The organism is Oceanobacillus massiliensis str. N'diop (assembly GCF_000285495.1).
In the GTDB taxonomy this organism is placed as follows: domain Bacteria; phylum Bacillota; class Bacilli; order Bacillales; family Amphibacillaceae; genus Oceanobacillus; species Oceanobacillus massiliensis.
Genome location: NZ_HE610976.1, coordinates 152,007 through 209,677, shown reverse-complemented (window position 1 = coordinate 209,677; position 57,671 = coordinate 152,007). Strand labels below are relative to the sequence as shown.

The 57,671-nt window shown below is 41.6% G+C and carries 55 protein-coding genes, 1 tRNA gene and 1 pseudogene (1 of these 57 only partly in view); 51 read left to right on the top strand and 6 right to left on the bottom strand.

Going from position 1 to position 57,671, the window contains the following annotated elements:
• The 14 genes from ftsX to modB form a co-directional block, all read left to right on the top strand.
• Window positions 1–715: the 3' portion of a permease-like cell division protein FtsX gene (ftsX, locus tag OMHG_RS01280; protein WP_010647596.1), read on the top strand. The gene continues 179 nt to the left of window position 1, outside the view; 715 of the gene's 894 nt are visible here — the last part of the coding sequence; its start codon lies off the left edge, out of view; its stop codon occupies window positions 713–715.
• Window positions 716–766: 51 nt separating this feature from the next.
• The gene (locus OMHG_RS01275; protein WP_010647594.1) at window positions 767–2,155 is read left to right on the top strand and encodes a murein hydrolase activator EnvC family protein; all 1,389 of its coding nucleotides are present in this window, start codon (window positions 767–769) and stop codon (window positions 2,153–2,155) included.
• Between the two features lie 745 nt (window positions 2,156–2,900).
• Entirely contained in the window at window positions 2,901–4,370 is a 1,470-nt protein-coding gene (locus OMHG_RS01270; protein WP_044476671.1) for a S41 family peptidase, read from the top strand.
• 207 nt (window positions 4,371–4,577) lie between these two features.
• Window positions 4,578–5,774: a PDZ domain-containing protein gene (locus OMHG_RS01265; RefSeq protein WP_010647591.1), complete on the top strand. Its 1,197-nt coding sequence runs from the start codon at window positions 4,578–4,580 to the stop codon at window positions 5,772–5,774.
• An 825-nt stretch (window positions 5,775–6,599) separates the two neighbouring features.
• Window positions 6,600–8,582: an excinuclease ABC subunit UvrB gene (uvrB, locus tag OMHG_RS01260; protein WP_010647590.1), complete on the top strand. Its 1,983-nt coding sequence runs from the start codon at window positions 6,600–6,602 to the stop codon at window positions 8,580–8,582.
• Between the two features lie 7 nt (window positions 8,583–8,589).
• Window positions 8,590–11,472: an excinuclease ABC subunit UvrA gene (gene uvrA / locus OMHG_RS01255; RefSeq protein WP_010647588.1), complete on the top strand. Its 2,883-nt coding sequence runs from the start codon at window positions 8,590–8,592 to the stop codon at window positions 11,470–11,472.
• A gap of 139 nt (window positions 11,473–11,611) precedes the next feature.
• Window positions 11,612–12,622 (top strand): GTP 3',8-cyclase MoaA, encoded by a 1,011-nt coding sequence (gene moaA, locus OMHG_RS01250; RefSeq protein WP_010647585.1) that lies wholly within the window; start codon window positions 11,612–11,614, stop codon window positions 12,620–12,622.
• A 57-nt stretch (window positions 12,623–12,679) separates the two neighbouring features.
• On the top strand, window positions 12,680–13,690 hold the full coding sequence (locus OMHG_RS01245; RefSeq protein WP_010647583.1) for a ThiF family adenylyltransferase: 1,011 nt from the start codon (window positions 12,680–12,682) through the stop codon (window positions 13,688–13,690).
• Between the two features lie 11 nt (window positions 13,691–13,701).
• Window positions 13,702–15,000 carry a molybdopterin molybdotransferase MoeA gene (locus tag OMHG_RS01240; RefSeq protein WP_010647582.1) on the top strand — a complete coding sequence of 433 codons (1,299 nt, stop codon included), beginning with the start codon at window positions 13,702–13,704 and terminating at the stop codon, window positions 14,998–15,000.
• Window positions 14,993–15,460 carry a molybdenum cofactor biosynthesis protein MoaE gene (locus OMHG_RS01235; protein WP_010647580.1) on the top strand — a complete coding sequence of 156 codons (468 nt, stop codon included), beginning with the start codon at window positions 14,993–14,995 and terminating at the stop codon, window positions 15,458–15,460. Before OMHG_RS01240 ends, OMHG_RS01235 begins: the two co-directional genes overlap by 8 nt.
• A gap of 1 nt (window position 15,461) precedes the next feature.
• Window positions 15,462–15,731: a MoaD/ThiS family protein gene (locus OMHG_RS01230; RefSeq protein ID WP_010647578.1), complete on the top strand. Its 270-nt coding sequence runs from the start codon at window positions 15,462–15,464 to the stop codon at window positions 15,729–15,731.
• A 34-nt stretch (window positions 15,732–15,765) separates the two neighbouring features.
• Window positions 15,766–16,275 carry a MogA/MoaB family molybdenum cofactor biosynthesis protein gene (locus OMHG_RS01225; RefSeq protein ID WP_010647576.1) on the top strand — a complete coding sequence of 170 codons (510 nt, stop codon included), beginning with the start codon at window positions 15,766–15,768 and terminating at the stop codon, window positions 16,273–16,275.
• An 8-nt stretch (window positions 16,276–16,283) separates the two neighbouring features.
• Complete coding sequence (gene modA / locus OMHG_RS01220) at window positions 16,284–17,081, top strand: molybdate ABC transporter substrate-binding protein (protein ID WP_044476723.1); 798 nt, start codon at window positions 16,284–16,286, stop codon at window positions 17,079–17,081.
• A complete protein-coding gene (gene modB / locus OMHG_RS01215) occupies window positions 17,081–17,740 on the top strand; it encodes a molybdate ABC transporter permease subunit (protein WP_010647572.1) in 660 nt (219 codons plus the stop codon). Before modA ends, modB begins: the two co-directional genes overlap by 1 nt.
• 38 nt (window positions 17,741–17,778) lie before the next feature.
• Here the strand turns inward: modB and moaC are convergent, their stop codons facing one another.
• Window positions 17,779–18,267 (bottom strand): cyclic pyranopterin monophosphate synthase MoaC, encoded by a 489-nt coding sequence (gene moaC / locus OMHG_RS01210; protein ID WP_010647570.1) that lies wholly within the window; start codon window positions 18,265–18,267, stop codon window positions 17,779–17,781.
• 177 nt (window positions 18,268–18,444) lie between these two features.
• On the opposite strand from moaC, the gene OMHG_RS01205 reads away from it, so the two are divergent.
• The 22 genes and pseudogenes from OMHG_RS01205 to OMHG_RS01100 all read left to right on the top strand — a co-directional run bounded on the left by OMHG_RS01205 (window position 18,445) and on the right by OMHG_RS01100 (window position 37,333).
• Window positions 18,445–18,798, top strand: a complete 354-nt coding sequence (locus OMHG_RS01205) for a YojF family protein (RefSeq protein ID WP_010647569.1) — start codon at window positions 18,445–18,447, stop codon at window positions 18,796–18,798.
• 26 nt (window positions 18,799–18,824) lie between these two features.
• A complete protein-coding gene (bshB2, locus tag OMHG_RS01200; RefSeq protein WP_010647567.1) occupies window positions 18,825–19,496 on the top strand; it encodes a bacillithiol biosynthesis deacetylase BshB2 in 672 nt (223 codons plus the stop codon).
• A gap of 126 nt (window positions 19,497–19,622) precedes the next feature.
• Entirely contained in the window at window positions 19,623–19,817 is a 195-nt protein-coding gene (locus tag OMHG_RS01195) for a PspC domain-containing protein (RefSeq protein WP_010647564.1), read from the top strand.
• Window positions 19,817–20,173 (top strand): phage holin family protein, encoded by a 357-nt coding sequence (locus tag OMHG_RS01190; protein ID WP_010647562.1) that lies wholly within the window; start codon window positions 19,817–19,819, stop codon window positions 20,171–20,173. The genes OMHG_RS01195 and OMHG_RS01190 overlap by 1 nt, the downstream gene beginning before the upstream one ends.
• A 145-nt stretch (window positions 20,174–20,318) precedes the next feature.
• Window positions 20,319–21,266: an HPr(Ser) kinase/phosphatase gene (gene hprK / locus OMHG_RS01185; protein WP_010647559.1), complete on the top strand. Its 948-nt coding sequence runs from the start codon at window positions 20,319–20,321 to the stop codon at window positions 21,264–21,266.
• 11 nt (window positions 21,267–21,277) lie between these two features.
• A complete protein-coding gene (gene lgt, locus OMHG_RS01180) occupies window positions 21,278–22,150 on the top strand; it encodes a prolipoprotein diacylglyceryl transferase (RefSeq protein ID WP_010647557.1) in 873 nt (290 codons plus the stop codon).
• A gap of 44 nt (window positions 22,151–22,194) precedes the next feature.
• Window positions 22,195–23,154 (top strand): nucleoside recognition domain-containing protein, encoded by a 960-nt coding sequence (locus OMHG_RS01175; RefSeq protein WP_010647555.1) that lies wholly within the window; start codon window positions 22,195–22,197, stop codon window positions 23,152–23,154.
• Window positions 23,129–23,764, top strand: a complete 636-nt coding sequence (gene ppaX / locus OMHG_RS01170; RefSeq protein ID WP_010647553.1) for a pyrophosphatase PpaX — start codon at window positions 23,129–23,131, stop codon at window positions 23,762–23,764. The genes OMHG_RS01175 and ppaX overlap by 26 nt, the downstream gene beginning before the upstream one ends.
• A gap of 2 nt (window positions 23,765–23,766) precedes the next feature.
• Window positions 23,767–24,282, top strand: a complete 516-nt coding sequence (locus OMHG_RS01165) for an acyltransferase (RefSeq protein WP_010647552.1) — start codon at window positions 23,767–23,769, stop codon at window positions 24,280–24,282.
• A gap of 15 nt (window positions 24,283–24,297) precedes the next feature.
• Complete coding sequence (locus tag OMHG_RS01160; RefSeq protein ID WP_010647550.1) at window positions 24,298–24,843, top strand: glycerol-3-phosphate responsive antiterminator; 546 nt, start codon at window positions 24,298–24,300, stop codon at window positions 24,841–24,843.
• Window positions 24,844–25,049: 206 nt separating this feature from the next.
• Window positions 25,050–25,880 (top strand): MIP/aquaporin family protein, encoded by an 831-nt coding sequence (locus tag OMHG_RS01155; RefSeq protein WP_010647549.1) that lies wholly within the window; start codon window positions 25,050–25,052, stop codon window positions 25,878–25,880.
• 12 nt (window positions 25,881–25,892) lie between these two features.
• Complete coding sequence (gene glpK / locus OMHG_RS01150) at window positions 25,893–27,386, top strand: glycerol kinase GlpK (protein WP_010647548.1); 1,494 nt, start codon at window positions 25,893–25,895, stop codon at window positions 27,384–27,386.
• A gap of 90 nt (window positions 27,387–27,476) precedes the next feature.
• Window positions 27,477–28,472: a dihydroxyacetone kinase subunit DhaK gene (gene dhaK / locus OMHG_RS01145; RefSeq protein ID WP_010647546.1), complete on the top strand. Its 996-nt coding sequence runs from the start codon at window positions 27,477–27,479 to the stop codon at window positions 28,470–28,472.
• A 16-nt stretch (window positions 28,473–28,488) separates the two neighbouring features.
• A complete protein-coding gene (gene dhaL / locus OMHG_RS01140) occupies window positions 28,489–29,115 on the top strand; it encodes a dihydroxyacetone kinase subunit DhaL (protein WP_010647544.1) in 627 nt (208 codons plus the stop codon).
• Window positions 29,115–29,486: a dihydroxyacetone kinase phosphoryl donor subunit DhaM gene (gene dhaM, locus OMHG_RS01135; protein ID WP_010647543.1), complete on the top strand. Its 372-nt coding sequence runs from the start codon at window positions 29,115–29,117 to the stop codon at window positions 29,484–29,486. The genes dhaL and dhaM overlap by 1 nt, the downstream gene beginning before the upstream one ends.
• A 203-nt stretch (window positions 29,487–29,689) precedes the next feature.
• Entirely contained in the window at window positions 29,690–31,354 is a 1,665-nt protein-coding gene (locus OMHG_RS01130; RefSeq protein ID WP_010647541.1) for a glycerol-3-phosphate dehydrogenase/oxidase, read from the top strand.
• A 232-nt stretch (window positions 31,355–31,586) separates the two neighbouring features.
• Window positions 31,587–32,585, top strand: coding sequence for a tetratricopeptide repeat protein (locus OMHG_RS01125; protein ID WP_010647538.1), 999 nt, complete (start codon window positions 31,587–31,589; stop codon window positions 32,583–32,585).
• 77 nt (window positions 32,586–32,662) lie between these two features.
• A complete protein-coding gene (trxB, locus tag OMHG_RS01120) occupies window positions 32,663–33,616 on the top strand; it encodes a thioredoxin-disulfide reductase (RefSeq protein WP_010647536.1) in 954 nt (317 codons plus the stop codon).
• A gap of 378 nt (window positions 33,617–33,994) precedes the next feature.
• Complete coding sequence (gene rapZ, locus OMHG_RS01115) at window positions 33,995–34,876, top strand: RNase adapter RapZ (RefSeq protein ID WP_010647534.1); 882 nt, start codon at window positions 33,995–33,997, stop codon at window positions 34,874–34,876.
• A 1-nt stretch (window position 34,877) separates the two neighbouring features.
• On the top strand, window positions 34,878–35,840 hold the full coding sequence (locus tag OMHG_RS01110; RefSeq protein ID WP_010647532.1) for a gluconeogenesis factor YvcK family protein: 963 nt from the start codon (window positions 34,878–34,880) through the stop codon (window positions 35,838–35,840).
• A gap of 128 nt (window positions 35,841–35,968) precedes the next feature.
• Window positions 35,969–36,918, top strand: a pseudogene (gene whiA, locus OMHG_RS01105) (DNA-binding protein WhiA).
• A 160-nt stretch (window positions 36,919–37,078) separates the two neighbouring features.
• Window positions 37,079–37,333, top strand: a complete 255-nt coding sequence (locus tag OMHG_RS01100; RefSeq protein WP_010647531.1) for an HPr family phosphocarrier protein — start codon at window positions 37,079–37,081, stop codon at window positions 37,331–37,333.
• Between the two features lie 167 nt (window positions 37,334–37,500).
• Here OMHG_RS01100 and clpP read toward each other — a convergent pair whose 3' ends face one another.
• Window positions 37,501–38,091 (bottom strand): ATP-dependent Clp endopeptidase proteolytic subunit ClpP, encoded by a 591-nt coding sequence (gene clpP / locus OMHG_RS01095; protein ID WP_010647529.1) that lies wholly within the window; start codon window positions 38,089–38,091, stop codon window positions 37,501–37,503.
• Between the two features lie 248 nt (window positions 38,092–38,339).
• Here clpP and OMHG_RS01090 point away from each other — a divergent pair.
• The 3 genes from OMHG_RS01090 (at window position 38,340) to OMHG_RS01080 (ending at window position 40,545) form a co-directional block, all read left to right on the top strand.
• Window positions 38,340–38,415 (top strand) — tRNA-Arg (locus OMHG_RS01090).
• 148 nt (window positions 38,416–38,563) lie between these two features.
• Complete coding sequence (locus OMHG_RS01085) at window positions 38,564–39,340, top strand: 3-hydroxybutyrate dehydrogenase (protein ID WP_010647527.1); 777 nt, start codon at window positions 38,564–38,566, stop codon at window positions 39,338–39,340.
• A 26-nt stretch (window positions 39,341–39,366) separates the two neighbouring features.
• Window positions 39,367–40,545: an acetyl-CoA C-acetyltransferase gene (locus tag OMHG_RS01080; RefSeq protein ID WP_010647525.1), complete on the top strand. Its 1,179-nt coding sequence runs from the start codon at window positions 39,367–39,369 to the stop codon at window positions 40,543–40,545.
• A gap of 107 nt (window positions 40,546–40,652) precedes the next feature.
• Here OMHG_RS01080 and OMHG_RS01075 read toward each other — a convergent pair whose 3' ends face one another.
• The 3 genes from OMHG_RS01075 to OMHG_RS01065 all read right to left on the bottom strand — a co-directional run bounded on the left by OMHG_RS01075 (window position 40,653) and on the right by OMHG_RS01065 (window position 42,249).
• Window positions 40,653–41,207, bottom strand: coding sequence for a shikimate kinase (locus OMHG_RS01075; protein WP_010647523.1), 555 nt, complete (start codon window positions 41,205–41,207; stop codon window positions 40,653–40,655).
• A gap of 80 nt (window positions 41,208–41,287) precedes the next feature.
• Window positions 41,288–41,677 carry a ribonuclease HI family protein gene (locus OMHG_RS01070; RefSeq protein WP_010647521.1) on the bottom strand — a complete coding sequence of 130 codons (390 nt, stop codon included), beginning with the start codon at window positions 41,675–41,677 and terminating at the stop codon, window positions 41,288–41,290.
• Between the two features lie 110 nt (window positions 41,678–41,787).
• The gene (locus OMHG_RS01065; RefSeq protein WP_010647519.1) at window positions 41,788–42,249 is read right to left on the bottom strand and encodes a FixH family protein; all 462 of its coding nucleotides are present in this window, start codon (window positions 42,247–42,249) and stop codon (window positions 41,788–41,790) included.
• A gap of 350 nt (window positions 42,250–42,599) precedes the next feature.
• Between OMHG_RS01065 and OMHG_RS01060 the strand changes: the two genes are divergently transcribed.
• The 4 genes from OMHG_RS01060 (at window position 42,600) to OMHG_RS01045 (ending at window position 47,086) form a co-directional block, all read left to right on the top strand.
• Complete coding sequence (locus tag OMHG_RS01060) at window positions 42,600–43,586, top strand: TAXI family TRAP transporter solute-binding subunit (RefSeq protein WP_010647518.1); 987 nt, start codon at window positions 42,600–42,602, stop codon at window positions 43,584–43,586.
• Window positions 43,576–44,040, top strand: a complete 465-nt coding sequence (locus tag OMHG_RS01055) for a DUF1850 domain-containing protein (protein WP_010647515.1) — start codon at window positions 43,576–43,578, stop codon at window positions 44,038–44,040. Before OMHG_RS01060 ends, OMHG_RS01055 begins: the two co-directional genes overlap by 11 nt.
• Window positions 44,037–46,073, top strand: a complete 2,037-nt coding sequence (locus OMHG_RS01050) for a TRAP transporter permease (RefSeq protein ID WP_010647514.1) — start codon at window positions 44,037–44,039, stop codon at window positions 46,071–46,073. The genes OMHG_RS01055 and OMHG_RS01050 overlap by 4 nt, the downstream gene beginning before the upstream one ends.
• 80 nt (window positions 46,074–46,153) lie before the next feature.
• Complete coding sequence (locus OMHG_RS01045; RefSeq protein WP_010647511.1) at window positions 46,154–47,086, top strand: fumarylacetoacetate hydrolase family protein; 933 nt, start codon at window positions 46,154–46,156, stop codon at window positions 47,084–47,086.
• 89 nt (window positions 47,087–47,175) lie between these two features.
• On the opposite strand, the gene OMHG_RS01040 is transcribed toward OMHG_RS01045, so the two are convergent.
• Window positions 47,176–48,066, bottom strand: a complete 891-nt coding sequence (locus tag OMHG_RS01040) for a YitT family protein (RefSeq protein WP_010647509.1) — start codon at window positions 48,064–48,066, stop codon at window positions 47,176–47,178.
• A 162-nt stretch (window positions 48,067–48,228) separates the two neighbouring features.
• Here OMHG_RS01040 and rpoN point away from each other — a divergent pair, with 162 nt between their 5' ends.
• From rpoN to eno, 8 genes are all read left to right on the top strand, one after another.
• Window positions 48,229–49,521, top strand: coding sequence for an RNA polymerase factor sigma-54 (gene rpoN / locus OMHG_RS01035; protein ID WP_010647508.1), 1,293 nt, complete (start codon window positions 48,229–48,231; stop codon window positions 49,519–49,521).
• Window positions 49,522–49,523: 2 nt separating this feature from the next.
• Window positions 49,524–49,763: a glutaredoxin family protein gene (locus OMHG_RS01030; RefSeq protein WP_010647506.1), complete on the top strand. Its 240-nt coding sequence runs from the start codon at window positions 49,524–49,526 to the stop codon at window positions 49,761–49,763.
• A 698-nt stretch (window positions 49,764–50,461) separates the two neighbouring features.
• Window positions 50,462–51,481, top strand: a complete 1,020-nt coding sequence (locus OMHG_RS01025) for a sugar-binding transcriptional regulator (protein WP_010647505.1) — start codon at window positions 50,462–50,464, stop codon at window positions 51,479–51,481.
• Between the two features lie 49 nt (window positions 51,482–51,530).
• Complete coding sequence (gene gap, locus OMHG_RS01020) at window positions 51,531–52,538, top strand: type I glyceraldehyde-3-phosphate dehydrogenase (protein ID WP_010647503.1); 1,008 nt, start codon at window positions 51,531–51,533, stop codon at window positions 52,536–52,538.
• Between the two features lie 172 nt (window positions 52,539–52,710).
• Window positions 52,711–53,892, top strand: coding sequence for a phosphoglycerate kinase (locus OMHG_RS01015; protein WP_010647501.1), 1,182 nt, complete (start codon window positions 52,711–52,713; stop codon window positions 53,890–53,892).
• A gap of 37 nt (window positions 53,893–53,929) precedes the next feature.
• The gene (tpiA, locus tag OMHG_RS01010) at window positions 53,930–54,688 is read left to right on the top strand and encodes a triose-phosphate isomerase (protein WP_010647500.1); all 759 of its coding nucleotides are present in this window, start codon (window positions 53,930–53,932) and stop codon (window positions 54,686–54,688) included.
• Window positions 54,685–56,226, top strand: coding sequence for a 2,3-bisphosphoglycerate-independent phosphoglycerate mutase (gpmI, locus tag OMHG_RS01005; protein WP_010647498.1), 1,542 nt, complete (start codon window positions 54,685–54,687; stop codon window positions 56,224–56,226). Before tpiA ends, gpmI begins: the two co-directional genes overlap by 4 nt.
• A 43-nt stretch (window positions 56,227–56,269) precedes the next feature.
• Window positions 56,270–57,556: a phosphopyruvate hydratase gene (gene eno, locus OMHG_RS01000; RefSeq protein WP_010647495.1), complete on the top strand. Its 1,287-nt coding sequence runs from the start codon at window positions 56,270–56,272 to the stop codon at window positions 57,554–57,556.
• Window positions 57,557–57,671: the final 115 nt, after the last annotated feature.

The window sequence follows — 57,671 nt, the reverse complement described above, 5'->3', positions numbered from 1 at the left end:
AATCAATACAATGATTGATTTGACGGCTACTGAAGAACAAATCATCGCGCTCGGTGATCAAATTGAACAGGTTGAAGGAATTGACTCTGTATCATTTTCATCCAATGATGATGAGTTACAGAAGCTGATTGAGAGCATGGGAGAGGAAGGCGAGTCCTGGCAGTTATTTGAACAGGATAATCCATTAAACCATGTTTACGTAGTAACGGCGGCTGAACCGGAGGATACAGAACGAATTGCAGATGAGATTGAACAATTTGATTCTGTCGATAAAGTAGAATTTGGTCAGGATGTCGTAGAACAGCTATTTGAGTTCAATAACTATGCTAGAGTCGTTGGACTTGTTTTAATCATTGCACTTGTATTCACAGCAATTTTCCTGATCTCCAATACAATAAAAATTACAATTATGGCACGAAGCAGTGAAATCAATATTCAGAAATTGGTAGGAGCAACAAACGGATTTATTAGATGGCCTTTCTTCATTGAAGGACTTCTGCTTGGAGTTCTTGGCTCCATTATTCCGATTGCCGTCATTCTTGGTGGCTACTACTATCTCTATACAAACTTCAGTGATCAGATATCATTCAGCTTTGTGGAAATACTGCCATTCAGTCCATTTGCATGGCAACTATCCCTGATGATATTAGTGATTGGTGCGCTTATTGGTATTTGGGGAAGCGTTATGAGTGTCCGTAAATTCTTAAAGGTTTAACAGCAGATAAAAAGACATTTTTAATTTTTAGAGGAAAAGGGGAAAATACGAGTGAAAAAGATAGCTTCAGTTACGTTAACCGCTGCATTACTTTTAACAGTATTACCTGCACAGATAAGCCATGTTTCAGCAGAAACCGTTAGTGAACTTGAAAAGAAGATAAATGATCTGGAAAAAGAAGAATCACAATTAAATAGTGAAAAGAGTAAGTTGGAAGGTTCCAAACAGGAGACCGAAAGCAAACTGGGAGAAAACGAGAAAAAGCAGGGTTCAGTGGAACAGGAAATCAATTCAATTGATGAAAAGCTTTCCGATACACAAAGTAAGATAAGCACGAAAGAAAACGAGATTTCCGATACAAACAGTCAAATAGAGAAACTAGGCAATAAAATCAATGAATTGACTGATAGAATCAAAGAATTAAAAGAAGAGATTACGGTATTGGAAGACAGAATCGCTAAACGCGATGCATTGCTGAAAGACCGTCTGCGTGCCATACAGCAAAATGGCGGGGAAATGAAATACCTGGCTGTTATCTTCGGTTCAAACAGTTTTGGAGATTTCATCACTAGGACGACAGCAGTGAACACGATAATGGATTCCGACAAAACAATCATGGAAGAACAGGCAGCAGATAAGAAAGTGCTTCAGGCAAGCAAAGAAGAAGTGGAAACAAGCAAAGTAGAAGTGGAAAAACAAAAAGTTGCGGTAGAAGATAAAAAGAAATCCCTTGAAAATCAAAAGCAAGATCTTGTTGCCTTAAAAGGCCAGTTGGATAATCAGATGGCTCAAAGAGAAACATTGCTCGCTCAATTGGAAGAAGAGCATGGTGACTTGGAAGAACATAAAATGGGTGTTGAAGAAGAACAAAAGGTACTTAGTGATCAGGCAGCTGCTGTGAAAGTTGCAATGCAGCAATATGAATCACAAAAAGGTGAATTGGAACAACTGGCAAAAGAAGAAGCAGCTCGTAAAAAAGCAGCTAAATCATCTTCTGCTCCAAGTTCCAATACTGGCTCAGGGACTGCATCTGCAACTCCTTCTACAGGAAACAGCAAAGGAATTTTCGACTGGCCAACGCAAGGAAGAATTTCTTCTTATTATGGAATCAGAAGTCTTGGAAACCATAAAGGTATAGATATTGCAAACTCTACTGGTACTGAGATTAATGCTGCTTCATCCGGAACTGTTACAAGATCAGCTTATTCAAGCAGTTATGGAAATGTAATCTATATTTATCATCCGCAATATAACAAAACTACGGTTTATGCACATCTTTCGGCACGTTCGGTCAACCTAAATGATTCTGTAAGTTCTGGTCAACATATTGGAGCGATGGGTAACACAGGACATTCATTTGGAAGTCATTTACATTTTGAAGTACACGAAGGACAATGGAACCAAGGTGCGGGAATTGACCCAATGCCTTTCCTGAAATAGTATTGATAGGAAATTCGAGTAACAATAAGGCATTAATGACTATGTTTTATACCCCAAAAGTTAGAGTAACAAATCTTACTTTTGGGGTATTTATTGTATTCATTTATATCTAAATAAAGTGGAAGGTTTAAATTGGCGACAGTAAGAGAAAGTTAAGAAGGAAAACTTGGTTATAAATTTCAGTTCAAAAACATGGAGTGAAACCGTATGTTAAGATTAATATTGGATAAAATTCATGATAAATTTGGTGCTGAAGGATTAAGAGGAATAAAGGAAAGTGACTCTGTTAATTTTATGCAGGATACATGAAGATTTATGGAGCAGGTTCTTCAGTAATAACTCACAAAAGGAAACTGCAAGAAAATTCATCAATGCAAAATTTCTTTGGTCTATTTAAACATAGATATTTTAGGAGAAGAAAATGTATCTTAGAGGAATTAAAAAGAAAAAATTGAAGATTATATTAATCGTTAAAAGAACAAGCGTATAAAGCAAAAATTGGCAGGCATGAACCTGGTCAATACTCTATTCATACCAACCAATTAACTGCTTAATATAAAACTCCAAAATTTGGGGACTTCATCACAGTTTCATAGGCTGGTTAAAAAGTTAGTCAATAAAAGAATAAAATGGTATGCTTTATTTAGCTTTTTGGATGCCGATAATAATGGTATTTCCCATTCGTAAAACGATTGGGCGAGCCATATACTATTACATAGTGTCAATAGAAAACAGAGGTGGAAAAATGAATTTAAAGAAGTCACAGATTGTTTTAATTCTGGTTGCAGCACTAGTACTCGGTTTTGCGGGAGCATATGCCGGTGTTCAGCTGGCACAACCGGATGAACCTAACACGAAGTCATTGGCGGATGCTGGAGACGAGAACACGAAAGGCTCGTCGAACACCGAAACATCGGACCTACCTGCAAACTTAGATAAAATCACACAAGCATATGACTTAATTAAACAGAATTACCTGGAAGATGTAGAAGATAAACAGTTAGTCGAAGGTGCGATTGAAGGGATGCTTGCAACACTTGAGGATCCGCATACTTCTTATATGGATGTGGAAACTGTCGATCAGTTCAACAATCAGATTGAGTCATCTTTTGAGGGAATTGGCGCTGAGGTAAGCATGACAAATGGGATGGTTACCATTGTGGCTCCAATAAAGGATTCACCTGCCGAAAAGGTAGGATTGCGTCCCAATGATCAAGTAGTAACAGTGGATGGTGAAAGCCTTGAGGGATTGAACCTAAATGAAGCAGTTGCAAAAATTCGGGGTGAAAAGGGTTCTGAAGTAGTCCTGGAAATTCAGCGTGCAGGTGTAACAGAACCGTTCAAGGTTACCATTACTCGAGATGAAATACCTGTTGAAACAGTATACAGCAGCACAGAAACAATCGATGGAAAGCAGACAGGTATTCTGGAAGTCACCAATTTCTCCGAGAATACTGCCAAGGAATTTGAAGAGCAATTAAATGCCCTGGAAAAAGAAGGAATTGAAGGGCTTGTTATTGATGTTCGAGGGAATCCCGGTGGACTGCTGAATGTAGTCGAGGAAATGCTGGCATTATTTGTACCAGAAGATATGCCGTATATCCAAATTGAAGACGGAAATGGCGAGAAGGAAGAATACCATTCGCAGCTGGGTGAAAAGAAAGGATATCCAATCAGTGTGCTAATCAATGAAGGCAGTGCTTCTGCTTCAGAAATTCTTGCAGTTGCGATGAAGGAGCTTGGCTATGATGTGGTTGGGGAGACGAGCTATGGAAAGGGAACCGTACAACAGGCGGTGCCGCTTGGCGATGGAAGCTCTATTAAACTGACAACATATAAATGGTTATCGCCAAAAGGTGAATGGATTAATGAAAAGGGTGTTGAGCCAACGGTGGAGGCTAAACAACCCGATTACTATTACACCTATCCGATTGAAGCTGAAGAACCTTTTGTCTATGACCATACAGATGAAGGGATTGCCAACATGCAGATTATGCTCTCGGGCTTAGGTTATGATACTGGCCGTACGGATGGCTATTTCAGTAAAGAAACGGAGAAGGCTGTAGAAGATTTTCAGGCTGACAATGAATTGGATGCTACCGGAGAAGTTGATCAGGAAACCGCTGGATTGATCGAGACTCAAGTAATCGAAAAAATCCGGGATAATGAAGATGATCAACAGATGGGAACTGCCCTTGATGAGTTGTATCAATAATGGCAATAGACTTGAAGAATAGAGGAAGTGATGTGAATCCACGGTGAGAAGCTGTGGATTTTCATTTAGTTTGTTTTAGGCTAGTAGGGAGGCATCAATATTTCTGCTTGCATTTGGGGTTTTCTATACACTTTGGCAGGAAAATAGCAGTGAGCTCTCGAATATAGTAAATAGACAGTTATTAGACATAGAAGCGGGTGACATATTTTGGCAGAGGAATGGCTAATTGAATTTTCAAAAGGTATCGGTAGGTTATTTTTAAATCCATTACTGTACTGGAGCGTATTATTAATACTATTTGCCGGGTACCGCCGGATAAAGCGGGAACGGCTTGATTTTGGGATAAAGGTATTTGATATATTCTCAGAATGGAAAAACACATGGCTGGTATCATTGATAGCCGGTTTGCTGATTTCCATCATAACGATTATATCTGGAATTGTTCTTTCACCAGAAACGATTATTCTATTGGCAGCCGTAACAATCGTATTGAGTATAACATTAAGATTTTCGCTGCTTTCACCAAGCTATACTATCGGTTTAACATTTTTATTGTTATTGTTCTTGCCATACGTAATGGACAATCAATCAATCTTCAATGAAAATTTATTTACGGAGTCCAACTATACTGCACTGGCACTATTGCTTGGGATATTCATCATCTTTGAATCCGTTTTGATTGCAAGGGTGAACAGGAATGAGACTTTTCCTGCTATTGCCTTAAGTGACCGGGGAGTATGGGTTGGTCAGCATCGTATTAAGAAACTGAGTCTTGTACCATTTTTTGTTCTGATGCCCGATGGTCTAATCACATCTTTTGCCCCCTGGTGGCCATATTTTCCAATTGGAGAAACCAGTTATTGCCTGGCGCTAGTTCCGTTTCTATTTGGTTTTGATTATTTGGCAAAAGGACATTTCACTCTACAAGCAACTAAAAAAATCGCAAAGTTTAATGTACTGTTGGGAATTGGTATCGTTCTGATCGCTGCAGGCAGTATTTTTATTCCATACCTATCTATTGCAGCAATCGTATTGGCAATACTCGGAAAGGAATATTTAAATTACAAGTACCGCGTTGGGGACAGATTGAGAAGGCCTTTCTTCCGCCCGCAGGAAATCGGATTAAAGATTGTAGGCGTCATCCCGGGAACACCAGCAGCAAGACTGGATGTGTTCGTTGGGGAAACCATTGCAAAGGTCAATGGAAGAAAAGTTTCCAGTGAGTCACAATTTTATGAAGCATTACAGGGAAGCGGTGCCTTTTTCAAACTGGAAGTACTTGATGATTACAACGAAGTGCGTTTTGTACAGGGAGCCTTTTATGAAGGGGATCATTATGAGCTTGGTTTCCTCTTCCCATCCGCACCATATCGCCAAAAAAAAGCACGTAAGTTTGGAACCTAAAGGTGATATAGAGGGCTGGGACATACCAAACCTTAAACGTGTTAAAAGATTCCAGCTATCGAAAATGATAGCTGGAATCTTTTTTGTCAGAGTTAAGAGACGGATTTTGCACAATTGGCGGTATAAATATTGTGAAGAATAAGAGGGGAAGCAGGAGGAACACCATTAACACGCTAGACCCGCGGAATTCCTCCCAAACCCGCGGAATAACTGCCAAACCCGCGGAATAAGTGCTAGAACCGCGGAATAATCGGTGAAATCGTGGAATAATTGGTAGACCCGCGGAATAATGGCAGAAATCGCGGAATAATTGGTAACCCGCGGAATAATGGCAGGAACCGCGGAATAATGGCAGGAACCGCGGAATAACCGCAGAAACCGCGGAATAATCGGTAGACCCGCGGAATAATCGGTAGAATCGCGGAATAACTGCAGAAAACGCGGAATAATTGGTAGACCCGCGGAATAATGGCTGAAAACGCGGAATAATCGCCAGACCCGCGGAATAACCGCCAGACTCGCGGAATAACCGCAGAAATCGCGGAATAAATGCCAAACCCGCGGAATTCCCCCCAAACCCACAGAATAACTGCCGGAAGACGACAAGACTTAGTTCATCAAGAACGCCTTATTCCCATTGAACGCATCGGTATGGAGCTCTCTATTTTTCGTCTGATTTTAGGCAAGCGGAAGACGAAATGATTTCCGGCCGTGGTATATGGGTATTATAATAGAAGATCATGAAGCAAAAAAATCGAATACTTGTTCGTTTTTATGTTAATATATATAATTAGAGGTATTAAGAAAGGAACGGAGGATGTATCTGTGAAGGACAAATTTGAATTGGTTTCAAAATATCAGCCTGCAGGGGATCAGCCTAATGCGATAAAAGAGATTACAGAGAAAGTGCTTGAAGGTCAGCGTCATCAGACATTGCTTGGCGCCACCGGGACTGGAAAGACTTTTACGATGTCAAATGTCATAACGGAAATCAACAGGCCAACGCTGGTAATCGCCCATAATAAAACATTGGCGGGTCAATTATATAGTGAATTTAAAGAGTTTTTCCCGAACAATGCGGTAGAATACTTTGTCAGCTATTATGATTACTACCAGCCGGAAGCATATGTACCATCAACAGATACATTTATCGAAAAAGATGCGAGTATCAATGATGAAATCGATAAGCTGCGTCACTCGGCAACATCAGCCTTGTTCGAACGAAATGATGTCCTGATTGTTGCCAGTGTGTCGTGTATATATGGTTTGGGTAATCCGGAAGAATATCGCAATCAGGTTCTTTCCCTCCGGATGGGTATGGAAAAGGACCGCGATAAGCTGCTGCGTGAACTTGTCGATATCCAGTATGCCCGAAATGATATAAATTTCCAGCGCGGTACTTTTCGCGTACGGGGGGATTCTGTTGAGATTATCCCTGCTTCGAAAGAGGAGCATTGTATACGTGTAGAGTTTTTCGGAGATGAGATTGACCGGATTCGTGAGGTGGATGCCTTAACGGGTGAAATTATAGGTGACAGGGAGCATGTTGCAATCTTTCCTGCTTCCCACTTCGTTACAGGTGAAGAAAAGATGAAAGTAGCGATTAAAAATATCGAAAAAGAACTGGAAGGGCGATTGAAAGAGCTACGTGAGGGCAACAAGCTTTTGGAAGCACAGCGACTGGAGCAGCGGACCAATTACGATTTGGAAATGATGCGTGAAATGGGTTTCTGTTCGGGTATTGAGAATTATTCGCGCCACTTAACGTTAAGGGAAGCTGGGGCGACTCCATATACGTTAATCGATTTCTTTCCGGAAGATTTCCTTGTCGTAATTGACGAGTCACATGTTACCCTTCCACAAATCAGAGGGATGTATAATGGGGACCAGGCGAGAAAGCAGGTCTTGGTCGATCATGGATTCAGGCTTCCGTCAGCAATGGATAACCGGCCGTTGAAGTTTGCGGAATTCGAACAAAAGACTAAGCAGCTCGTATATGTGTCTGCTACTCCTGGCCCATACGAGCTTGAGCATAATCCGGAAATGACTGAACAAATCATTCGGCCAACAGGATTACTGGATCCTGAGATTGAGATACGCCCGATTGATGGTCAGATTGATAATTTAATAGAAGAAATCAATATCCGTTCAGATAAAAATGAACGTGTTCTGGTTACAACGCTTACGAAAAAAATGTCAGAGGATTTAACGGATTACCTGAAAGAAATTGGAATCAAAGTTGCCTACCTGCATTCAGAGATTAAAACTTTGGAACGTATTGAAGTCATCCGCGATTTGCGTGTTGGTAAATATGATGTTCTAATTGGGATTAATTTGCTGCGTGAAGGTCTGGATATTCCAGAGGTATCCCTTGTTGCAATCCTTGATGCCGATAAAGAGGGATTCTTGAGGTCTGAACGTTCTCTCATCCAGACAATGGGAAGGGCAGCACGTAATCAAAATGGCAAAGTCATCATGTATGCAGACAAAATTACTAACTCCATGCAGCTGGCAATCGATGAGACATCAAGAAGACGGACCATTCAAATGGAATTTAATGAAAAGCATGGCATCACACCGAAAACAATTCGAAAAGATGTACGTGATGTAATTAAAGCGACCGTTGCAGCAGAGGATAAGGAATCTGACGGAGGTAAAGCAAGAAGCCTCTCGAAATTGACGAAAAAGGACAAAGAGAAAGTACTTCAAAAGATGGAAAAAGAAATGAAGGAAGCTGCAAAATCGCTTGACTTTGAAAAGGCAGCAGAACTTCGTGATGTCATATTTGAATTAAAAGCGGAAGGATGAGCTGTTCATGCCTACTAAATCAATTGTAATAAGGGGTGCACGTGCCCATAACTTGAAAAACGTGGACATCGATATACCAAAAAATAAGCTGGTGGTTGTTACCGGATTATCCGGATCCGGGAAATCTTCACTTGCATTTGATACGATTTATGCAGAAGGACAACGTCGCTATGTTGAATCGCTGTCTTCTTATGCAAGACAATTTCTCGGCCAGATGGATAAGCCGGATGTAGATGTGATTGAAGGACTGTCACCGGCAATTTCAATCGATCAGAAAACGACAAGCAAGAATCCAAGGTCAACGGTTGGAACCGTAACTGAAATTTATGATTACCTTCGTTTGCTTTATGCACGCGTTGGCCGCCCGACTTGTCCAAAACACGGAATTGAAATCAGTTCCCAAACGGTTCAGCAAATGGTGGACCGTATCATGGAATATCCAGAACGGACTAAACTGCAAATTATGGCTCCAGTCGTAAGCGGAAGAAAAGGAGAGCATGCAAAGGTTTTCGAAAAGCTTAAACAGGAAGGCTTTGTCCGTATCCGTGTAGATAAGGAAATGCGTGAGGTCAGTGAAGAAATAAAGCTTGAAAAAAATAAAAAGCATTCGATTGAAGTTGTTGTCGATCGTGTCGTAATAAAAGAAGGTGTAGCCGGCCGTCTGAGTGATTCCATTGAAACGGCACTGCGGCTTGGGGAAGGTAAAATAATCGTTGACGTCATCGGTGAAGAAGAGCTGACCTTCAGTGAGCATCACGCCTGCCCAATTTGCGGATTTTCAATTGATGAACTGGAACCGAGACTTTTCTCTTTTAACAGCCCCTTTGGTGCCTGTCCTACGTGTGATGGGCTTGGTACGAAGCTGGAAGTGGATGTCGATCTTGTGATTCCTGATTGGGAAAGAACCTTGAAGGAAAATGCGATTGCACCTTGGGAACCAATTAGCTCCCAATATTATCCGCAGCTTCTGAAAAGTGTCTGTAAACATTTCGATATTGATATGAATATCCCTGTCAAGGACCTCCCAAAAGATAAAATGGATAAGCTCCTTTATGGCAGCGGCAAGGAAAAAATCCATTTCCATTATGTAAATGATTTCGGGAGTACGCGGAGTAATGACATTTTATTTGAGGGTGTGGTCCATAATGTAGCCCGTCGTTACAAGGAAACGTCCTCGGACTTTATTCGAGAGACATTGGAAAAATACATGGCGCAGAAAAACTGTCCAACTTGTAAGGGCTACAGATTGAAGGAAGAGGCATTGGCCGTTTTGATTAATGGTATGCATATCAGTAAGGTTACTGATTTTTCAATTGTAGAAGCAGTTGACTTCTTCAGTCATTTGCATTTGACCGATAAGGAAAAGCAGATTGCCAAAATGATTTTGAAGGAAATCGATAATCGTCTGGAATTCCTAAATAATGTTGGACTGGATTATCTCACCCTCTCAAGAGCTGCAGGTACATTATCGGGCGGAGAAGCGCAGCGAATCAGACTTGCCACACAAATTGGTTCAGCATTAACCGGGGTGCTCTATGTATTGGACGAGCCATCCATAGGTCTGCACCAGCGTGATAATGACCGTTTGATTGATACGTTGAAGAAAATGCGGGATCTCGATAATTCACTGATTGTGGTGGAACATGATGAGGACACCATGCTTGCCGCCGATTGGCTGATTGATATTGGTCCTGGTGCAGGTGAACATGGCGGGACAATCGTCGCAAGTGACACACCCGAAAAGGTGATGAAGAACCAAAATTCACTGACAGGAAGATATTTGTCGGGGAAAGATTTTGTGCCGCTCCCATCTAAACGCCGAAAAGCGGATAAGCGTAAGATTGAAGTCATTGGGGCGTCAGAAAACAATTTGAAGAATATCTCCGCTAAGATTCCAATTGGTTTGATGACGGTCGTAACGGGTGTCTCCGGTTCCGGGAAAAGCACCTTGGTAAATTCGGTTATCTATCAGTCCCTGGCAAAGGCATTGTATCGCGGTAAATATAAGCCGGGTAAGCATAAGGCGGTGAAGGGGATCGAGCATATCGAGAAAATCATCGATATTGACCAGTCCCCGATCGGAAGAACGCCAAGGTCTAATCCAGCAACATATATTGGGGTTTTTGACGATATTCGTGATGTCTATGCTCAAACAAATGAGGCAAAGATTAGAGGCTATAAAAAGGGACGTTTCAGCTTTAATGTGAAAGGCGGGCGCTGTGAAGCCTGCCGTGGCGATGGTATCATCAAAATTGAAATGCACTTCCTTCCTGATGTATATGTTCCCTGTGATGTATGTCACGGGAAACGATATAATCGGGAGACACTGGAGGTAAAATACAAAGGGAAAACGATTTCGGATATTCTTGATATGAGAGTTGAGGAAGCACTGGAATTTTTCTCTGCTATTCCAAAAATCAAACGTAAGCTGCAAACAATCTATGATGTAGGACTTGGTTATGTGAAGCTCGGACAGCCTGCCACAACATTATCTGGCGGTGAGGCGCAGCGTGTGAAGCTTGCAAGTGAGCTTCACAAACGCTCCAACGGAAAATCATTCTATATCCTGGATGAGCCGACGACAGGGCTCCATGCCGATGATATCAAGCGATTACTCGCTGTCCTGCAGCGTCTTGTAGACAATGGTGATTCCGTATTGATTATCGAACACAATCTCGATGTCATCAAAACTGCAGACCACATTATCGATCTTGGTCCAGAAGGCGGTGACCGTGGTGGACAGATAGTTGCCGTCGGAACACCAGAAAAAATTGCAGAGAATGCCGATATATCCTATACAGGTAAATATTTAAAATCCATTCTGGAACGTGATCGAAAGCGAATGGAAGAATCGGTAGCAGAAAAAGAAAAAGTCAGCAGTACGAAATAAGAATCATAGAGACAGTAGGCAAATACAGCCTACTGTTTTTTTCGACAAAATTCGGGTAGTGACAGGCACCGCTAAGTTATGAGATAATAGTGATATTTCTAATAACTTTAGTTTTATTGTTGGGGAAGGAGTGGATTGCTTGTCATACATAACGGATAAATTGGGAAGACCTCTGCGTGATCTTCGAATTTCGGTCATCGATCGCTGTAACTTCAGATGTACCTATTGTATGCCAAGGGAAATATTCGGCAGGGATTTCGCGTTCTTGCCAAAAGATCAGCTTCTGAGCTTTGAGGAAATCGAAAGGCTGGCAGTCATATTTGTCGGATTAGGGGTTAAGAAGATTAGGCTGACCGGCGGGGAGCCTCTCTTACGCCGTGATATATCCACTTTAATTGAGAAACTGACTGCCATCGATGGCTTGGAGGATATTGCATTGACGACCAATGGAATGATGCTTGGGAATATGGCAAAGAAGCTGAAGGATGCTGGACTGAAGCGGGTTAATGTCAGTCTGGATGCCTTGGACGATACCGTATTCAAAACAATCAATGACAGCAACACTGGACCCGCAAGAATCCTAAATAGCATAGACAAGGCAAAGGAAGCGGGATTGGGAGTGAAGGTCAACATGGTAGTAAAAAAAGGAATGAATGTACAAGAGATCATTCCAATGGCCGCTTACTTTAAGGAAAAAGAGATTCCCCTGCGATTTATCGAGTTTATGGATGTTGGACAGACAAATGGATGGAATTACCAAAAGGTCATTACAAAGGGTGAAATTCTCCAGCTGCTCAATCAGCATTATAGGCTGGAGCCGATCGATCCTTCCTATAGAGGTGAAGTGGCCAGGCGTTACCGTTATGCTGATGAAAATGCGGAGATTGGTTTTATTACGTCCGTGTCGGAGTCTTTTTGCGCATCCTGTACACGTGCCCGAATTGCTGCAGATGGAAAGCTCTACACGTGCCTGTTTGCTTCAGAGGGATTTGATCTCAGGCAGCTTTTGCGGTCAGACATAAGTGAAGAAGCGTTGAAATCAAGCATTGAAGCAAGATGGAATAACAGAACGGACCGTTATTCGGATGAACGAACCGAAGCGTCTGCCGCAAAAAAGAAAAAGATAGAAATGTCCTATATCGGCGGCTAAGTTCAGTCGCATGTGTACAGCTTAAAGGAAGATATACAATAGGAAGGAGATAATGTCATGCAGGAACGCTATTCCCGGCAGATGCGGTTTAAGCCAATTGGTGAAAAAGGTCAAAAGAGGCTTATGGAGCAGCATGTTCTGATTATAGGATGTGGTGCATTAGGTTCTGCGAATGCGGAAAGTCTGACACGTGCCGGCATTGGAAAGCTAACCCTTATCGACAGGGACTATGTGGATGAAAGCAATCTGCAGAGACAGCAGCTCTATTCAGAAGAAGATGCAGAGAAACAGACTCCAAAGGCAATAGCGGCTCAATCAAGATTACAGAAGATCAACTCAAATACGGTAATTGCAGCACATGTTATAGACGCAACAGCAATAACCCTCCTCCCTTTCTTAAAGGATATCGACCTGGTCATCGATTCCACTGATAATTTCGACACACGGTTTATGCTGAATGACCTTCTCCATCAACAACAAATAGCCTGGATTTTTGGCTCATGTGCTGGTAGTACTGGCATGAGTTATACGATAATGCCGAACGAAACCCCTTGCCTGCAGTGCCTGCTTGGACCATTGACATTCTCCGGCGCTACGTGTGATGCTGCCGGAATCATTTCCCCGGCAGTACAGATGGCTGCGGCTCATCAGACAACAGAAGCGATGAAAATATTGGTAGGGGATCGGAAGGCAATGCGAACCAAGCTGGTAATGTTTGATTTATGGAATAATCAATATCAAATGATTGATGTTGAACGGGCAAGGAAAAGAGACTGTCCAACATGCGGCATTGATCCAAGTTACCCATTTTTAAACAGCGATTCACGAACGAAGACGGAAATATTATGTGGCCGGAATACGGTACAGATCAGATCGGCCCGGGGAGTTTCCTTAGACGATCTATCGAAAAAATTAATCCATCTAAAACCAATGGTTACAAATGAATTTTTGTTATCGATCGAATATGAATCCTACCGAATTGTATTTTTTTCAGACGGCAGGACACTGATCCATGGAACCAATTCAATTGAAAAGGCAAAGCGTATTTATTATCAATTAGTAGGATAGAGGTGTGGAAAATGGTTGAGCAAAGATTTCCTATAAAAGTCAATGAAGCAATAGAAAAGGTGATGGAGTTCGCTCACCAAGGCCAAACTGAGCATATTTCCATCGAGCAAAGCTATGGCCGATTTCTCAGTGAATCTATCATTGCCGATCATCCCGTTCCCTATTTTGACAGGTCGCTATATGACGGTTTTGCTATCCGGTCAAAGGACACTGTATCATGCTCACGTACAAACCCCATATTGCTGGAGATTATCGGTGAGATTGGCGCCGGAAGTGTATTCAGAGAATCAGTAGACGAAAATCAGGCAATCCGGATCATGACGGGGGCGGAGATTCCTTTTGATTGTGATGCGGTGGTCATGTTTGAACATGTATATGAGCAGCAAATCGATGGGAAAAACTACATTCAACTGGATCGAAATAGTGCTGCGGGTCAAAATATTTCATTTACCGGAGAAGATATCCAAAAAGGGGAGGTTTTACTTGATAAGGGCACGTTTATCAATCCTGGGACAGTCGCACTGCTCGCAACATTTGGATATAAATATGTCCCTGTCGGTAAAAAGCCCAAAGTTGGTATTATTGCCACAGGAAGTGAGCTGCTCGAACTTGATCAGCCACTGCAGCCAGGGAAAATCAGAAACAGCAATGCCTATATGATCGTTTCACAAATTGTTAGAGCAGGCGGTGAACCGATTTATTTCGGCCAGTTCAGTGATGACATTGAAACTTGTTACAGTCAGGTCAAAGAAGCGCTCGAAGGAGTGGATATGTTAATTACTACAGGTGGAGTATCTGTTGGTGACTATGATCTGCTACCGGTAATCTATGAAAAGTTGGGTGCACATGTATTATTCAATAAAATCGCCATGCGGCCGGGCAGTGTCACAACCATAGCAGAAAAGGACGGGAAACTTTTATTTGGCTTGTCGGGAAATCCATCTGCATGCTACGTAGGTTTTGAATTGTATTCACGTCCTGTTATTCGGACATTCCAGCATGCTGCATGCCCTTTATTACGGATAGAAACTGCAGAACTTGGAACGGGTTATCCAACAGCGAATCCGTTTGACAGGTTTATAAGATCCTCCTTAATCGTGAAAGAGGGAAAACTTCTTGCCGACCCGGTTGGATTGGACAAATCGCATGCGGTCACATCACTCGCTGGTGCAGCAGGTCTGATTGTTCTCCCTGGTGGAACAGTTGGATATCATGCGGGAGAAAGGGTTTCTGTCATGATACTGGAGGATCAGCAAGGCATGCCTTTTAATAGTGAAGTCAACGAAACAAGGACTATTCCCAATGGATGAACGTTTATTTGAAATCGGAAAAGAACCGATTGAGGTAGAAAAGCTGGTACAAAAAGTAATGCGTAATGAAGCTGGGGCAATCACAACCTTTATCGGTACAGTCAGGGAATGGACAAAGGGAAGACGCACCATCTATTTGGAATATCAGGCATATGTTCCGATGGCGCTTAAAATGTTTACACAAATCGGCGAAGAAATCCAGCATAAATGGCCAGACACAAGAGTTGCCATTTCCCATCGTATCGGACGCCTGGATATATCCGACATTGCGGTGGTCATCGCAGTTTCTTCCCCCCATCGTAAGGCTGCCTATCAGGCAAATGAATATGCAATTGAACGAATAAAGCAAATGGTGCCTATTTGGAAAAAAGAACACTGGGAAAATGGTGAAATGTGGATTGGCGATCAGTTGGAAAATGTCTCGTTTCCGGACGGGGCGTCAGTGACAAAGGAGGATTAAGATGATTACAATTCTGCTTTTTGCCCAATTACAAGAACAGGCAGGCCGGGATAAACTGGAGGTCGAAATAGAAAGGTTAAAAGCAGATAATATGAAAGCAGATAAAATAGAAACAATTACGGTTGCAGATCTAAAGCATTTTCTTCAGCAGCGATATAGCCTTGTCCTCGAACATGCAATGACGGCAATCAATGAAGAATATGCCGTGAATGATGATAGTGTTCAGGCAGGTGATACGGTCGCATTCATTCCGCCGGTAAGTGGGGGATAACAGTCAAACTGAATAGGAGGGGAGATTCTTAAACATGCATACACAACCTTCCAATTATCTAAAAAGGGTAGCTTGTGCCGTTATAACGGTTAGCGATACAAGGGATAAAGATACAGATAAGAGCGGTAAACTGATCGTGGAACAGCTGCATGCTTCCAATCATCAGGTAAATTTATATAAGATAATCCCGGATGAAACAGAGTTGATCGAGCAGACAGTTGCGGAAGCAGTTCATAGCAAAGAAATTGAAGCAGTGATCCTCAATGGCGGAACGGGCATTTCCAATCGGGATGTAACGATCGAATCCATTCAGCATCTGTTCGACAAGGAACTGCCTGGATTTGGGGAGTTGTTCCGGTATCTGAGCTATCAGCAGGATATAGGCACTGCAAGTATGCTGTCGCGTGCTGCCAGCGGGGTAGTGAACAATCGGATTGTCTTCGCATTGCCAGGATCTGCTGGTGCGGTTACATTAGCAATGGAGAAACTGATCTTACCAGAACTTGTGCATATGGTAACGGAAATAAAGAAAGATTTAACTTGACCAAAGGGATGAAGAATGTGACTAGGATAAAGATTAGTTTCTTTCTGGTACTCGTATTATTATCTGGATGTACGAACTCAACGAGGGAAGACCAGGACATGGTCGAGCTTACCATCTCTGCAGCATCGAGCATGACAGAAAGCTTATTGGAATTGAAGTCGGCCTTTGAAGCAGAATATCCGGCAATCAAACTTAACTATAATTTTGGCGGTTCAGGTACTTTAAGGAAACAGATTGAACAGGGCGCACCAATTGATTTATTTTTTTCTGCTTCTGAAAAGGATTATAGGCTCTTAGAGGAAACTGATTTGATTAAACAGGGTACAGCAATATTTGAAAATGAATTGGTGTTTATTAAATCGGGGAAGTCTGAACTTCAATCTGTTGAAGATTTTTTGAAGCTGGATTTGGAGCTGGCAATTGGTACTCCTGATGTTGTGCCGGCAGGGACGTATGCGAAACAGGTTCTTCAAAAAATGGGAGTCTGGCAGCAACTGCAGGATCGTTTGATATTTACAAATGATGTTCAACAGGTGCTGACACTGGTCGATAACGGGGATGTTGAAGTGGGGATGGTATATGCAAGCGACCTTGTCCACTCAAATAATGCCTCTATCCTGGAAGGAATTGATCCCGCCATCCATCCGTCGATTCATTATTATTTAGCGGCAATCCAAAGTGAGAACGACCAAAGTCAGGAAAAGGAAGAGGCAATGAGTCTCTTTTATGATTATGCACGGAACGAAACGAGTCAGCAGCTTTTTGAGAGTTATGGCTTTAAAACAGATAAACGGGTGATGGAGTAATGGAATGGTCATGGTTCCCTGTTCAATTATCGGTCATTGTAGCAGTTTCCTCCCTTGTTGTTAACCTGTTGCTGTCTATTGTTGCTGTTTATTGGCTGGTTGTAAAGAATGTTAAGGGGAGGGCTGTAATCGAAACGATTTTTTTCATGCCTCTCGTGCTGCCGCCAACTGTGATTGGTTTTATGCTGATTATCGTTTTTGGAAGTAATAGCTTTATAGGTAACCTATTGGAGCTCATCACCGGAAGAAGTTTGCTGTTCACTGTTACGGCTGCCGTTATAGCAGCAGCTGTAGTGGCGTATCCACTCATGTACCAGTCAATCAAGACGGGGGTTCAGTCAGTGGATTCAAATATTTTAGGAGCTGCCAAGGTGGACGGTGCGAATGATTGGAAATTATTGACCCGAATTATTCTGCCTTTATCCGGACGAGCAATTCTGACTGGGCTTGCATTGAGCTTTACAAGGGCATTTGGCGAGTTCGGTGCAACGCTTATGTTTGCAGGGAATATCCCAGGAAAGACACAAACGGTTCCAACGGCAATATATCTTGCTATTGAATCAGGAAGGACAGAAATTGCCTGGCTTTATGTGCTGATCAGCATAGGATTTTCCTTTATACTGCTGCTGCTCATTAATCAATTAAGAGGAAATAGATAAGGGAAGTTCATGGATTTTTAGCTTCAATTAATCGATTTCTAATAACTCCGTTTGAAATCGCCACTTTTCCCACCGCTCTTTTCCTTAAGGAAGGTTTGACCGATTACCAACGCTTTATCAATGGATTTGCACATATCATAGATTGTCAATGCCGTAATGGAAGCTGCGGTTAATGCTTCCATTTCCACCCCGGTGCTACCAACTGTTTTGACTTCAGCATCAATCGATAACACATATCTGCTGTTTTCAAGTGTTTCCCAGCCGAATGATAGATTTACACCACTAATTGGTATCGGATGGCACATAGGAATCAGAGAAGCGGTTTGTTTTGCTGCCATGATCCCGGCAACTTGTGCGACAGCCAGAACATCACCTTTCTTATTTTTCTGCTGCACGATTGTTTCATATACTTCTTTATTCATGATGATGCTTGAATGTGCGATAGCTTTACGGGCGGTTTCTTTTTTATCTGAGATATCGACCATCTTGGCCCGGCCTTGCATGTTAAAATGAGTGAAATCGGTCAATGTATGTACCCACCTTCTATTAATATGGTAATTCTATTTTAGCTGATAAGGTATCGATATTCAATTCGCCTGAAAGAGTGCAATTTGGGTATAACCTTTAATTGCGAACAAATTTTTTGACGTAGCGGTGTGGGTTAGGTACATTTAAATTAGAAGTATGCTGGGAGGAACGAATTCATGAAACCAATTGAATTGGACAAGGTTCAGGAAATTCTGGACGGATTTATCAATAAAGATGTATATGTTCACTTGGAAACTACCAATGGGGCGTATGCAAGCCATATAAATGAAAAGGCTTATACGGTAGGTGCCTATATCCGAAATGCAAAAGTGAAATTCAATCAAGCCAAATTGGTTGGAAATGGGAGTGCATATCGTGCAGGACTAAAAATGGATATTGGCTGGATATATGCTGAAGGTTTAACCGACTGGGTAATGCATGAGGAAGACAAACTGCTGATGGCTGGTCATGACCGGGAAGGCCGATTGATGGTTTCCCTGCAAATCAGCGAAAGCCCGTTTAATTACTAAACTAAACAATGAAATAGGTGAATGAAATGGAAAAGCACGTTGTAGTTATATATCCACACCCAGATGATGAGTCATTTGGGGCAGCAGGATCGATTTCCAAATTCCGCGAACAGGGTATCCCCGTTACATATTTTTGTGGAACTTTGGGAGAAATGGGAAGAAATATGGGAAATCCAACGTTTGCCAATCGGGAAATATTACCTGAAATAAGAAAATCCGAATTAATCAATGCCTGCAAGGTTCTTGATATGGATCTTAAGATGCTTGGTTACCGTGATAAAACTTTGGAATTTGAGGAAAGGTCAGAAGTTGCAGCCCATTTAAAGGAATTATTGGAAGAACTCGAACCAAGTCTTGTCATAACACATTATCCAGAGCATGCAGTACATCCCGATCATAATGCGCTAGGAGCAGCCGCAATTGAAGCTGTTCGCCTGATGGAACCGGAAAAGCGTCCAGTCGTCTGGGCACAGGCAATTACAAACGATCATTATGAAGTACTTGGAAAACCGGATATCAAAAACGATACTAGTGACTATTATGATAAAAAGATGGAGGCTATCTTCTGTCATGATTCACAGGCTTCAGGTGTGCTTTCCCAATTTAAGCATGTCGACAAACTGGAAACGGAAGTCCAGGAGGATATTAAAAATAGATTCAGTACCGAGGAATTTTACACATGGAATTTCGATGATTAACCAGTGCCTCTGCAGAAATACTGCAGGGGTTTTTGTTTTAAGGAAACTTTTTGCAGGGGCTCTTCGTATATATGTTTATAGAGTTAAAGAATTTGTGGAACTATTTTACAACAAGGAGATGATACAGTGAAACAGTTATATCGTTCAAATTCAAATAGACTGGCTGCTGGTGTACTCGGAGGTCTTGGAGATTATTTTAAGATAGATGCATCACTGCTTCGGCTGATTTTTATAATCTTGCTGATTCCAAGTTTTATGACGGTTGTTCTTGTCTATTTGGCTGCAGCAGTGATCATCCCTAAGGAAGAGGAGATTTACTGATGCTTGCAAGATGGATGATAACATTATTTCTGAATGCGATAGCATTGATTGCCGTTGCACAGCTATTTGAATCCTTTTATATCGAGGGGTTTGGCACAGCCTTGCTGGCCAGCATTATTTTGGGAATCTTAAATGTGCTGGTTAAGCCATTCTTGATCTTGTTGACCTTGCCAATTACCATTATGACACTCGGCCTATTCCTAATTGTTATAAATGCAATTACATTAATGATGACCCAGTCACTATTCGGTCCGGCGTTTGCCATTGATGGTTTTGGCATGGCAATCCTGGCTGCAATCTTGATTTCGGTTATAAATATGCTGCTGAACAGTTTAATAAAGGATTCGTTAAAATAAAAAATGTATACGGGAAAATGTCTGGAAAACCCAATCATACACATATCTAAAAGGAAAAACGCGGGGCTCATACCTACGTTTTTCCTTTTGCATATGCTAAAATGTATATCAGTTAGCGTGTCCAATGATAGGAGGAGCATTTATTATGGCAGTAATTGTCCGAACGAAAGACCTGCTGGAAAATTTTAATTTGACTTTAGTTTCCGGGCAGGATGGGATTAACAGAGAAATTATCACAAGTGATATCTCCCGTCCCGGCATTGAAATGACTGGTTATTTCAAATATTATCCAAAAGAGCGTTTACAACTGATCGGTAAAACTGAAATGGCATATTTCCTTGAGTTAAATGCTGAACAGCAAAGGGATCGGGCACGAAATCTCTGTACGGATATAACTCCTGGAATTGTCGTATCCAGAGGAATGGACGTTCCAGAGATTCTGATTGAAGAATCGAATAAATCCGGTGTACCGATTTTACACTCACCGAGGAAAACAACGAGGGTCATCAGCAGATTGACCAATTATCTCGAAGCGAAATTTGCACCGTTTACAGCCATCCACGGTGTCCTCGTAGATATTTATGGGGTCGGCGTCTTAATTATCGGTCAAAGCGGAGTTGGTAAAAGTGAGACAGCCCTAGAACTGGTCAAACGCGGTCATCGCTTGGTTGCGGATGATAGTGTGGAAATTCGACAGGAAGATTATGATAGCCTTATTGGAAACTCTCCACCACTAATTGAACATCTGCTGGAAATTCGCGGATTGGGAATTATCAATGTGATGACATTGTTCGGTGCCGGCTCTGTTCGAAGTAAAAAAAGGATTTCCATGGTCATCAATCTGGAAAACTGGGATCAGAAGAAACAGTATGACCGTCTTGGACTTGATGAAGATACGATGAAGGTAATGGATATCTATTTGCCAAAGGCAACAATCCCTGTCCGCCCTGGACGAAACCTTGCTGTCATTATCGAGGTGGCTGCCATGAATTACCGATTGAAACGAATGGGGGTTAATGCAGCGGAGGAATTCTCCGAGCGCTTGACGACCATGATTGAACATGACAAATATCCGGATGAATTAGAAGAATAGGAGGGATTATGTTGATCTATAGTGCTGCACCATTGGACAGGGTATTCCTGGAATTAGGACCCTTAACCATCTATTGGTATGGACTTATTATTGCGTTTGGCGCCATTTTAGGTGTTTACCTGGCAACAAAAGAAGCAGATCGGCTTGGTCTGGAGAAAGATATACTGATTGATTTCATTGTATTTGCTGTTCCAATTGCCATTATCTGTGCACGCATCTATTATGTTATTTTCGAATGGGAACGATATGCCGGTGGAAGATGGTGGGATGTGTTTGCCATCTGGGAAGGTGGAATCGCCATCCATGGAGCGATTCTCGGTGGCGTTCTAACAGCAATCGTATTTTCAAGGGTAAGAGATATTGCCTTCTGGCAGTTGGCGGATATCATAGCACCAAGTTTGATTCTTGGACAGGCAATTGGCCGTTGGGGAAATTTCATGAATCAGGAAGCACACGGAGGACCAATTACCCAAACTACATATGAAAGCTTTCATCAATATTTGCCGGACTTTATCATGAACCAGATGACCATCGATGGCATCATGTACCACCCTACATTTCTTTATGAATCCTTCTGGAATATCTTAGTGTTCATTGCACTGATTTTAATGAGGAAATACAATCCATTGCGTGGGGAAATATTCCTAAGCTATGCTATATTTTACTCCATTGGAAGATACTTTATTGAAGGAATGCGTACAGACAGCCTATATGTGATTGGAGAAATACGGACAGCACAGTTGATTTCTATCATCCTGATTGTCATTTCCATTATTCTAATCATCTATCGCCGTAAAACAATAACCGTAAGATATAATGATGTCCCGATTTCTGAAAAGAAAAAAATCAATACGAAAAAGAAAAAAGGCAAAAAGAATAAGTAATAAATGGAATTCGATTCGGATGCATGTGAAGGAGAGTTAGAAAGATGTCAGGAATTTTAAACCGAGGTATACAGCAGGGCTTAAAAACAACATGGACCTTAGGAAAAGTAATTTTTCCAATTACATTGATTGTGACGATTTTACAGTTTACACCTGTATTGCCATGGATTATTGAATTGTTGACACCTGTAATGGGTCTGATTGGATTATCCGGGGAAGCTGCGGTTCCATTAGTGCTTGGTAATACACTAAATTTATACGCGGGGATTGCAGCGATCATTTCCTTTGAATTTACTGTTAAAGAGGTATTTATAATGGCCATCATGCTTTCGTTTTCGCATAATTTGCTGGTGGAATCTGCAGTGGCTACTAAGGTGGGGGTCAAATGGTGGGTGATTATCGGTGTCAGGGTTACCCTGGCCCTGGCAGCTGCTGTGATTATTAACCTAGTATGGCATGGCGGCGCTGAGCATGCCCAATATGGATTCGTGTCATCATCCGAATTGGTATTGAACGGCTGGAATCAAATAGCATTGCATGGCATACAGACAGCTTTGCTTGCCATTTTCCAGTTGGCCTTAATCGTCATACCGCTCATGGTAATCATGCAATTTATGCGGGAACTTGGCTGGATGACTGCCATTTCCAATAAACTTGCTCCATTCATCAAATTGCTCGGTATGGATAAAAATACTTCTATGACGATGGTTGCTGGACTGACTATCGGCCTTGCATATGGGGCTGGCATGATGATACAAGCGGTAGAAGAGGACAATGTATCGAAAAAAGACATGTACCTGGCACTGATCTTTTTAGTATCATGCCATGCGCTTGTCGAGGATACGCTCGTGTTCATTCCGCTGGGCATACCAGTTTGGCCATTGCTCGTAATCCGTTTGACAACGGCAATCCTTCTGACCATGGTGATTTCATTTTTCTGGAACCGGGCAGAAAGTAAGCGAAGAAAGGAATTATTACATGAACATTCGTACCATACTCTTTGATCTGGATGGAACATTGATCGATACAAATGAGTTGATCAATGCCTCCTTCAGACATACATTTGAACACTATAAATTAACATTTACTCCAGAGGAAATCCTCGAATTCAATGGACCGCCATTGATTGATACTTTTCAAAAGATAAATCCGGAAAAAGCAGAAGAGATGATTGCTACTTACAGGAAGCATAATATGGCCGAGCATGATCATTATGTCATTGCATTCCCCAAGGTTCTGGAAACGATTGAACAGCTGCAGCAGCACGGTATTAGTCTGGGTATTGTCACGACCAAAATGAGACCGACTGTCAACATGGGGCTTGCCCTGACTGGATTGGACCGTTTTTTCGATACAATCGTTACCATCGATGATGTTACACATCCCAAACCGCATGCAGAACCAGTGTTAAAGGCTATGGAAGAATTGAATGGAGATGCCAGCACCACATTGATGGTTGGAGATAATCATCATGATATCGAATCCGGCAAGAACGCCGGTGTCCTGACTGCAGGAGTAGCATGGTCCTTGAAAGGGAAAGAGAGACTATTGAATCACCATCCAACCTATATGCTCGACGAAATGACAGACCTATTGAGAATTGCAGGGGTGTAATGATGCGACGTACCCAGCGTTACAAGGTGGACAGGTCCAATTCACTATGGCAGATCTATCAGACAGTTCCGTTTTGGAAAGTAGTCAAGAATTTCATCGTTATTCAGATTGCCAGGTATACCCCCTTTCTGGCAATGAAAAACGGGCTCTACAGGAATTTTCTCCATATGAAGGTAGGCCATGAAACATCCTTTGCCTTAATGGTTATGCCGGATATTATGTTTCCGGAAAAAATCAAAGTGGGTAACAATTGTGTCATTGGCTATAATACAACAATTCTCGCCCATGAATACTTAATAAAGGAATACCGGATCGGTGACGTCATCATAGGTGATGAAGTGATGGTTGGAGCAAATACGACCATCCTTCCCGGTATTGAAATTGGAGATGGGGCCATTGTTTCAGCTGGGACACTGGTCCATAAGGATGTTCCTTCAGGTGCATTCGTTGGAGGCAATCCAATGCGGCTGATCTACACGAAAGAAGAAATGGGAGAACGGAATAGTGATGATTTCTAGGGGAGGTGTATAGGAATGGATTTACCGTCAGGTGTTTTGCCCGCAATAAGAAAAATGAAGGATTTTGACAAAGCATTGGAAACCCCTCATGAATTTATTGTCATTCTTGAATCAAGGCTTGTTCAGCTTAAGAGTCTTGTGGAGTATATGAGAAGAGCAAATAAGAAAGTGCTCGTCCATTTTGATTTGATTCAGGGACTAAAGGCAGATGAGTTCGGCATGGAATTTTTGATACGCGAAGTAAAGCCGGATGGGATACTTTCTACGAGGGGAAACGTTATTAATTTGGCAAAGAAGCAAAACCTGCTAGCCATTCAGCGAGTCTTTCTGCTGGATAGTATTGCTCTGGATCATAATCTGAAATTGATTGAGAAGGTTAAACCCGATTGTATTGAATTGTTGCCTGGTCTCATGCCGGCAATCATCCAGCAGGTGTATGAGCAAACGAATATACCGATAATCGCTGGCGGCCTGATTCGGCAACAGGAGGATGTAAGCGCAGCAATTGAGGCAGGCGCCATCGCAGTATCCACCTCGAATAGAGAGTTATGGCTGAATTAAAAAAACAGACAATTACTTTAGGGAATTTATTGAAAACTTATTGACAACGCTTTCAATGAGAGTTATGATAAATGAACAAGTTAATTTGTGGTGGAGATATGGAGACCTGCATTTCAATCGTACTTATGAGAGAGTATGTTTATTGAGGTGTGGGTCTTTTTCTGTATCGCAAATACTAAAGCAAATATTGAAGGAGGTTTTTATCAATGTCTGAATTTTTAGCCGAACTTATTGGTACAATGATTCTAATTGTCTTTGGGGGTGGTGTTGTCGGTGGCGTGGTCCTGAAAAAATCAAAAGCGGAAGGATCCGGCTGGGTAGTTATTACGATTGGCTGGGGGCTTGCGGTTACGATGGGTGTTTACGCAGTAGGCAGCTTTACAGGTGCACATATTAATCCTGCTGTAACATTAGGATTTGCAGCTGTTGGCGAATTCCCTTGGGCGAAGGTTCCAATGTATATCAGTGCACAGGTTATTGGTGCCATTATTGGCGGCGTAATTGTGTTTCTTAATTATCTGCCGCATTGGAGAGAAACAGAAGATCAAGGAGCAAAACTGGGAGTATTTGCAACAGATCCGGCGGTAAGAAGTCCTTTTTCTAATTTAATCAGTGAAATTATCGGTACGTTTATATTGGTGATGGGTCTCATGTTCATTGGTGCAAATGATTTTACGGATGGTTTAAACCCTTTAATAGTGGGTGCGCTAATTATTGCGATAGGAATGTCCCTCGGAGGAGCAACTGGTTATGCAATCAATCCTGCTCGTGATCTGGGACCGAGAATTGCACATGCACTTCTTCCAATACCGGGTAAGGGCGGTTCGGATTGGAGCTATGCATGGATTCCTATTGTAGGCCCCGTTATTGGCGGTCTATATGGCGCAGTATTCTATCAAGCTATTTTCCTAGGAAACTTTAGTGCATTGTTTTGGATATTAAGTGCTGTCGTTGTGGTATTAATCATTGGGGCGGTGAATGTAGAGTTAAAAAAGGGTGAGACGCCTGCAGATCAGATTAGTCAAAAAATAGTTTAGGGGGAATTAACGATGACTGAAAAATTTATCTTATCATTGGATCAGGGGACTACAAGTTCGAGAGCAATATTGTTTAATCATGCAGGTGAGATCGTCGAAACTGGACAGAAGGAATTTGAACAATTTTTCCCAAAACCAGGCTGGGTTGAACATGATGCGAACGAAATATGGACATCTGTTCTGGCATGTATTGCGGATGTGCTGCGTAAAGCAGACGTAGATCCGAGTCAGATTGAAGGAATCGGGATTACGAATCAACGGGAAACAGCAGTCGTGTGGGACAAAAATACCGGTAAACCGATATACAAAGCAATTGTCTGGCAATCCCGCCAAACAGAAGGGATTTGCAAGGAGTTGAAAGGGCAAGGCCATGAAGACTTATTCAGAGAGAAAACAGGATTGCTGATCGATCCGTATTTTTCCGGAACAAAAGTGAAGTGGATTCTTGATAATGTGGATGGTGCCAGAGAAGAAGCGGAAGCTGGTAATCTGTTATTCGGTACTATCGACAGCTGGCTGGTTTATAAGCTATCAGGCGGAAAGACACATATCACTGATTATTCCAATGCTTCAAGAACGTTGATGTTTAATATCTATGACTTGAAGTGGGATGAGGAATTATTGGATATTCTAACCGTTCCGAAGAGTATGCTTCCGGAAGTACGACAATCTTCTGAGGTCTATGCGACAACAGTTGGGTATCATTTCTATGGACATGAGATACCTATTGCCGGTATTGCAGGAGATCAGCAGGCGGCATTGTTCGGCCAAGCGTGTTTTGAAAAAGGAATGGCGAAGAACACATATGGCACTGGTTGTTTCATGCTGATGAACACCGGAGACAAAGCAGTTAAGTCAGAACATGGATTGCTGACAACATTGGCATGGGGTGTTGATGGGAAAGTGGAGTATGCACTGGAAGGAAGTATATTCGTTGCTGGATCGGCAATCCAATGGCTGCGGGATGGACTTAAGCTTATTGAAACAGCACCGGAAAGTGAAGCGTTTGCAGCAAAGGTGGACTCCACAGATGGCGTTTATATGGTACCAGCCTTTGTCGGATTAGGTACACCGTATTGGGATAGCGATGCAAGAGGTGCTATGTTCGGACTGACAAGAGGAACAACAAAAGAACATTTCATTCGCGCTACATTGGAATCGCTTGCATATCAAACAAAAGATGTGCTCGATGCAATGATAGCAGATTCAGATATTGACTTGAAAACATTGCGTGTAGATGGCGGGGCAGTGAAAAATGACTTCCTGATGCAATTCCAAAGCGATATTCTTGGAGTGCCGGTTGAACGGCCTGTTGTACAAGAGACAACTGCTTTAGGTGCAGCATATCTGGCAGGGTTGGCTGTTGGCTACTGGGCAGACAAAACTGAAATTGCGAAACAATGGCTGAATGATCATACCTTTGAAAATAAAATGGATGAAGAAAAGTGCGAGGAACTATACGGAGGATGGAAAAAAGCAGTTGCAGCTACTAGAACGTTTAAATAATGGGTGACAAAAAGAGATCAAATTTCTATTAAAATTTGATCTCTTTTGGGAATTATCGGGTAAAAGTTAATTAGCAGGAGGATGAATGAGATGAAGAAAATTATCAATGATCCAAATCAAGTCGTTCAGGATATGATTAGCGGAATGATTGCGGCCCATCCCGAAAAAATTAAACCATTAACTGGAACAACAGCAATTACCAGAAAGGATGCCCCTGTTGCTGGCAAAGTCGGACTTGTCAGCGGTGGCGGCAGTGGGCACGAACCTGCCCATGCAGGGTATGTTGGGAAAGGGATGCTTGATGCGGCAGTCGCGGGCGAGGTATTTACATCACCGACACCTGATCAGATTTACGAAGCCATTAAAGCAGTAGACGGCGGCAAAGGAGTATTCCTGATTATCAAAAACTATACTGGAGATGTCTTGAACTTCGACATGGCGGCTGAATTAGCAGAGCTGGATGGTATTCAGGTAGACAAGGTAATAGTTAATGATGATGTAGCGGTAGAGGACAGTTCATTTACAACTGGGAGAAGAGGGATTGCGGGCACTGTCTTTGTCCATAAGATTGCCGGGGCAAAGGCGGAACAAGGAGCTTCGCTTGAAGAAGTTAAAAATGTCGCTGAAAAAACGGTTGCTAACGTTCGTTCCATGGGGATGGCACTGATGCCCTGCACCGTACCTGCAGCCGGCAAGCCAAGTTTTCAACTGGACGAGAATGAAATGGAGATCGGAATTGGTATACATGGGGAGGCGGGAATAGAACGAAAGCCAATTTCCACTGCTGATGAGATTGCTAAAGAGCTGACAGATAAGATACTTAGCGATATGGATCTTTCCCAGAACGACGAGGTAGCTGTAATGGTCAATGGATTAGGCTCCACACCGGAAATGGAACTATATATCGTTAATAGTAAAGTAAATAAACTGTTGACGGAAAAAGGAATCCGCATTTACAAAACATTCATTGGCGAGTATATGACTGCATTGGAAATGGCGGGATGTTCTTTAACATTATTGAAATTGGATGATCAACTGAAATCATTGCTTGATGCTGAATCAGAGGCACCTGCATTCCATTCATAAGAAAGGAAGAATCATAATGAAGATACAAACAGAGCAAAGTGTCCAATGGTTTGAAAAAATCAATGAAAAAATCCAAGCAAACAAAGAATACCTGACCGAACTCGATCAGGCCATCGGAGATAGTGATCATGGCATTAATATGGCCCGCGGTTTTCAGGAAACAGTAAATAAATTGACAGGACAGGATTATGAGACCGTATCAGATGTAATGAAAGATGCAGCAATGACATTGATATCCAAAGTTGGAGGAGCTTCCGGACCATTGTTCGGAACGGCATTTTTAAAGTTTTCTATGGCGGTAAAAGGTAAGGAACCTGTTGATTATGATGCGTTGACCAACGGGCTTGAGGAAGGGCTGCAAGGAGTGATGGGACGCGGCAAGGCCACAACTGGCGAAAAGACGATGGTGGATGTCTGGTCATCTGTTGTGGCATACCTGAAACAAGGTGAAGGCAGCTTTGAAACGGATCGATTGTCCGAAACGGCCAAAAAAGCTATGGAACAAACAAAGGGTATGATGGCTACGAAGGGAAGGGCTGCATATTTCAAAGAAAAATCGATTGGCCATATCGATCCTGGATCCGTGTCATCATTCTATGTGTTTGATGCATTGGCAGAGGTTTTGAAGGAGGCTGAACAATAATGGAGTATGTCGGTATTGTCTTGATTTCCCATAGCCCTAAAATCGTTGAAGGACTCAAAGATTTGATTCGACAGGTTATAACAGACGTCCCGATTCAACTGGCAGGTGGTACGGAAGAGAATGAGATAGGTACAAGCATTGATAAAATTCTAGCGGCCATTCAGAACGCAGATCAGGGAAAAGGTGTCGTTATATTTTACGATATTGGCAGTGCCAAGATGAATGCAGAAATTGCAATTGAAATGGTCGAGTCACAGAATGTCAGATTAATAGAAGCGCCAATAGTCGAAGGTGCTTATGTTGCTGCAGTAGAGTCAGGCATGAATAAAGGTCTGGAGGAAGTTTGTGCTGCTGTGGAAAAATCATTTTAGCGGAATTATTAGCGCTGTACACGACTGATATGCTGTGCTATAATTTAGGTAAGTTAATATGGTTGGACGGAGAAATGGAGAAACCGTAAGCTACTGATGCATAAATGTATTAGTATGTTTGCGGTTTTTTCATTTTTCACATGATTACCATGAAAAAGGGTATAGATAGGAATAGACTATAGATATTTTAGGGAGTGTAGACAATGACAGAATTTTCGAGCTACAAAAGAGCCGATATTTTTAACCAATTGGAAAATAATTCACTGGATGTTTTGGTGATTGGTGGAGGAATTACAGGTGCTGGGATTTCACTCGATGCTGTAAGAAGAGGAATGAAGACCGGATTAATTGAAATGCAGGATTTCGCTGCAGGTACCTCCAGCCGTTCAACGAAGCTTGTCCATGGTGGACTTCGCTATTTACAGCAGTTTGAAGTTAAAATGGTAGCAGAAGTTGGTAAAGAAAGGGCGATTGTGTATGAGAATGGTCCACATGTTACCACACCTGAGTGGATGCTGCTCCCATTTCATAAAGGCAGCACATTGGGACCATTGACCTCCAATATCGGTCTTCGTGTATATGATTTTCTTGCCGGGGTGAAGAAAAGCGAACGCCGAATCATGTTTAAACCAGAGGAAGTATTGAAGAGAGAACCGCTGATCAAAAGCAAAGATTTAAGAGGCGGCGGCTACTATGTCGAATATAAGACAGATGATGCCCGCTTGACAATTGAAGTAATGAAAAAGGCCGTAGAGCAGGGTGTACATGCTGTAAACTACGCAAAGGCTGTTGAGTTTATCTATGATAATACCAATAAGGCAATTGGTGTTGTGGTAGAAGATCAAATCAGTGGAGAATCCCATAAGATATATGCAGACAAAATTATAAATGCAGGTGGTCCATGGGTTGATGAAGTACGGGAATTGGATGGATCCAAAAATGGGAAATCGCTGCATTTGACGAAAGGTGTTCACTTAGTATTCTCAAATGATGCATTTCCTCTGCAGCAGGCGATTTACTTTGATACACCAGATGGACGGATGATTTTTGCAATCCCGCGTGATGGCAAGACATACGTAGGAACTACCGATACAACTTATGAAGGTGACATTGCTCATCCGGTGATGAAGGAAGCGGACAGAGATTATTTATTAAAAGCAATTGATTATATGTTCCCTTCCCTGAATATTTCTGCCGATGATATTGAATCAAGCTGGGCAGGATTGCGGCCATTGATTGCGGAAGAGAATGCATCCAGTCCGAGCGAAATCTCACGCAAAGATGAGATCTTCATATCCGATTCCGGATTGATATCCATGGCAGGCGGAAAGCTTACTGGATACCGCAAAATGGCTGAGCAGGCAGTGGACACCATTGTTAAACAGCTAAAAGAAGAAAAAGGAATCCTTTATACGAAAAGTAACACAAAGCATCTGCCTATTTCTGGTGGGGATGTCGGCGGTTCAGAAGGATTCGAGAAATTTAAGAAGCAAAAGATTGAAAAGGGAATCGGACTTGGATTAAAAGAGACAGATGCAGCCCAGCTGGTAAGCAAATATGGTTCAAATGTCGATGATCTGTATGAGATCTTCCAAAATAAAAAAGAAGAAGCCAATACAGAGAACATTGATCCAGTTGTTTTCGCTCAGTTAAATTATGCTATTGAATACGAATTGGCATATAAACCTGTTGACTTTTTTGTCAGAAGAACAGGGGCATTATTTTTCAACATCCATTGGGTCGAAAAACATCAGGAAAATGTCATCAATTATCTGGCGAAAACATTCGGCTGGAAAGCAGCGCAAAAAGAAAGCTATGCAGCGGAATTGAAGCAGCTGCTTCATGAAGCGGTAACACCTGGAAAATAGGTTTCATTTCAAATAAATAAGCCAATCCTATGTGCAGCAGCCGAAGATGAAGCGTTTCGCGATAATTTTCGGAGCAGCTGACATAGCGGTTGGCTTTTTTGTTTCTGATAAGACCAGTGCTGTGCACATTTCATTAACAATGAAGATTGGCCCTTGCTTTATAACGCCTATATTAATAGCTATGAATATATGGTATAATTTTGACGTATGTTGCGAATTTAGGGGGATATCCATGCACGCAAAAGATAAGGAAGACAAAATAGATAACATTATCCCTTTTATTCCTGAAGGTGATTTTTATTTTACTAAAGGTGTAGAAGCTTTTCAAAAAAGAAAGTTTGATATAGCAATAAAATGGATGAAAAAGGCTACAGAAATGAAGCCGGAAGAACCTTTATATAAATGTCAGATGTCGATTATCTATACGGAAATTGGAGCATATCACGCTGCCAACCAGCTTCTGACAAGTGTATTGCAATCGAGTGATTATATTGACTGCTACTATTTGATAGCAAATAATTATGCGCATCTTGGTTTACTTAATGATGCCAAAAAATATGCAAATTCATATCTTGAAAAAGAGCCTGATGGAGATTTTACGGAAGAGGCAAAAAGCCTGCTTGAATTGATTGACATCGATGAGGAAGAAGATGATGAAGACTGGAATCTGGAGGATGAGGACGAATTATTAATCTATCAGGAAACAGCCTTTTATCATATTGAAAATATGGAATGGGAAAAAGCAATACCCATAATTGAAGAGATGATGCTTATCTTTCCCGAGTATATGATGGCTAAACATGATTATACACAAGCATTGTTTTTTACCGGCCGTAAACAGGAAGCAATTGATATGGAGCTGGATATATTAGCGGAAAATCCGAATTCTCTATACAGCCATATTAATTTATCATTGTATTATTATGAAATAGGTATGGAACAGGAATATGAAAAGCATATTCAGGCATTACTAAATATATATCCAATCCATGTCCAGCAAAAGCTGCGCATAGCGGTAACATTGGCAAGAACAGGGCTATACCAGGAAGCATATCCGCGTTTTCGGATGCTGCCAAAAGAAAAAGTAATGAGCCACCTATCCTACTTTAAATGGTATAGTGCAGCGGCATATCAAAATGGGGATCCAAGCAAAGCTTTGGCTCTTTGGGAAGAAGGCTGCAGAAAGCATCCAAAGCTTTCCAAAGAGGAAGGCCCATGGGATATCGTGTGAGCAAATAAATAGACGGCCGAATAATGATTTTATAAACTTGAAATGGTCAAACTATAAGAATTGAAGGGGCGATTTAAATGTCCGAAGAACGTATGTATGATGTAATTATTGCAGGAGCAGGACCAGCGGGTATGACTGCTGCCGTTTATGCTTCCCGTGCAAATTTAGATACACTCATGCTGGAACGCGGCATTCCAGGTGGACAGATGGCTAATACAGAAGATGTTGAAAACTATCCCGGATTTGATAGTATCCTGGGACCGGATTTATCGAACAAGATGTTTGAGCATGCCAAGAAGTTTGGTGCAGAGTATGCCTATGGCGATATTAAAGAGGTTATTGATCATGGCGATTATAAGACGATAATTGCGGGCAGTAAAGAATTTAATACGAGATCCTTGATCATCACAACAGGTGCGCAGTATAAAAAACTTGGCATCGAGGGTGAGGAAGAACTCGGTGGCCGTGGTGTTTCCTATTGTGCGGTATGTGATGGAGCGTTTTTCAAACAGAAAAACCTGGTTGTTATCGGTGGCGGGGACTCTGCGGTTGAAGAGGGTATTTACTTAACCCGTTTCGCCGATAAAGTAACGATTGTTCACCGTCGCGATCAGCTGCGCGCTCAAAAAATTATTCAGCAGCGTGCATTTGATAATGAGAAAATTGATTTTATCTGGGACACTGTAATAAATAAAATCAATGGACCTGAAGGAAAAGTTAGCAGTGTCAGCCTGAAAAATAATAAAACAGGCGAAGAATATGATTTCGACGCTGATGGTGTCTTCGTTTATATTGGAATGGTTCCGCTCAGCGAACCATTTAAATCACTAGGTATCACCAATGAAGAAGGATATATCCCGACAAACGAGCAAATGGAAACAAGTATTCCAGGAATTTTTGCAGCTGGTGATATACGTGAGAAAGCACTTCGACAAATTGTGACAGCTACAGGTGACGGAAGTATTGCTGCAGAGGCAGCGATAAAATATGTGGAAGACCTGGCGGAAGAGATGAAAGCAGCAAATAAATAAATAATGTGTAATAAAATTTACCTTTAGTAACTGCTTTTTAATCGTGCTGTAATACGTTCGAAACATATTTGGGGTACACTATAAATAACTAATTGACCCCCTTTTAATAGATAGATTAGTTTATTGCACAGGTGCTTGCACCTGTGTCTTTTTTTTGACTGGAAGCTTGTCCGTTTTTGTCGAAGTCATACTTTTTATCGCATTCCCTTGTTGGAAGCGATTCGTTCATAGTATAATATAAGGTAATATCATTGAGAAAAAGTAACTATAATAGTGTATGCAAAGCACTTGTCTGCATACCTATTGAATATAAGCAATAAGCATTTGCAACAGAGTCTTAGATGCTTCGTAACGGTTTTAGAAGGGGAGAATACAATTATGAGTAATGAGCAGGAAACAAAATTGGTTATTATAACAGGCATGTCTGGTGCCGGCAAAACAGTTGCTGTCCAAAGTTTTGAGGATCTGGGATACTATTGCGTAGATAACCTGCCCCCGGCATTATTACCGAAATTTATGGATCTGATGAAGGATTCTGCAAATAATATCCGTAAAGTGGCACTCGTCATGGACCTGCGGGGACGTGAATTTTTTGACTCGCTTTTTGAGGCATTGGATGTTCTTGGTTCCGTGGAATGGCTGGAGGAACATATTCTGTTTCTTGATGCTAAAAATGAAGCGCTGGTAACAAGATATAAGGAGACAAGACGCTCCCATCCGCTTTCAATCGGCGGGCTTCCTTTAAATGGGATTACCCAGGAGAGGGAAATACTTGATGAACTAAGGGGACGTGCCCAGCGAATCATCGATACAACCTCTTTGAAGCCGCGTGAATTGAGGGAAAAAATATTGAAAATCTATTCGGAAAAGAAACAGGAGATTTTCTCCGTCCACTTTCTTTCCTTTGGTTTTAAATACGGCTTGCCTATCGATGCGGACTTGGTATTCGATGTACGCTTTCTCCCTAATCCCCATTATGTTGCCAACCTTCAGCCGCTGACCGGTTTAAATCAGGATGTCGCATCGTATGTATTTAAATGGACGGATACACATAAGTTTAATGAAAAGGTGCTTGATCTGCTGAAATTCATGCTTCCGCAATATAAAAAAGAGGGAAAATCCCAGCTTGTAGTGGCAATTGGATGTACAGGAGGGCAGCACCGTTCCGTGGCAATAGCTGAGAACTTTGCAAAGGAGCTTAGCTCCAACTATATCACGCATGTGAGCCACCGGGATATCGACAAGAGAAAGGGTCATTAATATGGGAAAGAAAAAAAGACCGCGAATAGTTGTTATTGGCGGTGGCACAGGCATGCCTGTACTGCTGCGGGGACTTAAAAATCTGCCGATCGAATTGACGGCGCTTGTTACCGTAGCTGATGACGGAGGAAGCACGGGGAGAATCAGGAGTGAGATGGCGATTCCTGCACCAGGAGATATACGGAACGTGATTGCCGCATTATCTGATGCTGAACCGATGCTGCTTGAATTATTTCAGCACCGCTTTTCGGAAGGGAATGGATTGTCGGGCCATGCAATGGGTAATCTGCTGCTTGCTGCAATGACATCTGTTACCGGTAATTTCAATACAGGAATTAAGGAAATTTCACGCGTTTTAAACGTTAAAGGAAAAATTTTCCCTATTTCAAACGAGAATATGTCTCTCCATGCGGAAATGGAAGATGGAACGATTGTCTCCGGAGAATCAAACATTCCGCTTTCCAATAAGAAAATAAAGCGCGTCTTTTTGAGGCCGCAGCCGGTTAAGCCGCTGCCGCATGCAGTCAGAGCCATAGAAGCAGCAGATCTGGTAGTTATTTCACCAGGCAGCCTCTATACCAGCATCATGCCAAACCTCATCATTCCACAGGTGAAAGAGGCGCTTAGGGATACAAAGGCAAAGGTTGTCTATGTCTGCAATGTGATGACGCAATCGGGCGAAACAACCGGCTTTACTGCATCCGATCATGTACAGGCAATCTGTGATCATATTGGTGAAGATTGTCTCGATTCCATTATTGTGCATAATGAAATGATCGATCAGACCATTCGGGCCGTTTATGCGGAAGAGAAGGCTGAACCGGTAAAATATGATAAGGAACGACTGCTGGAAATGGATCTGGAAATTATAGAAGGCGATATTATTAATCATTTACAACCTACTTTGCGTCATGATAACAATAAAATTGCCAGCCTATTATATTCATTAATGGACAAAAAATAGATTATCTTAAGAAGATGGTCAAAGAAGAGCTTAAAAGAAAATAGGTACTTAGGAATTACGAAGGCTATATTTTTGGCTCTGACTTTTGGAACATTCTCTTGTAGAAATGGTAAAGGGGGAAACCTGATATGTCCTTTGCTTCTGAAATAAAAAAGGAATTGACAACAATAGAAGTTGATGAGTGCTGCAGACTTGCTGAACTAGCTGCATTGAGTCGCATGAATGGAGCAATTTCATTATCCAGGCAGCGGTATTCTCTTGATGTACAGACAGAAAATGCTGCGATTGCCAGAAGGATATACACATTAATTAAATCGAGCTATTCATTGCCTGTTGAATTGCTTGTCCGTAAAAAATGAAATTAAAGAAAAATAATGTTTATATTGTTCGGATGAAAGAGGGTGTCCAGCAGTTTCTTGAAGACCTGGATATCATTCAGGACCAATTTACGGTAGTTCGAACAATTTCAAAAAAATATCTGGATAAGCCTTGCTGTAAAAGGGCCTATCTACGTGGAGCTTTTCTTGCGGGCGGCTCCATCAATAATCCGGAAACGTCATCCTATCATCTGGAAATCTCCAATTTCTTTCAGGAGCATAACGATGCACTGTGTGAGCTGCTCAATTCGTTTGATTTGCGTGCCCGTACGCTGGAACGGAAAAACGGTTATATTGTCTACATTAAAGAGGCAGAGAAAATCACTGAGTTTTTAAGTATTATCGGAGCCCATAATGCCTTGTTTAAATTTGAGGATGTTCGGATAGTAAGAGATATGCGCAACTCAGTTAACCGTCTAGTAAATTGTGAAACGGCAAACTTAAATAAAACAATCGGTGCTGCATTCCGGCAAATTGAGAACATCAAGTTTATCGAGGAAACAGTAGGTATCGACCAGCTTCCGGATAAGCTGCAGGAAATTGCTAAGCTGCGGGTTCAGCATGAGGATGTTTCCTTGAAGGAGCTGGGTGAATTAATGACGAGCGGCAAAATCTCCAAGTCTGGCGTCAACCACCGTTTGAAGAAAATTGATGATTTTGCAGATAAAATCAGACGTGGAGAAACGGTGCCAAACAGTTAATAAGTTGATTTGCTACTACTTTTACTTTACAATTCATGGTATAATACTGATAATTCAAAGGATTAGCGTTTAATAAAAAAATAGACAGTTCTGTTGTTATATGCAGATTCTGTCGTATATTGAATTGATAGCGTTTTCTATTTGGGGGAGGATGAGTGAGTTGGTTGAGAAGTCAATAAAAGTGGAATTGGAGACGGGTTTACAGGCAAGACCGGCAGCACAGTTTGTTCAGGAGGCTAATCGATATTCTGCACATCTTTTTCTTGAAAAAGATGGAAAAAAGGTAAATGCAAAAAGTATTATGGGATTGATGAGCCTGGCAATTACAAAGGGTGAGCTGATCAAACTGACTGCAGAAGGTGCGGATGAGCAGTTAGCGTTAGATCATCTGGTTTCGCTTGTCGCGAAGCCGTAAATAAACGGAAAGGCTGCTCTTTAAGGTTTCCAGCAACTTTTTGGCAGCCTTTTTTAGTGCATTCAAGGTGTAAGTTGTCGAACTAAAAAAATCGCCCGATCCGTTATTATTGTAAGCTGGTAAGCCACAATAAACGGATAGGCGATTTTGGATTGAGTCTATACGATTTATTTATCTTCTTTGCGCTCGAGAATTTGATCGATCAAGCCGTACTCAACAGATGCTTGTGCAGTCATAAAGTTATCACGCTCAGTATCACGCTCAATAACTTCCAGTGGCTGACCAGTTTTTTCTGCCATGATTTCATTCATTCTTTTCTTGATTTCAATGATGCGTCTTGCATGGATTTCGATATCGGTTGCCTGACCCTGTGTTCCACCCAAAGGCTGGTGTATCATGATTTCACTGTTTGGCAATGCATAACGTTTTCCTTTTTGCCCTGCGGTAAGAAGGAAGGCACCCATTGATGCAGCCATACCGATGCAAATGGTTGATACATCTGGTTTAATGAAATTCATTGTATCGTAAATTGCCATACCGGCTGTAATTGATCCACCTGGAGAATTGATGTATAAGGAAATATCTTTTTCTGGATCTTCCGCTTCAAGGAACAATAATTGCGCTACGATAGAGTTCGATACATTATCATCGATTCCGCTTCCCAATAAAATGATACGGTCTTTAAGTAAACGTGAGTAAATATCATAGGCGCGTTCTCCACGGTTGGTTTGTTCAATAACTGTAGGTACTAAATTCATTTAAAATCCTCCCTTAGTAACGTCTGATAATAACGTTAAAGTCTTTTATTTTGGATATATTTTCATAATAGCCTAAAGGTCAATAAAGGTCAAACGAAAAGGATCGTCTTTCTATAAAAAAATATACTTTTCCATGATTCCCTTTTTTTCCCTTTATAAACGTTTGGATGATGCACAGATAAAAAAGACTTGTTTCTATAAGAAAAGGGAGTTATAATAGTCAATGTGTCAAATTTTTATTCATATATGCGCCCGTAGCTCAGTCGGATAGAGCACTGGTTTCCGGTACCAGGTTTTGCGGGGGTTCGAATCCCTCCGGGCGCGTTAAACGGAAAAGGAAGGCAAGAGAATGCACTATTTCTCTTGCCTTTTTCGCTAAGGATTACAGTCTGTTCATTGCATAGCAGATGGGTGGGCGAAATATTTATTTTATACATACAAAAAAAGAATCTTTTGCTGGGAGGAGAGCTTCATGATAGATAAGAAAGTGGTATTCATTACTGGAGCGGCCAGTGGGATTGGTTATGAGCTGGGAGTTGCTTTCGCCAGGGGAGGCGGAAAAGTCGTATTGTCCGATATCAATGAAGCGAAGGTAAAAGCCAGTGCAGAGAAACTGCGCGGGGAAGGCTTTGAGTGCGTTGCCCTTAAATGCGATGTAACACAGGAGGAAGAGCTGAAGCATGCTTTGGATTATACAGTTGAAGCTTTTGGCAGATTGGATGTGTTGATCAATAATGCAGGATTACAGCATGTAGCTTCACTCGAGGATTTCCCAACGGAGAAATATGAATTTATGCTGAAAGTAATGCTTGTCGCTCCTTTTATGGCTACGAAACATGTATTTCCAATTATGAAGAAACAAGGCTTCGGACGTGTGATCAATATGGCATCAATTAATGGTTTGATTGGTTTTTCCGGAAAGGCTGCATATAACAGCGCCAAGCACGGTGTAATTGGTTTAACGAAGGTGGCAGCATTGGAAGGGGCGGCAGATGGAATTACGGTGAATGCTATCTGTCCCGGCTATGTGGATACCCCTTTAGTACGCGGACAATTCGAAGATCTGGCCAAGAATCGCAATGTTCCGTTGGAAAGTGTACTTGAAGAAGTCCTCTATCCACTGGTACCGCAAAAGAGACTGTTGGATGTTCAGGAAATAGCGGATTACGCGATGTTCCTTGCAAGTGATAAAGCAAAGGGTGTTACAGGTCAGGCTGTTGTTCTGGATGGAGGATATACTGCACAATAAGATAATGACTGAAAAGGATGATTATAATGGAAACAATCTATATTTTGGAAGGTGCTCGCACACCCTTTGGAACTTTCGGAGGAAGCCTGAAGGATGTGGACCCTACAGAGCTTGGTATTACAGCATCAAAAGAAGCAATTCGCCGCAGTGGCATTGAAGCGCGTGATATTGATTTTTCGGTACTGGGAAATGTAATCCATTCGGGAAAGAATGCTCCATATCTGGCAAGGCATATCGCCATAAAAGCAGGAATACCTTTATCAAGTCCTGCGCTTACGGTCAATCGTCTATGCGGATCCGGGCTGCAATCGGTTGTGTCAGCAGCACAGTCCATTATGCTTGGAGAGGGACAGGTTGCATTGGCAGGCGGTGTGGAAAATATGAGCCAATCACCATATGCATTACGTGGCAGCAGATTTGGCACAAAACTAAGGACTCCACAGGTTGATGATATGCTATGGGCAGCCCTGACGGATGAATATATTGGTTCGGGAATGGGAAACACTGCAGAAAACCTGGCAGAAAAGTATTCCATCTCACGGGAAGAACAAGATGAATATGCCTTTCTCAGTCATCAGCGTGCAGCTGCTGCAAGGAAGGCCGGTAAGTTTGAAGATGAGATTGTACCCGTTGAAGTAAAGACTAGAAAAGGCGTAACAGTAGTGGATACGGATGAACATATCCGGGAAGAGACTACCGTAGAGAAGCTATCTAAACTGAAAGCTTCTTTTAAAGAAGGCGGATCTGTAACAGGCGGCAATGCGAGCGGAATTAATGATGGGGCAGGAGCAGTTATTGTTGCAGGGGAGCAATATGTTAAGAAAAACAATTTAAAGCCAGCAGCAAGAATCATCTCCTATGCGGTTGCTGGAGTCGATCCCGCCTATATGGGGATCGGTCCGGTTCCGGCAATAAAGAAGGCTCTGGAAAAAGCAGGCCTGTCCTTAACAGAAATTGATCTGCTTGAGGTTAATGAAGCCTTTGCTTCTCAGTATTTGGCTGTAGAAATAGAATTGAAGCTCGACCGCGAAAAGGTGAATGTCAATGGAGGTGCGATAGCCCTTGGACACCCGATTGGAGCTAGCGGGACAAGAGTACTGTATAGTGTTATGAAGGAATTGAAAAGAAGAAATGGGAGATATGGAGTTGCATCTCTTTGCATCGGCGGGGGACAGGGAATTGCAATGATAGTCGAAGCCCTATAGCCTGATAGATAGGACTTCAATTGTGTTTTTCAAGTATCGACCAAAATCAAAGAAAAAAGGACTAAATAAAGACAGGGGAAGGCTGTTCATCATCCTTCCCCTGTCTTTCATTTGCCGTTTGGCTCATGTATATCCCATGCCGTCTTTAGTGAATCAACTATATAATCTGCTGCTTCTTCTGCCGGGAGATCATCTATTATTACTTTTGAATGATGCCCTTCATAAATGGGCTGCCTGTCAAAAAAAAGCTTTTTCATCTGTTCGATATTTTTCCCTTGCAGGACCGGTCTGCTGTCAATCAGCAAACTAATTCGTTCCTTCCAGGAATCCCAGGACAGATCAAGGAAAAAGATAATGCATTCCGATAGACAGACTTCACGAATCTCCTCTTGCATAAATGCGCCCCCGCCGACTGAAATGATCTTCAACCTTTGCCTGCATGAATCAATAATGATTTGCTTTTCAGCCTTCCGAAAAGTCTTTTCTCCATATGTATTAAAAATTTCTGAAGTGGGCATATTGAATTTCTTTTCGATTTCTTCATCTATATCGATAAAATCCCTGTATAGTTTTTTGGCAACTTCCCTGCCGATTGTCGTTTTGCCAACACCCATAAAGCCAATCAGCACGATACTTTGCTCCCGAAGTGAAACATCGTTCATGCGTATCCCCCTAGTAAGTTCTATTCTGTACATAAGTATATGCTAAATATAGTTTCTTTGCACTCGCTGACACGGTTGATTCATTGGTTCCTGATTGCCTTCTTGGCCAGCATATCGGCCTGGTGATTTTGCTTTTCAGGTATCCACTTAATAAAAAAGTAAGGAAATCCTTCCGATTCTCTTCTGATTTTTTCAAGTAAAGGAAGGAAGACCTTATTTTTGGTATAGTCGTTTTCGATAACATCTACCGCAACCTTTGAATCGGAACGAAAAGATAGTATTTCATCCGGGAAAGAATCTTTGCAAATCTCGAGCGCTTTAATAATGGCTTGGAATTCCGCCTCATGATTGGATAACACGCCAAGTGGAATGGAAAATTCAGAAGTGCTATTTTCCTGTTTTATATATATGCCTGCACCGCTCGGCCCTGGATTGCCGCTGGATGCCCCGTCTGTATAGACAATAATCATCGATTGTACCACTCCTGCCGTTCGCGATTGGTTCTGCTTGATATTTCAATCATTATAAATGAATATGTCAAAAAAGGTAACCCCATTTGATGGGATTACCTTTTTACAGTTTAGTGATGGTGTCCATCACTTGCATTCTCTGTGCTGCTTTCCTCGGCGGAGGCATCGCCGGCAATGACGGTTTTCATCGGCATGGTATGCTGATCCCTTGCGGTGGTGTGGGCGAACATTTCGTATATACCGTCTTTATCGAAGCTAGTCTTTGCAGTATAGGTCCCATCCCCATTATTTTCTGATTCGATCATGGTACTGTCATCTTCATGATCCTGCTCCCATACTTCAAAAGTGACCTCATCGGCATCCGCAACCATTTCATCGTCATAGGTTACGGTAGCCTTTAGTTCAATGGTTTCATTTAGGTCTGCTGTTTCCGGGACATCAAATTGAACATCGAGTGCAGGTAATTCCTCCTCGACATTGTCATCATCAGTAGATGCTTCCTTATCTCCGCATGCAGCGAGAGCAAAGATTGCTATTGTTATACATAATAGTATCCAAAATTTTCTTCGCATTATTGATCCTCCATCTTGGTATTAGAAATTTGCAATATATAAACCAAGTATATCATTTTAGTTTATTAAGGTTAATGAACGTTACGTGAATTTTGTGGGAGTCGGCCCCAGTTTCGTAATCTGTCATACATCAGGTATATGCCGGCTTCTAAGAGGGGAGTAAATTCCTGTGGTAAAGGAACAAACAGTCCAAAAAGCTGCTTTATCGCATTATTTAGTTGTGATTAGGATGGAAATATTCTTGAAAACCAGCTTGACTTTATTGAAAAATTCAAATAATATGTAATATGTAAGCGTTTTATATTATTTTCTTATTATCATTCTGTCATATAACAAAAGGGGGAATTACTTTGAAAAAGAAAAGAAAAAGTTTTTTGTTTTCTATAATTCTATTGGTGGGCATTATTCTATCTGCTTGCGGTAGTAATGATAGTGGTACTGCAGAAGGCGGAGAAGGAGACGGGGAAGGTTTAGATACAAATATAGTTACGATTGCCACTGGCGGGGCATCTGGGCCATATAATATTATTGGTACTACATTGGCTGAGGAGTACAGTTCCAAATTTGGTGTGAATTCCCGTACACAGACGACCGGTGCATCTGTTGAAAACGTCAATCTAATGGAACAGGATAAGATTGAGATGGCCTTCACCATGAGTGATGTGGTCAGTCAGGCAATTGCTGGAGAGGTTAGCTTTGAAGAGCCAGCTGAGAAGGTAAATCAAATTGCCGCCCTGTATCCGAATTTCGTGCAGATTGTTACCACAGCAGATTCAGGAATTGAAACATTTCAGGATCTAAAAGGAAAACGTATTGCTGTAGGCGACCAAAATTCTGGTGTGGAAGTAAATGCCCGGACACTTCTGAACGGACACGGTATTACATACGATGATATTGAGGTAGATTATCTAGGGTATGCTGAAGCGGCGGATGGGTTACGTGCTGGTCAAATCGATGCGGCTTTCCTCACCAGCGGTTTGCCGAATGCATCTCTGCTGGAACTCTCGGAGTCATTGGATATTCGATTGGTAACAGTTGACCCAGCAGATGTTGAAGAAATAGCACAGGATGAGTCTTACTTTGTTTCAATGGAAATTCCGGAAGGGACTTATGGAAATGAAGAACCGATTCCGACTGCAGCTATTATGAATGCCTTGATTGTCCATGCTGACATGAGTGAGGACGATGTGTATGAGCTGACGAAGACATTCTTTGAAAATCTTGATAGTCTTGTAAATTCTCATCAGGCAGCCGCCGACATTTCTTTAGAGGCTGCCCAGCAAGGGCTTGTAGCACCTTTACATCCAGGAGCAGAACGCTATTACAATGAACAGTAAATGGATTGTATGGAGCACATGTGTCAGTGTGCTCCTCTTTTCTCTTTTCTTTAGACTTCAAGTCGTACAATTGGACTTTGGGCATGCGACGTATTATATAGACACAAAGCGCTTTGAGCTGCATTGGATTCACTCTGTGGAAAGGGAAGAATGGGCAGAGATTTACCGATTGGATAAAGGAGAACTCATTCTTACAGAAACATATTTCAAAACATTTGGTGCAGGAGTACCTTCGGGAGCAGAAGTGATTGCATCCGATGATAGTTTTATCCATATGAAAATCAATCAGCGATTAAGTGAAATGAATCTTACAGTTTCTGAAAATGTGATGACAACCATCATAACCGATCAGTCAGAGATTCCTTTATATAAATTAACGGACGATTATGAAACTGTAAATATTTCTGTTGCATCTTTACATATTTGGGATTACATAGGAGGCGAATTTTTATGACCAGAAAACATAATGACCAAACCGGAAAACATACTGCTTCCGAAGTAGATAATAACGTGGATACTCAAGTTATCTTGGAAAAGTATGATGCCGAATCGAGAGTACGACAGCTGAAAAGCAGGAATATCGTTATTTTTATATCTATCATCGCTATTTTTTATTCAGCATTCCACCTGTTTGTCACCTATAATCCAATTCCGGCACTCTTGCAAAGGTCTGTGCATATGTCGGTTGGGATGGCGCTCATATTTCTTATTTTTCCTACATTCAAAAAGCAGGATAGAGCGAAAATCCCAGTGTATGACTGGTTTTTGTTTCTTTTAAGCATCATATCCTCCTTATACTTAATTGTAGAATATAATGCCATTGTAACAACACGCGGAGGCATTCCAAACGCAATCGATATTTTATTTGCTATCCTTACCGTTCTATTGGTGCTAGAAGCGGCTCGGCGTGTTACAGGGCTCATACTTCCTGTATTGGCGCTAATATTCCTGGCATATCCATTCATCAGCTACATGGACTGGCTGCCTACGATGCTGATGACGAGGCCCTTTGATTTAGGCGACATTTTCGGACAATTGTATTTGAAAACAGAAGGATTATTCTCTACCGCAATTGGGGCATCGGTACAATTTATTTTCCTGTTTATTTTATTTGGAGCGTTTCTGACGAGATCGGGGATGGGACAGTTATTTAATGATTTAGCGATGGCGCTTGCAGGTAGCAAGCAAGGCGGACCAGCTAAAGTAGCAGTCATCTCCAGTGGGTTTATGGGAAGTATTAATGGAGCTGCGGTAGCCAATGTCGTTGGAACAGGGGCTTTTACGATCCCATTGATGAAAAAGATTGGATATTCCAAGAATTTCGCTGGTGCTGTTGAAGCAAGTGCATCGATTGGCGGCCAGATTTTACCGCCTATTATGGGGGCTAGTGCCTTTATTATGGCTGAAACAACTGGAATTGCATATGGAACGATTGCCCTAGCTGCATTGATTCCAGCGGTGCTTTATTTTCTTGGAGTTATCATGCAGGTGCATTTCCGTGCCGGAAGAAGGAATCTGAAAGGGATACCGAAAGCAGACCTGCCGAGAGTAAAAGAAGTTTTGAAGGAACGGGGACATTTGCTGCTTCCGATTGCCGGTCTGGTCGTAATGCTATATATGGGCATACCAGTTGGGTTTTCAGCGTTTTATACGATTATCTTAACCGTCATTGTGGCCGCATTCAGGAAAACAAGCAGAATGGGGATTAAAGATATTCTGGGTGCCATGGAAGATGGGGCAAGACAGTCGCTGTCCGTCATGATAGCCTGTGCGGTAGTTGGAATCATTATCGGTGTTGTCAACCTTACAAGCTTTGGAACGGTCATGACTTCAGCAATTACAAATATCGGGGATGGCTCATTATTCTTAACGTTGTTCCTGACAATGATTGCCTCTATTATTCTTGGAATGGGTCTTCCATCAATTCCTGCATATATCATTACAGCAACAATGACAGCGCCGGCCCTTGCCGAGTTTGGTATTCCTATACTGGTTGCCCATTTATTTGTATTCTATTTCGGAATCTTCGCCAATATTACGCCGCCTGTTGCACTTGCAGCTTTTGCTGGTGCTGGTATATCTGGAGGAGATCCAATGCGTACCGGTTTTACGGCTTTAAGGCTTGCTCTTGCGGGTTTTATCATTCCGTATCTGTTTGTCTATAATCCGGCAATGCTATTGGTGGATACAACAGGTCTCCCGGTGAATGCAACGGAATTTCCATTTCCTCCGCTTCTTGCAGTAGCCATGATTATCACGACCTCGGTTATTGGAATCATTGGACTGGGAGCAGCACTTGAAGGATACTTTAAAACCCATTTAAATGTAATCTACCGAATTATTCTGGGGGTAGGTTCTATTATGATGATTGTTCCGGAGACAACAACAGATATTATAGGATTGATCATTGTGATTGGCATCTTTGCATTGAATTATCTGAAAAACAAAAAAGATAATAGTATAATAGAGTCCAAAACTGCTAGTTAAACGAGGCTCCGTGTAACGATAGTAGTCTTATTATGATTGATTAGCTTTTTTTACTGCATATTGGAAAGAGGTGCAAAAAGATGAAGTTAGTAAGCTATAAGAAGAAAAATGGAGATGACCACTGGAGAATTGGGTGTATCCATCAAGATAGCGTTATCGATTTACAGGCATCCTACAGGGTAATGCTCCTATCAGAAAACGGTGAAGAAGCATTACCGCCACTTAATGAGGTTTTCCCGTCGAACCCAAGTGACTTTTTCTTGAGTGGCATTGATTTAATTGAAAAGGCAAATCGGGCTTACGATCATATTGTCGAAAACAATATGGAAGCACATTTTATAAAGAGAGAGACGGTTGCACTTGGAAATCCGGTGCCATCTCCCTCTAAAATTATCTGTGTCGGAAAAAATTATGCCGATCATGTTGCAGAGATGCAAAGTGAGATTCCGAAATATCCTGTACTTTTTGCTAAATTCACGAATGCATTAATTGGACCGGAAGATGCAATCGAAAAATCACCATCAACGGAGAAATTGGATTATGAGGCAGAACTTGTGATTGTAATTGGAAAACAGGCTTCAAAAGTCAAAAAAGAGAATGCGGGAGACTATATTGCGGGATATACAATAGGGAACGATACGTCTGCAAGAGATCTGCAAAAACGTACACCGCAATGGCTGCAGGGAAAGTCGCTTGATCGTTCCACACCGATAGGTCCGTGTGTTGTCACAGGGGATGAATTAGGTGATGCTTCATCACTCGCGATTAAATCCTATGTAAATGGCGAAGAAAGACAATCTTCCACTACAAGTAATCTAATATTTAATATTCCGTTTCTGATGGAATTCATTTCCGATTTAATTACTTTGAACCCTGGTGATATTATTATGACGGGCACACCGGATGGCGTCGGGTTTGCTATGGATCCGCCCCAGTTTTTGAAAGACGGTGACAGGGTCACGATAGAGATTGAAAGGATTGGCCGAATGGAAAATACGGTGAGATCATACTAGATCCAAACAGTCATTTTTAGTATTCTGACAAGCTGGAAAATAAATAACGGACAACCATTTTGAACTGCAGGTTGTCCGTTATATTCATCTTAGTGGCCGGCAGACTTGAATCTCCCGCCATGTACTTCCTGTGTATCCATGATTGTTGTAAATGCTTTTGGATCATTGTCGATGACGATCTGTTTCAAACTTGCTACTTCCAGACGGGTAATGACCACGTAAAGAACCTGTGTATCCTTTTCCTGATAGCTGTTTTGTCCATATAGTTTTGTAACCCCGCGCTTCAATTTATCCCCTAGGTCATCTGCAATCTCCGCAGATTTTTCAGAGACGATGATTGCAGCCTTGGTTTCGTTCATGATACCCTGTCCGACCCCGTCAATTGTTTTCGAGGCAATATAATAGGTTAGGATAGACAGCATCGCCTGCTCCCAGCCGAGAATGAAACCTGCCCATGCGAAGATAAAAACGTTCACGAACATCACAAATTCGCCGACAGAAAAAGGCAGTTTTTTAGTTACGATAATTCCCAGAATTTCGGTTCCATCAAGTGCACCCGCATTCCGGATAACCAGCCCGACCCCGGCACCGAGTATTAATCCGCCAAATACAGTTGCCAATAAAGGTTCGGCAGTGACAACCTCAATATGATGGAAAACATTTTCCATAACCGATAGGGTAACGATACTAAAAATGGAAGATATCAGAAAATCCTTCCCCATCCTTTTCAATCCGGCAATCAGAAATGGAATGTTTATGATAAGCACTAATATACCGAAGCCAATGCCTGTTAAATGATTGATTAACAGAGAGATGCCAATAATACCGCCATCAATAATATCATTTGGAACCAAGAATAATTCCAGTGCCAGTGCAGCCAGCGTAGCACCGATAAATAACATGATATAGCGAATGATCAGGTGACCGGCCGTTTCTCTTTTTTTATAATTACCTTTAGGTTTATGCACACTTTTTGGCATTTCACCATCTCCTCTTCTTCAAAACGTGGATAACCCGCTGTTATCCATAATATTAATGATATTTCTACTGTTAAACCGTGTCAATGGTAAACGCGTTGATGACAATTATGGAAAGTAGTGGCAGAATTAGGATAGAATGATTTGATTTTGGGAGTGTTGATTATGGAACAGAGACTTATATTGAAGCAATCATTACAATGGAAAATGAATCAGTCACTAATCCAGTCCATCAATATTCTTCAGCTGACAAGCAGTCAATTAATGGAATATCTTAAAGAGATTGCTAACGAGAATCCGTTGATTGAGGAAGTGGAATCCGATATGGATTGGGAACAATTCAGACCAGAGCATTCCAATATGCAGGCAATAGGTGAGATAAACCCATATGAGAAGACGATGTATGACCAGTTAAAAGGGCAAATCTTTATGCTCACTATTCGAGATGACAAATTGAAAGCCATCATTGAGTTCGGAATCGATTCCTTAAATGAGGATGGCTATCTGGATATTGACTTAAAGGAATGGGCAGAAGCATGTGAAACGACATTGGAAACTGTCGAATATGCCCTATCGAAAATTCAGTCTCTGGAACCTGCTGGAATTGGTGCAAGAAACCTCCAAGAATGTATTTTGCTGCAAATCAAACAATTCAGCGGTTATAAACCTTTCGTAGAAGATCTGCTAACACAGCATTTGGAACTGATTGCTGAAGGAGATGTGGATTCAATTAGTGCATCCTATCCAATATCGGCCGAAGAGGCTGCCGACTTGCTTGAACACATCAGGCTCTGTCATCCAAAACCTGGCCAGTTGCTGACAGTACTTGAACCAGAATATATTATTCCCGAAGCTTCCATCTATAAAGCAGAAGGAGAATGGAAGGTCTCATTCTATAAATGGTCGGCTCCCAAAATAACCCTTAATCCAATGTATGAAAATTTTAAAGACCCCGAAAAGGAAGCTGCCGACTATTTAAAGGAAAAATATAAAGAAATTGACTCTTTAAAACAGGCAATCGTTTACCGAGGGAATACATTGGAGCGGGTGATCCGAATTATCCTGGAAAAACAGGCATTATTTTTTGAACATGGTTCCTATATGATTCAGCCATTGACATTAAGGGAGATTGCAGAGGAACTTAACCTCCATACTTCAACGGTGAGCAGGGCAATCAGTCAGAAGTACATTCAGACGGTACAAGGTGTAATCCCGCTCAAATTCTTTTTGCAGAGCGGTGTCAGAACAGAAGATGGGAACGGTACTGCTTCTTATGTAATCAAGAAATTAATCCAGGAAATGATATTATATGAAGATAAAAAACGTCCGTTATCGGATGAGGGAGTAAAAAAGAAGCTGAAGGATGAATTCGATATCGATATAGCGCGAAGGACAGTTATGAAATATCGGGATCAGCTTGGAATACCATCATCGGTTAAAAGGAGAAAGGGAGGATAATCGTGGACAGCGTGATTTTTTACACGAAAGATAGGTGTTCCTTGTGCGATGAAGCGGAAGCCTTACTTTCCCTTTTCAATAGCCAATATTCGTTTACAGTTATGAAAAGGGATATTTATTCCAATGATAAATGGCTTGAAGCGTACCAGCTGGAAATACCCGTAATTGAACTAAAGGGCAGGCAATTGAACTGTAATGAAATTAACTATGATTCAATAGAACGGCTTTTCAAGCAAAGCTAGAAATGGGGCTGAGACATTTCTAAAAATCACTAATCTAAAGACGAATGATTTTAGGGAAGGAAGCCTTGCATGTTGATTTTTATATAGGCTCCGAATTACTGCTTTGTTGATTTACGCTGCGGGAAGTCGCTTTCCACGGGCACCGCCTCGGCCTCCTCGCGGAAGATCGCCGCTGTGGGGTCTTCAGACACGTGCTGTTCCTGCACTAGTCGACTTCCCTCCGCTTCAATCAACCAGCTTAATATTGGTAAGCTATCTCCGTTACATTTTCTGCTGCACGCAGTTACAAACACATGCTACGAAATAAAACAAATTCACCAAACTAGCGTAGGAGCCTCATCAGCCACTCTAAGATTCGCGAAGTCTATTTCCAGAGCTGTAGGAAATACCCCAATCCTTAATAGTAGGTTATGAAAACCTCCCCAAGTAAAAACACTTTTACCAGAACCTCTAAAAAAGAAAGATAGTGGGTAAAGTCATCCGTCGATGTTCTCAGCCACTAATCTTAGTATGTTTTTTTATGTTTACGAACGTATCGGGTGGGAATAACTATAGCGATAGCGGATCAATTTTTAAAACGAATTAATAGAAGTACTTATTATTTGTATAACTTTTGGGATATGTTATAATGAATTTGTCGCCGGGACACAATGTAAACATATGGGTCATTATGCGGCCCAATGAAGGAGACCATGTACATGAAATCCTTGATTAATATTCAAAAAAAACTCGTTCCGGAACTTTTGGAAGTAATAAAGCAAAGGTACACCTTATTGCACAATGTGGATCTCTACCAGCCAATCGGCAGAAGGGCGCTTGCAGAGACAGCCAAACTGACGGAAAGACATGTCAGAGGCGAAATTGATTTTCTGCAGGAGCAGGGATTGATCCAAGTTACTACAAGAGGAATGTATATTACGAATGAGGGCAAATTAATTCTCGAACAGCTTGCTGATTTTATTGGTGAAATAAGCGGCTTGCATGTTTTAGAACAACGAATTAAGGAAACATTACATGTAGATAATGTAATTATTGTCCCTGGTAACAGTGATGAGGATGAGTGGGTAAAACAGGATATGGGAAAAGCATGCGTAAGGTATCTGAAAACCATCCTTAAACCGAAAAACACCATTGCTGTTACAGGTGGAAGCACGATGGCAGTGGTTGCCAAAGTGATGACTCCGCTCAACGACGAAAGTGAAATCCTATTTGTCCCTGCAAGGGGAGGAATTGGTGAAAAGGTGGAGAATCAGGCAAGCGGGATTGTCGCTGAGATGGCAAGAAAAGCCCATGGTGAATATCGAATGCTTTATGTACCTGATCCAATCAGTGATTCCACTTATGAGACAATTATTACGGAACCTGCAATTACCGAAATATTAGAGCAGATTAAGAGCTCAAATATCGTTATTCATGGTGTTGGAGATGCCTTGAGAATGGCCGGCAGACGCAGGACATCCGAACGGGTTATCACTTTATTGAAGGAAAAGAATGCAGCCAGTGAAGCGTTCGGTTATTATTTCGATCATTCAGGCGATGTTGTTCATAAAGTGAAGACAGTCGGTATACAGCTTGAAGATTTAGAAGCAGTGGATCATGTCATTACCGTTGCGGGTGGTACATCAAAGGGAGAAGCAATTGCTTCCTATTATAAGCAAGGAAAAAGCGACCTGCTCATAACAGATCAGGGAGCAGCAGAACGGATATTGAGAGGTTAGCCTCTTTAAATATATCAATATTAAAACGATCCAATAGGAGGAATAGAAAATGGCAGTTAAAGTTGGTATTAATGGTTTTGGTAGAATAGGACGTAACGTATTCCGTCAATCTTTATTGAATGACGAAGTTGAGGTTGTAGCGGTAAATGATTTAACAGATGCAAACATGCTTGCACATTTGTTGAAATATGATTCCGTACACGGTCAATTAGAGGAAGAGATTTCTGTTAAAGGATCTGACCTTGTAGTTGGAGGAAAAGAAATCAAAGTATTGTCTGAACGCGACCCAGCTAACCTTGGATGGGGAGATCTTGGTGTTGAAGTAGTTATTGAATCAACAGGACGCTTCACAAAAGGTGAAGATGCTCAGAAGCACATTGATGCTGGAGCGAAGAAAGTAATCATCTCTGCACCTGCAAACGGAGAAGATTTAACAATCGTAATGGGTGTTAATAACGATCAATACGATCCTGCTAAACATAACATTATCTCAAATGCATCTTGTACAACAAACTGTTTAGCTCCATTTGCTAAAGTTCTTCATGACAACTTTGGCATTAAGCGTGGATTGATGACTACAATCCATTCCTATACAAACGATCAGCAAATCCTTGATTTGCCGCACAAAGACTATCGTCGTGCTCGTGCTGCAGCGCAGAACATCATTCCTACTACAACTGGAGCAGCAAAAGCAGTTGGATTAGTTTTACCTGAAATCAATGGTAAATTAAATGGTATGGCTGTGCGTGTACCAACTCCAGATGGTTCATTGGTTGATTTAGTAGCTGAATTAGATAAGAATGTTAATGTTGATGATGTCAACAATGCATTAAGAGAAGCAGCAGAAGGTCCACTGAAAGGTGTACTGGAATACAGTGAAGAGCCACTTGTTTCTACTGATATTGTCGGAAATTCACATTCTTCTGTAGTAGATGGTCTATCTACAATGATTATGGAAGACAATATGGTTAAAGTTGTATCATGGTATGACAACGAAATGGGATACTCTGCACGTTGTGTTGACTTAGCAGCATTCTTGAAAAAACAAGGATTATAAAAACTAATTTAGGCGGAGGAGGATTCCATTCCTCTTCCGTTTTCTATTTATTCTTATTCTGTTATAAGCGTATATATGAAACATGGTATATAATGGTTACGAACACAGTAATCGGGGAAGACCTATAACAGTCATCACAATGTTACATAGGCCAAAATTAGGAGGGTTTATCATGAACAAAAAAACACTTCAAGACCTTGATGTTAAGGGAAAAAAGGTATTTTGCCGTGTGGATTTCAACGTTCCACTGAATGAAGGAACCATTACAGATGATACACGGATTAAAGCGGCATTGCCGACAATCAACTATTTAACAGAACAGGGAGCTATCGTAATTTTGGCAAGCCATCTTGGACGACCAAAAGGACAAGCAAGCGACGAACTGCGTTTGGACCCTGTTGCCAAGCGTTTAAGTGATTTAATCGGAAAAGAAGTTGTGAAAACAGATTCCGTTTACGGTGATGAAGTTAATGAAGCAATTTCGCGGTTAGGCAATGGCGATATATTATTAATTGAAAATGTTCGTTTCGAAGCTGGAGAAGAGAAAAATGATCCTGAATTGGTTCAGGCGTTTGCGGATATGGCAGATTTGTATGTTAACGATGCTTTCGGTGCAGCACATAGGGCCCATGCATCAACAACTGGCATTGCTGAAAAACTGCCTGCAGCAGCGGGTTATTTGATGGAAAAGGAAATCGCTGCACTTGACGGTGCACTGAATAACCCAGAACGTCCTTTTACAGCGATAATTGGCGGAGCGAAAGTAAAAGATAAGATTAATGTAATAGACAACCTGTTGGATAAGGTGGATAACCTGATTATTGGCGGTGGTCTTGCGTATACTTTCATCAAGGCTAAGGGACACGAAATCGGTAAATCATTACTGGAAGAAGATAAAATGGATTTGGCAAAACAATTCATGCAAAAGGCAGAGGATAAAGGTGTCAATTTTGTCCTTCCAGTTGATGTTGTCGTGGCAGACGATTTTTCAGAAGCTGCCAACACTAAAATTGTCGGTATTGATCAAATACCTTCAGATTGGGAAGCTTTGGATATCGGTCCTAAAACAAGGGAAAGCTACAGCAAAATTGTAGCAGATTCCAAGCTGATTATTTGGAACGGACCAATGGGCGTTTTTGAACTGAATCCATTTGCCGGCGGGACAAAGGCAGTTGCAGAAGCATTGGCTGAGACAAAAGGATTTTCTATCATTGGCGGCGGAGATTCTGCTGCAGCAGTCGAAAAATTTGATCTTGCAGCTGAAATGGATCATGTATCAACAGGCGGAGGAGCTTCCCTTGAATTTATGGAGGGTAAAGATTTACCTGGTGTAGCTGCTTTGGACGATAAATAAAATCGGAATTCCCAAAAAATACTCGAGAGGTGAGACGATGCGTAAAAAAGTAATTGCCGGAAACTGGAAAATGAATAAAGTTTCCTCAGAAGCAGCTCAGTTTGTTGATGATGTTGTTGGAAAAGTGCCGGATAGCGATCAGGTAGAAGCGATAGTATGCGCACCATTTCTATATCTATCATCCTTAGTTGAAAAAACAAAAGGTACGAAAGTGCAAATAGCTGCACAGAATATGCACTTTGAGGATAATGGAGCTTACACAGGTGAAGTAAGTCCAGTCATGCTGAAGGATATCGGTGTTTCCCATGTAGTTCTTGGGCATTCAGAACGCCGTGAATATTTTGCGGAGACAGACGAAACGGTTAATAAGAAAACACATGCAGCATTCAATCATGGCTTAACACCAATAGTATGTGTTGGAGAAACCCTGGAGCAGCGTGAGGCAAATGAGACAATGAGCCATGTAGGTTCACAGGTTGAAGAGGCACTTCGCGGATTATCGGATGAGCAAGTGACCAATACTATCATCGCTTATGAGCCAATCTGGGCAATTGGAACAGGTAAAACTGCTTCAAGTGAAGATGCAAATGAAGTATGTGCCCATATCAGACAAGTGATTAAAAAAGTAACATCTGAAGATATTGCAGAAAAAGTAGTGATTCAGTATGGTGGAAGTGTGAAGCCATCCAATGTTGATGAACTTTTGGCACAATCGGATATTGATGGTGCTTTGGTTGGTGGAGCAAGTCTCGAAGCAGAATCATTTCTGCAATTAGTGGAGGCAGGTATAAAATGAATCAGGATAAACTAGCTGCATTAATCATTCTGGATGGCTTTGCTATCCGTGATGAGGTAATGGGGAATGCAGTCAAGCAAGCAAAAACACCGAATTTTGACCGTTACTGGAATAAATACGCACACAATCAATTGACTGCAAGCGGAATAGCTGTTGGGCTTCCAGAAGGCCAAATGGGTAATTCCGAAGTGGGGCATTTGAATATTGGTGCAGGGCGAATTGTTTATCAAAGTCTTACCCGCGTGAATTTGTCCATTGAAGAAGGGGACTTCTATCAAGTCGGTGCTTTTCTCAAAACAATCCATCATGCGAAGACAAATGATAAGGCACTCCATTTATTTGGATTATTGTCAGATGGCGGAGTTCACAGTCATATTAATCACCTATTTGCCTTATTGCAGCTTGCAAAGGATAGTGGCTTGGATAAAGTATATGTCCATGCATTCTTGGATGGACGTGACGTGGGCCCACAGACAGCAGGTAAATATATTCAGATGACAGAGGAAAAAATGCGTGAGATTGGTATCGGTGAATTTGCAACCATCTCTGGCCGTTATTATTCCATGGACCGTGATAAGCGCTGGGATCGTGTGAAGAAGTCCTATGATGCGATGGTTAACGGGCATGGTCCAACATATCGGAATGCCATGGATGTCATCAGCGACAACTATGAGAATGGAATCTATGACGAGTTCGTTATCCCATCCGTAATAACAGATGAAAATGGTGAACCTGTCGGACAAATTAAAGATAATGATTCCATCATTTTCTATAACTTCCGTCCGGATCGCGCTATCCAGATATCAAGAACATTCGCCAATGCGGATTTCCGTGATTTTGATAGAGGCGATAACGTTCCTAAAGATCTAGATTTCGTCATGCTTACGAACTTCAGTGAAACAGTCAACGGGTATGTTGCCTATGAACCGATTAATTTGGATAATACCGTTGGAGAAGTACTGGCACAGAATAATCTGAAGCAGCTTCGAATCGCAGAAACCGAAAAATATCCACATGTGACATTTTTCATGAGTGGCGGGCGTGAGAAAGAATTTCCTGGTGAAACAAGAATTCTAATCGATTCGCCAAAAGTTGCTACCTATGATCTGCAACCGGAAATGAGTGCATATGAGGTAACAGATGCATTACTAGCAGAATTGGATAGAGGCGAACAGAACGCCATCATCCTCAACTTTGCCAATCCGGATATGGTTGGACACTCTGGAATGCTGCAGCCGACTATCGATGCAATTGAGGCCGTTGATGAATGCCTTGGTAAGATCGTCGATAAGATTACCGAGCTTGGCGGACATGCAATCATTACTGCTGACCATGGTAACTCTGATGAAGTCGTAACCTTGGAAGGAAATCCAATGACAGCACATACGACAAATCCGGTACCGGTTATCGTAACAAAAGATGATATATCCTTGCGTGAAGGCGGGATTTTAGCAGATCTTGCACCAACGTTATTGGATTTATTGAATGTAGCAAAACCGGAAGAAATGACTGGAGAATCATTAATCATTAAAAAATAGTAATGGATAATCTTATAAATTGAAAACAAAGGAGAGATTTTACATGCCATACATTACAGACGTTTACGCTAGAGAAGTTTTAGATTCACGCGGAAATCCAACAATTGAGGTAGAAATATTCACAGAATCAGGTGCTTTCGGTTCTGCAATCGTACCAAGCGGTGCCTCTACTGGTGAATATGAAGCAGTTGAGCTTCGTGACGGAGATAAAGACCGTTACCTTGGTAAAGGTGTACAAAAGGCTGTTGAAAATGTAAATGACATCATCGCACCAGAACTTATCGGTCTTGATGTAACACGCCAAAACATCATTGATGCATTGATGATCGATCTTGATGGTACAGAGAACAAAGGAAAACTTGGAGCAAACGCTATTTTAGGTGTATCTTTAGCAGCAGCCCATGCAGCAGCTAACTATCTGGAAGTTCCTTTATATAACTATCTTGGCGGATTCAATGCTAAGGTATTGCCAACACCTATGATGAACATTGTAAATGGTGGGGAGCATGCAGATAACAATGTGGATATTCAGGAATTCATGATTATGCCTGTTGGTGCACCAACATTTAAAGAAGCATTGCGTACAGGTGCTGAAATTTTCCATTCATTGAAAAAAGTACTTGCATCAAAGGGCTACAACACTGCTGTTGGTGATGAAGGCGGATTCGCTCCAAACCTTGGTTCCAATGAGGAAGCACTCCAGACGATTGTTGAAGCTATTGAAGCAGCAGGCTATAAACCAGGTGAGGAAGTTAAACTTGCAATGGACGTAGCTGCCTCTGAAATTTATGATGATGGCAAATACAACCTAAAAGGTGAGGGTGTTGTCCGTACATCTGAAGAAATGGTTGACTGGTACGAAGAAATGATTAACAAGTACCCAATCATTTCAATTGAAGATGGTCTTGATGAAAACGACTGGGAAGGCTTTAAGCTATTGACAGATCGTCTTGGTGATCGTGTACAGCTTGTAGGAGATGACCTATTTGTTACAAACACTGCCAAACTTTCTGAAGGTATCGAAAAAGGTATTGGTAACTCAATCCTTGTCAAAGTTAATCAAATTGGTACACTTACAGAAACTTTCGAAGCAATTGAAATGGCAAAACGTGCAGGTTATACTGCTGTAATCTCTCACCGTTCAGGTGAAACTGAAGATGCAACAATTGCTGATATTGCCGTAGCAACTAATGCTGGACAAATTAAAACAGGTGCACCGTCACGTACCGACCGTGTAGCAAAATACAACCAATTGCTTCGCATCGAAGACGAACTTGCTGGTATGGGTGAATATGCAGGTCTTACTGCATTCTATAACCTTAAAAAATAAGCAATTTATTTTAAAAGGAACAGCGTATGAACTGGCATCCGTGTCAGGGACGCTATAAAAAACATTAAGCAAATTAAAAGATGATCCCTATAATATAGGGATCATCTTTTTTAGT

What these genes read in the sequence shown, in the direction of transcription:
- OMHG_RS01125 (WP_010647538.1), top strand. Translation starts at nt 31,587, where the DNA reads ATGCACGCAAAAGATAAGGAAGACAAAATAGATAACATTATCCCTTTT.
- uvrA (WP_010647588.1), top strand. Translation starts at nt 8,590, where the DNA reads ATGCCTACTAAATCAATTGTAATAAGGGGTGCACGTGCCCATAACTTG.
- OMHG_RS01070 (WP_010647521.1), bottom strand. Translation starts at nt 41,677, where the DNA reads ATGATTATTGTCTATACAGACGGGGCATCCAGCGGCAATCCAGGGCCG.
- glpK (WP_010647548.1), top strand. Translation starts at nt 25,893, where the DNA reads ATGACTGAAAAATTTATCTTATCATTGGATCAGGGGACTACAAGTTCG.
- rpoN (WP_010647508.1), top strand. Translation starts at nt 48,229, where the DNA reads ATGGAACAGAGACTTATATTGAAGCAATCATTACAATGGAAAATGAAT.
- OMHG_RS01155 (WP_010647549.1), top strand. Translation starts at nt 25,050, where the DNA reads ATGTCTGAATTTTTAGCCGAACTTATTGGTACAATGATTCTAATTGTC.
- OMHG_RS01240 (WP_010647582.1), top strand. Translation starts at nt 13,702, where the DNA reads ATGGTTGAGCAAAGATTTCCTATAAAAGTCAATGAAGCAATAGAAAAG.
- OMHG_RS01225 (WP_010647576.1), top strand. Translation starts at nt 15,766, where the DNA reads ATGCATACACAACCTTCCAATTATCTAAAAAGGGTAGCTTGTGCCGTT.
- hprK (WP_010647559.1), top strand. Translation starts at nt 20,319, where the DNA reads ATGGCAGTAATTGTCCGAACGAAAGACCTGCTGGAAAATTTTAATTTG.
- OMHG_RS01025 (WP_010647505.1), top strand. Translation starts at nt 50,462, where the DNA reads ATGAAATCCTTGATTAATATTCAAAAAAAACTCGTTCCGGAACTTTTG.
- OMHG_RS01065 (WP_010647519.1), bottom strand. Translation starts at nt 42,249, where the DNA reads ATGCGAAGAAAATTTTGGATACTATTATGTATAACAATAGCAATCTTT.
- rapZ (WP_010647534.1), top strand. Translation starts at nt 33,995, where the DNA reads ATGAGTAATGAGCAGGAAACAAAATTGGTTATTATAACAGGCATGTCT.
- OMHG_RS01230 (WP_010647578.1), top strand. Translation starts at nt 15,462, where the DNA reads ATGATTACAATTCTGCTTTTTGCCCAATTACAAGAACAGGCAGGCCGG.
- tpiA (WP_010647500.1), top strand. Translation starts at nt 53,930, where the DNA reads ATGCGTAAAAAAGTAATTGCCGGAAACTGGAAAATGAATAAAGTTTCC.
- OMHG_RS01160 (WP_010647550.1), top strand. Translation starts at nt 24,298, where the DNA reads ATGGATTTACCGTCAGGTGTTTTGCCCGCAATAAGAAAAATGAAGGAT.
- gap (WP_010647503.1), top strand. Translation starts at nt 51,531, where the DNA reads ATGGCAGTTAAAGTTGGTATTAATGGTTTTGGTAGAATAGGACGTAAC.
- OMHG_RS01175 (WP_010647555.1), top strand. Translation starts at nt 22,195, where the DNA reads ATGTCAGGAATTTTAAACCGAGGTATACAGCAGGGCTTAAAAACAACA.
- OMHG_RS01130 (WP_010647541.1), top strand. Translation starts at nt 29,690, where the DNA reads ATGACAGAATTTTCGAGCTACAAAAGAGCCGATATTTTTAACCAATTG.
- OMHG_RS01045 (WP_010647511.1), top strand. Translation starts at nt 46,154, where the DNA reads ATGAAGTTAGTAAGCTATAAGAAGAAAAATGGAGATGACCACTGGAGA.
- ppaX (WP_010647553.1), top strand. Translation starts at nt 23,129, where the DNA reads ATGAACATTCGTACCATACTCTTTGATCTGGATGGAACATTGATCGAT.
- clpP (WP_010647529.1), bottom strand. Translation starts at nt 38,091, where the DNA reads ATGAATTTAGTACCTACAGTTATTGAACAAACCAACCGTGGAGAACGC.
- OMHG_RS01015 (WP_010647501.1), top strand. Translation starts at nt 52,711, where the DNA reads ATGAACAAAAAAACACTTCAAGACCTTGATGTTAAGGGAAAAAAGGTA.
- OMHG_RS01085 (WP_010647527.1), top strand. Translation starts at nt 38,564, where the DNA reads ATGATAGATAAGAAAGTGGTATTCATTACTGGAGCGGCCAGTGGGATT.
- OMHG_RS01235 (WP_010647580.1), top strand. Translation starts at nt 14,993, where the DNA reads ATGGATGAACGTTTATTTGAAATCGGAAAAGAACCGATTGAGGTAGAA.
- dhaL (WP_010647544.1), top strand. Translation starts at nt 28,489, where the DNA reads ATGAAGATACAAACAGAGCAAAGTGTCCAATGGTTTGAAAAAATCAAT.
- OMHG_RS01270 (WP_044476671.1), top strand. Translation starts at nt 2,901, where the DNA reads ATGAATTTAAAGAAGTCACAGATTGTTTTAATTCTGGTTGCAGCACTA.
- OMHG_RS01245 (WP_010647583.1), top strand. Translation starts at nt 12,680, where the DNA reads ATGCAGGAACGCTATTCCCGGCAGATGCGGTTTAAGCCAATTGGTGAA.
- OMHG_RS01190 (WP_010647562.1), top strand. Translation starts at nt 19,817, where the DNA reads ATGCTTGCAAGATGGATGATAACATTATTTCTGAATGCGATAGCATTG.
- modA (WP_044476723.1), top strand. Translation starts at nt 16,284, where the DNA reads ATGAAGAATGTGACTAGGATAAAGATTAGTTTCTTTCTGGTACTCGTA.
- OMHG_RS01205 (WP_010647569.1), top strand. Translation starts at nt 18,445, where the DNA reads ATGAAACCAATTGAATTGGACAAGGTTCAGGAAATTCTGGACGGATTT.
- OMHG_RS01110 (WP_010647532.1), top strand. Translation starts at nt 34,878, where the DNA reads ATGGGAAAGAAAAAAAGACCGCGAATAGTTGTTATTGGCGGTGGCACA.
- OMHG_RS01050 (WP_010647514.1), top strand. Translation starts at nt 44,037, where the DNA reads ATGACCAGAAAACATAATGACCAAACCGGAAAACATACTGCTTCCGAA.
- dhaK (WP_010647546.1), top strand. Translation starts at nt 27,477, where the DNA reads ATGAAGAAAATTATCAATGATCCAAATCAAGTCGTTCAGGATATGATT.
- gpmI (WP_010647498.1), top strand. Translation starts at nt 54,685, where the DNA reads ATGAATCAGGATAAACTAGCTGCATTAATCATTCTGGATGGCTTTGCT.
- dhaM (WP_010647543.1), top strand. Translation starts at nt 29,115, where the DNA reads ATGGAGTATGTCGGTATTGTCTTGATTTCCCATAGCCCTAAAATCGTT.
- trxB (WP_010647536.1), top strand. Translation starts at nt 32,663, where the DNA reads ATGTCCGAAGAACGTATGTATGATGTAATTATTGCAGGAGCAGGACCA.
- OMHG_RS01080 (WP_010647525.1), top strand. Translation starts at nt 39,367, where the DNA reads ATGGAAACAATCTATATTTTGGAAGGTGCTCGCACACCCTTTGGAACT.
- modB (WP_010647572.1), top strand. Translation starts at nt 17,081, where the DNA reads ATGGAATGGTCATGGTTCCCTGTTCAATTATCGGTCATTGTAGCAGTT.
- OMHG_RS01055 (WP_010647515.1), top strand. Translation starts at nt 43,576, where the DNA reads ATGAACAGTAAATGGATTGTATGGAGCACATGTGTCAGTGTGCTCCTC.
- OMHG_RS01075 (WP_010647523.1), bottom strand. Translation starts at nt 41,207, where the DNA reads ATGAACGATGTTTCACTTCGGGAGCAAAGTATCGTGCTGATTGGCTTT.
- bshB2 (WP_010647567.1), top strand. Translation starts at nt 18,825, where the DNA reads ATGGAAAAGCACGTTGTAGTTATATATCCACACCCAGATGATGAGTCA.
- eno (WP_010647495.1), top strand. Translation starts at nt 56,270, where the DNA reads ATGCCATACATTACAGACGTTTACGCTAGAGAAGTTTTAGATTCACGC.
- OMHG_RS01165 (WP_010647552.1), top strand. Translation starts at nt 23,767, where the DNA reads ATGCGACGTACCCAGCGTTACAAGGTGGACAGGTCCAATTCACTATGG.
- OMHG_RS01040 (WP_010647509.1), bottom strand. Translation starts at nt 48,066, where the DNA reads ATGCCAAAAAGTGTGCATAAACCTAAAGGTAATTATAAAAAAAGAGAA.